The following is a 57,009-nucleotide window of genomic DNA, read 5'->3' as shown; positions in this document are numbered from 1 at the left end:
TCATCCGGGGGCGGGCCGTGCGGCTGCTGCTGGACGAGGGGGAACTGGGCCAGGACGAGGCGGCGCGGCTGATGGGGCTCGTGCTGTCCCCGGGGACACCGCCGCCGGACGCGGCCGCGTGGATCGAGGGCTTCGTCGGCGGCGGGGGCGGGATGCTGCTGGTCCACGACGAGCGGCTGCTCCGCCTGGTCGACGCCTGGCTCACCGGGGTGCCGGCGGAGGCGTTCACGGACGTGCTGCCGCTGCTGCGGCGGACGTTCTCGGCGTACGAGCCGGGGGTGCGCAGAACCCTGGGCGAACTGGTGCGGCGCGGACCGGGTGAGCGGGGGAGCGCGGCGGCCGGCCGGGGGGCCGGCATACCGGGCTTCGCCCCGGAGCCGGACACCGAGCGCGCCGACGCCGTACTGCCCCTCGTCCGGCTGCTGCTCGGCCTGGACGAGGAGGAGACGGGCGAGGAGGAAAAGGGCAAGGGGGAGAAGGGCAAGGACGACAAGGCCGAGCGGGAGAAGGCCGACGACAGCGACTTCGTGGGGGTGGGCACATGACGACCGAGCCGACAGCGGTGGACAGCGCCGACCCGGCACCGGAGCGGCTGCGGCGCTGGCGGCTGGTACTCGGGGGCGACACGGCCGACGGAACCGGCTGCGCGCTGTCCGGGCAGGACGCCGCGATGGACGGAGCGCTCGCCGCCCTCTACGGCAAGGGGGACAAACCGCAGACGGGGCGGGACCGTTCGGCCGGGCTCGGGGCGTCGGCGCCGTCGGTGGCGCGCTGGCTCGGGGACATCCGGACCTACTTCCCCTCCTCGGTCGTCCAGGTGATGCAGCGGGACGCCATCGACCGGCTCGGCCTTGCCTCCCTGCTCCTCGAACCGGAGATGCTGGAGGCGGTGGAGGCCGATGTGCACCTGGTCGGCACGCTGCTCTCGCTCAACAAGGCGATGCCGGAGACCACCAAGGAGACGGCACGGGCCGTCGTGCGCAAGGTAGTCGAGGACCTGGAGAAGCGGCTCGTCACCCGCACCCGGGCCACGCTCACCGGCGCCCTCGACCGCAGCGCCCGGGTCAGCCGGCCGCGCCACCACGACATCGACTGGAACCGCACGATCGCGGCCAACCTCAAGCACTACCTGCCCGAGTACCGCACGGTCGTGCCGGAGCGGCTGATCGGATACGGACGCGCGGCCCAGTCGGTGAAGAAGGAGGTCATCCTCTGCATCGACCAGTCGGGGTCGATGGCGGCGTCCGTCGTCTACGCGTCCGTGTTCGGGGCGGTGCTTGCCTCCATGCGGTCGATCAGCACCCGGCTCGTGGTCTTCGACACGGCCGTGGTCGACCTCACCGACCAGCTCGACGACCCCGTCGACGTCCTCTTCGGCACCCAGCTCGGCGGTGGCACGGACATCAACCGGGCGCTGGCGTACTGCCAGTCGCAGATCACCCGGCCCGCCGAGACGGTGGTGGTGCTCATCAGCGATCTGTACGAGGGAGGGATACGGAACGAGATGCTCAAGCGGGCCGCGGCGATGAAGGCGTCGGGAGTGCAGTTCGTCACGCTGCTCGCGCTGTCGGACGAAGGGGCGCCCGCCTACGACCGGGAGCATGCGGCCGCGCTCGCCGCTCTGGGGGCACCTGCCTTCGCCTGTACGCCCGATCTGTTCCCGGACGTGATGGCGGCGGCGATCGAGAAGCGTCCCCTTCCGATACCGGACACCGTGTGATGTCGGGCGGGAAAAGGGACATGAGTACCCATCGGTAACGGGGGGCTTGCGCAACCTCGGGCGTGCCGTGCGAGGATCGGGCTCGCCCGCGATGTGCCAACTCGTCACGTGTTCCGCCGCACGGGAGGACCCGTCCCCTCTTGACCTCAGCAGCAGTCCAGCCCGTCACCGGCGTGCGCGTGTTGCGCACGGCGGCGGGACGACGTGCCCTGCAACTGGGGCTGCTGATGGCCGGTCTGTTCGCGCTCGGACTCCTCTGCGGGGAGCGGGCACACGCCGCGGAGGGGACGCCGGCGGGCACCTCGACCACCTCGGCCGCCTCCGCCACGTCGGTCGCGTCCGTGTCGTCGGCCGTGACGGACGTGACGGACGCAGTGCGGGCCACTGCGCGGAAGGCACCGACGAAGAGTGTCGTAGGGGAAGTTGCCGCCTCGGTCACCGCCCCGGTCACCGCTCCGGTCGAGCACACCGGTCGCCGTGCGCCGGCTGCCGTGCCCCCGGTGGACCAGGACGCCGTCGCGTCCGTGACCCGTCGTGCCACGCGGCCGGTCGGGGACCTGGTGGGCGCCGTGACGCGGCAACTGGACACGGTGCGCGGCAAACTGCCTGCCCTGCCCGCGACTCCCTCGCTGCCAGGGCTTCCCGAACTCCCCGGAATGTCCGAGCTGCCCGGCCGGTTGCTGCCGGCGCCGGTCACCTCGGTACCCGGGACGACGCAGCACGGGGCGGCTCGGCCGGCTGCCGCGTCCGGTGAGGACGTCCGGGGCGCAACGGCCCGTACGCCGAAGCCCGCGAGGAACGGCGCGTACGGACCGGACCTCACCGCCGCCACTCCCGTACCGCGTTCCGCGGCGCACGCCGACGGTCATCGCGCCGCGGCCCCCGTCACCGCTCCGAGCAGCCCCGCGCCGACCGGCGACCAGGGCGGCGCGCCGTGCAAGTCGGCGGTCGACAACGGCTCTCCGAGGCACGGTGACGCATACGCCGTCACCCTGAACGACCGGGCGCCCGTGCGGCTCGCGCCCGGTGCCGCCGCGCGCGTCGACGCGGCCGGGACCCGGGACAGGCACCGGGACATTCCCGTCTTCCCCGGCTAGGACACCACGGCCACCTGCCCGCCGTGGACCTGTCGCGCGGGGGCGGAACAGGTCTGCCCGACCGTCCGGACACCCCTCCGAACTCCGGACGGCCCAAGTCCCAGTCGCACTTCCGACGTCCTCGCAGCCCCTGCGGCTCCGACGTCCGGGAATCCCTTAAGGATCTGACGCACGCATGAACAAGAACATCCGCCGTTCCATCGTCATAGCCGCCGGAGTGACCGGCGCGTGGGCGCTCGGCTCGACCGTGGCCAGCGCCGACGAGCTGCCCGCCTCGTCCCTGTCCGTCTCCGACACGACCTCCGGGCTCACCGGCACGGTCGACGGTGTCGTGTCCGACGTGCAGGACACGGTCACCGGTGTCACCGGCGGCGTGACCTCGACGGCCCAGAAGACCACCCAGAACACCACCGCGAACACCACCGCGAAGGCGCAGTCCACCGTGTCCGACACCCGGAGCAAGGCGGCCGGGGCCGGTCAGACGGCCGCCACCGCCGCCCACACCGCCACCGGCACGTCCACCGCCACCGCCGACCAGGCCCGCCGCTACGTGGACGCCAAGGTCCCGGCCGCCGCCAAGGTCAGGGGAGCCCAGGCCATCAACGGCGCCCGGGCGGCCCGTGCCGCGCAGGCCGCGACCCACCACGTGGCGGCGAGGGCGGAGGCGACGGCCACCGCCTCCGACGCGTCCTCCCCGCAGGACGAGATCGACTACCTGTTCGGCCCGCTGTCCTCCTTCGCCCCCGAGGTGGAGGAGGCCCTGGCCGCCGCCCAGACCAAGCTCCAGGCCACCCGGGCGGCCGCCCGCAGCCAGGCCCAGGGCGTCGACGGAGCCGTACGGACGAAGGCCGCGCAGACCGTTGCCACCGCGGGCCGCACGGGCCAGGGCGCGCTCGCCGGCGTCCAGGGCCGGGCCGCCGACGCCACGTCCGCCGCCCGGGCCTCCGTGTCCTCCGTGCCCGCGCACCTCACCGGCACCATGACGGCCGTTCCCGGCACGGTCACCCCGGTCGCGTACGAGGCGGCCGCCGAGGCCGTCCCGCCGGTCGCCACCGGCGCCGTGCACGGAGCCGTCCCGGTCGCCGGGCACGCCGTCCAGGGGGTCCAGCCGGTCGCCGGGGGCGCGGTCACGGGCGTGCGGGGCGTGGCCACGGGCGCGGTGAACGGCGTGACGCCGGTGGTCACCGCTGCCGTGCACGGGGTGACGCCCGTCGCCGGGGGCGCCGTCACGGGTGTACAGGGTGTTGCCGCGGGTGCCGTGGCCGACGTGCGGCCGGTCGTCGGCGGGGTCGTCGCCGACGTGCCGCCGTACGCCACCGGTGTGGTCGGCCAGGTCGCCCAGGACGGCACGCAGGGCATGCTGCCGCCCGTCGCCGGCACCGCCGTGCACGGGGTCGTGCCGGTCGCCGGACAGGCGGTGGCGGACGCCCAACTGCTCGCGTACGGCGTCGTGGGTGACGTCCACCCCTTCGCGGACGGCGTCGTCGGCGCCGTACCGCCGCTCGCGCACGGCGTGACCGGGCAGGTGGGTCCCTTCGCGCAGGGCGTGGCGCAGGAGGTCCCGCCGTTCGCGCACGGGGTGACCGGTGCCGTTCAGCCCGTCGTCGACACCGTCACCCGGACGGTGCAGCCGGTCGCGGGCAGCACCACGACGCTGGCGTACGGCGTGACGGGCGACGTCGCCCCGTTCGCGCACGGCGTGGCCGGTGAGGTCGACCCGTTCGCCCAGGGTGTCGCCCAGCAGGCCCAGCCCTTCGCGCAGGACCTGGCCGGCGGCACCGTCCACGCCGCGGGCCCGCTCGCCGGGCACGCCGTGCACGGCACGGCGGGTGTCGCCGATTCCGTGGCCCCGTCTCAGGTCGGGCACACGGGGTACATGAACACCTTGCACACCCTGCACAACGTGCACGACGGGCGCACCCAGGGCATCTGACCCAGGGCAGCTGAGGCGCCCCGTCCCGACCGGCTCCGTGGGGAGGGAGGTATCGGACGGCCGAATGCCGTCGGCGCGTCCGACCGACACCTCACGGATGGGGTCGGCTGGTCCCCATTGGGGTGGGGATCAGCCGCCCCGGGCCCTTCCGGGCCGCTCCAGAGGCCTCACCGGGTCAACCCCAGCCCGGTGAGGCCTCGCCGTTTCGGCACGCCGTGCCAGCGATCCCGGCATCGTGTGACAGGTATCACCGCTCACGTGTGACCCGCGATTTAGAGGCCTCCCGCAAGCAGAGATAACCTGCGAGACGGACATGCCGCGCGCTCGGACACCGTGTGCGCCCCCCTAGTGACACATGTGGACGTCACGTTGCCCTTCGCGGCACGCCCACGCATCCAACGAACCGCGAGATCACTGATAGGGACGGAAGCGCGTGGACCTGTTCGAGTACCAGGCGAGGGACCTCTTCGCCAAGCACGATGTACCGGTGCTGGCCGGTGAAGTCATCGACACGCCTGAGGCGGCGCGCGCGATCACCGAGCGGCTGGGCGGCAAGTCGGTCGTCAAGGCGCAGGTGAAGGTCGGTGGTCGCGGCAAGGCCGGCGGCGTCAAGCTGGCCGCCTCCGCGGACGAGGCCGTCGCCCGCGCGACGGACATCCTCGGCATGGACATCAAGGGCCACACGGTCCACAAGGTCATGATCGCCGAGACCGCGCCGGAGATCCTCGAGGAGTACTACGTCTCCTTCCTCCTCGACCGTGCCAACCGCACCTTCCTCTCCATCGCCTCCGTCGAGGGCGGCATGGAGATCGAGGAGGTGGCGGCCACCCGCCCGGAGGCCGTCGCCAAGACCCCGATCGACCCGATCGACGGTGTGGACGAGGCCAAGGCCCGCGAGATCGTCGCGGCCGCCAAGTTCCCGGCCGAGGTCGCCGACAAGGTCGCGAACGTCCTCGTCACGCTGTGGGACACCTTCATCAAGTCGGACGCCCTCCTCGTCGAGGTCAACCCGCTCGCGAAGGTCGCCTCCGGTGAGGTCATCGCCCTGGACGGCAAGGTGTCGCTCGACGACAACGCCGAGTTCCGCCACGACTGGGACGAGCTCCACGACAAGGCCGCGGCCAACCCGCTGGAGGCCGCCGCCAAGGAGAAGAACCTCAACTACGTCAAGCTCGACGGCGAGGTCGGCATCATCGGCAACGGCGCGGGTCTCGTCATGAGCACCCTGGACGTCGTCGCGTACGCCGGTGAGAACCACGGCAACGTCAAGCCCGCCAACTTCCTGGACATCGGCGGTGGCGCCTCCGCCCAGGTCATGGCGAACGGCCTGGAGATCATCCTCGGCGACCCGGACGTCAAGTCGGTCTTCGTCAACGTCTTCGGCGGCATCACCGCCTGTGACGAGGTCGCCAACGGCATCGTGCAGGCCCTGAAGCTTCTCGAGGACCGCGGCGAAGAGGTCACCAAGCCGCTCGTCGTCCGCCTCGACGGCAACAACGCCGAGCTGGGCCGGCAGATCCTCACGGACGCCAACCACCCGCTGGTGCAGCGCGTCGACACCATGGACGGCGCGGCGGACAAGGCCGCCGAGCTGGCCCACGCCGCCAAGTAAGCACTCAGGACGAGGACACCAACACACCATGGCTATCTGGCTCAACAAGGACAGCAAGGTCATCGTCCAGGGCATGACCGGCGCCACGGGCATGAAGCACACCAAGCTCATGCTGGGCGACGGCACCCACGTCGTGGGCGGCGTGAACCCGCGCAAGGCGGGGCAGACCGTCGACTTCGACGGCACCGAGGTACCCGTGTTCGGCACGGTCGCCGAGGCCATCGAGAAGACCGGCGCCAACGTCTCCGTCATCTTCGTGCCGGAGAAGTTCACCAAGGACGCGGTCGTCGAGGCCATCGACGCCGAGATCCCGCTGGCCGTCGTGATCACCGAGGGCATCGCCGTGCACGACACGGCCGCCTCCTGGGCGTACGCCGGCAAGAAGGGCAACAAGACCCGCATCATCGGCCCGAACTGCCCCGGCATCATCACCCCGGGTCAGTCGAACGTCGGCATCATCCCGGGCGACATCACCAAGCCGGGCCGTATCGGCCTGGTCTCGAAGTCCGGCACGCTGACGTACCAGATGATGTACGAGCTGCGTGACATCGGCTTCTCGACGGCCGTCGGCATCGGTGGCGACCCGATCATCGGCACCACGCACATCGACGCCCTGGCCGCCTTCCAGGACGACCCCGACACCGACCTGATCGTCATGATCGGCGAGATCGGCGGCGACGCCGAGGAGCGGGCCGCGGCCTTCATCAAGGAGAACGTGACCAAGCCGGTCGTCGGCTACGTCGCGGGCTTCACCGCCCCCGAGGGCAAGACCATGGGCCACGCCGGCGCCATCGTCTCCGGTTCGTCCGGCACCGCCCAGGCGAAGAAGGAGGCCCTTGAGGCCGCCGGCGTCAAGGTCGGCAAGACGCCGACCGAGACGGCGAAGCTCGCCCGCGAGATCCTGAACGGCTGACACGGCCGACACGGCTGACACGGCTGATCGCAGCCGGAAGGGCCCGCACCCTCACGGGGGTGCGGGCCCTTCCGCATGCCGGGTGCGCACGGTTCACCGGGGCAGTGGCAGCACCCTCTCCGGTCCGCGGGCCGCCGCCGACCGCAGCTTGGCCTGCAGCTTCAGCTCGGCGCCGGACAGCGGACCCAGCGCGGCCTTCGGCGGTACCCCGCGAACCGCCTGTGCCGGGGCGAGCGGTGCCTCGTACTGGGTCGGCGCGGTGCGCAGGGTGAGTGTGGTCGCGCCGATGATGGCGACCGTGAAGGCGATGGCGGCCCGGGTCCAGAACCGGGTCCTTTGTTCGCCGACGGTCCGTACCGTCGTCGGCTGCGGCGCCCGTAGCCGTTCCGTGGAGGCGAGTTCGGCCAGCCGCCGGTGGAGCGCGACGGGGTCCGACAGCTCGGGCAGGTGCTCGGCCAGCGCGGCTCGCGCGTGGGTGAGCCGGTTCGCCGCCGCCGGTGTGCTCGCCTCCGTCTCCGCCGCGGTCTCCGGCAGGTTGAGGCCGACGCCGTCGTAGAGCAGGAGCGTGCGGCGGTACGACGGCGGCAGCTTCAGGAGCGCGTGCAGCAGGGTGCGGTCGCCGGCGTCGGCGGGCGGTGGTTCGGGGTGCCGGTAGCGCGGGCGGAAGGAGTGCCAGGGGGACAGGGCGTACTCGTACGCCGTCGCCCGTACCCAGCCCGCCGGATCGCGGTCCTGGGCCACCTGCGGCCATTGCTGCCAGGCGAGTTGGAAGGCACGCTCCACGGACTCCCGGGCCAGCTCGCGCCGCCCGGTGAGCAGATACGTCTGGCGTACGAGGGCGGGAGCGCAGAACTCGTACAGGGCGTCGAATGCCTGTGCGGGCGTCAGGGAGGGGGCCGCCGGGGCGGGGATCACGGGCTGGGGTGCGGTGTCCTCCACGGCGTCCGCCGCGTTCGCCGCGAGCGACGCCAGCAGTTGGGCGTAGGCCTCCCGTCTCTCTGCCTTCGGGGTGGTACGGCCGGTCTCCCACGCGCGTACGGTCGCGCGGCTGACGCCGATCCGCTCGGCGACCTGAACCTGCGTCAGCGACCGGGACTCGCGCAGGCGTCGGCGTTCCTTGGGCGGTGGCAGCGGGCTCTCGGGGCTCTGTGTCACAGGTCGCCCCTTCGTACGAAAAAGTACATAAACATATATTGAGCGACACTTCGGTTGTTCGCCCGTTACGACGGGAAAGCGCGTGTCGTTGGGAGCATGGCGGTCGTGCCCCAGATGACCGCTCGCCAGATGACCGCTCGCCGACTGTCGTTGGCACCCCTGCTCACCCGGTTGCGGGACCGGTCCCCGGGACTGGGCGCGAGCGTTCTCGAAGGTGCGCTCGCGGCCGGGCTCGGGCTCGGTTCGTTCGCCGTGCCCGTGATGGTGCTGTGGATCAGCTCCCCCTACCCCGACAGCGGGCCGGGCAGCGCCCTGCACATCGCCGGCGCGCTGTGGCTCCTCGCGCACGGAGTCGAGCTGGTGCGCGTCGAGACGCTCTCCGGCGCCCCCGCGCCCATGGGCGTCACCCCGCTGCTGCTCCTGGTGCTGCCGGTGCTGCTGGTGTACCGAGCGGCACGGGACGCGGTGGACGCGCCCATCGAACCCGAGGGGCCACCGCCGATCGACGCGCGGACCGCGTGGGCGGGCGTCGTCCTCGGCTATCTCGCCGTCGGAGTCTGCGCCGCGCTGTACGCCTCCGGCGGTGCGCTGCGGCCCCAGTGGGGGTGGGTGGCGGTGTGCCTGCCGCTCGTCGCGACGGGGGCGGCGGGCGCGGGGGTGTGGACGGCGTACGGCCGTCCGCGCGAGCCGCTGCTGAGCGCGCTGGTGCTGCTGCCGGGCATGCTGCGCCGGCGGCTCCTGGGGCCGGTCGGCCGGGCGGGTCTGGTCGCGGCCGTGCGGGCCGCCGGTGCCGGGACGGTGGTGCTCTTCGGGGGCGGGACGCTGCTGCTCCTGGTGTCGCTGGTGGGGCACGGCGGGCCGGCGCGCGCGTCCTTCGGCCAGCTGACGGAGGGCTGGTCGGGACAGTTCGCCGTCCTGCTGCTGTGCGCGGCCCTGGCCCCCAACGCGGCCGTGTGGTCGGCGGCCTATGCCCTCGGCCCCGGCTTCGTGCTCGGGGCCGGGCACCTGGTGTATCCGCTCGCCTCGAATCCCGCGCCGCTGCTGCCGCCGTTCCCGTTGCTGGCGGCGGTGCCGGTGGCGGGTGCCGGCACGCCGCTGAACTGGGCGGCCGGGGTGGTGCCGGTGGTGGCGGGGGTGACAGTGGCGTGGTTCACGGTGCGGGTGGCCGTGCGGCGGGGAGAGCCGGGGGACGGCGCGGGGAAGGCGTGGCGCCGGGTGCCGGGCTGGTCGGCGGCGCGGACCGCCGGGGCGGCGGTGCTGGCGGCCGGGGTGTGCGCGCTCGCGTTCGCGACGCTCGCCGAGCTCTCGGGCGGGCCGCTCGGGGTCGCCGCGCTCGCCCGGTTCGGTCCGGTGTGGTGGCAGGCGGGATTCGCCACGGCGGCCTGGATCACGGTCGTCGCCGTTCCGGTGGTGCTGGGGCTGCGGGCTTGGCGGCTGCGGGCCTGGCGGCTGCGGGGCCTCCGGTCCCGGGAGCCCGGGGCGGTACCGGTCGTCTCGGCCGGGAGGCTGCCGGCCCAGCCCGCGTCGCCTCCCGCGCGCGAGCCGCACACCGAAGAGGCGCATGACACGAAGGACGCGCACGGCACGAAGGAAGCGCCCGGCACGAGGGAGGCGTACGACGCGGAAGGCGCGTACGACGGAGAGGACGCGTACGACTTCCTGCCCGTCGACGACACGGAAGCCGCGTACGGCTTCCTGCCGGTCGGCGACCCGCCGGGCCTCTCCTGGCACGACGACGCGGCACGCGCGGCGCGCTGGGCGGCCCTCAAGGAGGCCTCGGCCCAGCCGGACGCCCCGGACGCGGACAGCGCGTGAGGGGCCCGGCGCCGGGCGACCCGGGGTCAGCCGTTGCCGGTCCCCAGCAGCCCGCGCAGCTCGTGCGGCAGCAGCTGGCTGCAGGACTGCTTGGCCTGGTTGGTGAGGGCGTCGTTCACGCAGGTGTAGTAGTCGCGGTAGACCAGCTGGGCCGTGAAGGTCGCTGCGACCAGGGCGAGCGCCAGGGACGCCGTGACCAGGCCGCTGACGGCCGCCGTGGTCTGGGGGCGGCCGGTCTGCTCGGCCGCGGGGGTGTCCGGGTCCGGGGTGCGGGGCTTGGCGCGCAGCGCGCTCACGCCCCAGTAGATGGCCAGGGAGCCGAGCAGCAGAGCCACGTAGGGCCAGCTGAAGAGGGCGAAGAAGAAGGCCCACATGCCGCACAGGAGTGCGTAACGGGCCCGGCGCTGGGCGGGGTCCGTGGGGTCCCAGCGCATGCCCGGCCCCGGACCCTGGCCGGGGCCGCCGCCCGGACCCTCGGGACCGCCTTTGGGGCGCTCGCCGAAACCGCCGGGGGAGCGGCCCGGCTGGCGGTCGCTCCACTGGTTGCCCCAGGGGGAGTCGTGTTCGTCGGAGGATCCCGGTGCGGGGCGCCGCGGCTGCCACGGGCGGTCCGGGCTGCCCTCCGGCGGTGGCGCGAACGGGTTGTCGTCCTGCGGTGCGCCGCCCTGCCCGTCGCCTTCGCCGTTCTCCCGGCCCGAGGGTGCCTCGGGGGGCGAGGCCGGCCGCTCGCGCAGCAGGGCGCCACGCTCCCCTCCCAGCGCCGGCTGCGGGGGGAACGTGAGAAGTCGCAGGCTGCGGTCCGGCATCAAGTGAGCGTCTTCCCCTAGATGAATACGGCTGGTACGACCCGTCTGACGTGAGCTGTCACTGGGTGAACGCGCCGCACGACGACCGCGTTCCCGAGCCCGCTCCCTCCCAGACGCTACCTTCCGGCCACGCACCCGTCCCGTGGGGGCCCGCTCCGTGTGCCGGTATCGTTGCTGACGGTCGGCCGCTTCGTAGACTTCCCCGTATCCAGGGGCGCGAAGCATTCGTACGAATACACAAATGATCGTACGGTCCCGGCCGCCGTAAGACGCTCCCCCGAGAAAGGGCCCCACCGTGGCCGCCAAGCCCGTGGCCAAGCGCCTCGTCGTGCTGGTCTCCGGATCCGGCACCAATCTGCAGGCGCTCCTCGACGAGATCGCGCGCACCGGAAGCGAGGCCTACGGCGCCGAGATCGTCGCCGTAGGCGCCGACCGCGACGGCATCGAGGGGCTGGCGCGGGCCGAGCGGGCCGGGCTGCCGACCTTCGTGCGGAAGGTGAGGGACTACGGGACACGGGAGGAGTGGGACGCCGCGCTCACCGAGGCCGTCGGCGCCTACGAGCCCGACCTGGTCGTCTCCGCCGGGTTCATGAAGATCGTGGGGAAGGAGTTCCTCGCGCGCTTCGGCGGGCGGTTCGTCAACACCCACCCGGCTCTCCTCCCCAGTTTTCCGGGGGCCCACGGCGTACGGGACGCGCTCGCGTACGGCGCCAGGGTCACCGGCTGCACCGTCCACTTCGTCGACGACGGCGTCGACACCGGACCGATCATCGCTCAGGGCGTGGTGGAGGTCCGGGACGAGGACGACGAGAGCGCTCTGCACGAGCGCATCAAGGAAGTCGAGCGAAGGCTGCTCGTCGAGGTCGTGGGGCGGATCGCCCGCAACGGCTATCGCATTGAGGGACGAAAGGTAGTTATCCAGTGACCGCCACCGCCGAGAGCAACAAGCGGCCCATCCGCCGCGCGCTCGTCAGTGTCTACGACAAGACCGGACTCGAAGAGCTCGCCCGCGGGCTGCACGAGGCCGGTGTCGAACTCGTCTCCACCGGCTCCACCGCCTCCCGTATCGCCGCCGCCGGCGTCCCCGTCAACAAGGTCGAGGAGCTCACCGGCTTCCCCGAGTGCCTGGACGGCCGGGTCAAGACCCTGCACCCGAAGGTCCACGCCGGGATCCTCGCGGACCTGCGCCTGGAGGACCACCAGCGGCAGCTGGCCGAGCTGGGCGTCGAGCCGTTCGACCTGGTCGTCGTGAACCTCTACCCGTTCCGGGAGACCGTCGCCTCCGGCGCCTCGCCCGACGAGTGCGTCGAGCAGATCGACATCGGCGGGCCGTCGATGGTCCGCGCCGCCGCCAAGAACCATCCGTCCGTGGCCGTGGTCACCAGCCCCGCCCGGTACGCCGACGTCCTCCACGCGGTCAAGGAGGGCGGCTTCGACCTCGCCACCCGCAAGCGGCTCGCCGCCGAGGCCTTCCAGCACACGGCGTCGTACGACGTGGCGGTCGCCTCCTGGTTCGCCTCCTCGTACGCCCCCGTCGACGAGTCGGTCTTCCCCGACTTCCTGGGTGCCACCTACGAGCGCAAGAACACCCTGCGCTACGGCGAGAACCCGCACCAGCCCGCCGCCCTCTACACCGGCGGCGGCCCGGCCGGCGGTCTCGCCGAGGCCGAGCAACTGCACGGCAAGGAGATGTCGTACAACAACTACACGGACACCGACGCCGCGCGCCGTGCCGCGTACGACCACGACGAGCCGTGCGTCGCGATCATCAAGCACGCCAACCCCTGCGGGATCGCGGTCGGCGCGGACGTGGCCGAGGCGCACCGCAAGGCGCACGCCTGCGACCCGCTGTCGGCGTTCGGCGGCGTGATCGCGGTCAACCGCCCGGTGTCGAAGGAGATGGCCGAGCAGGTCGCCGAGATCTTCACCGAGGTCATCGTCGCGCCCGACTACGAGGAGGGGGCCCTGGAGGCCCTCGCCAAGAAGAAGAACATCCGCGTCCTGAAGGCCCCGAACGGTCCCTGCAACCGGGTCGAGGCCAAGCACATCGACGGCGGAGTCCTCCTCCAGGTCACCGACCGCCTCCAGGCCGACGGCGACGACCCGGCCAACTGGACGCTGGCCACCGGCGAGGCGCTGTCCCCCGAGGAACTGAAGGAGCTCGCCTTCGCCTGGAAGGCCTGCCGGGCCGTCAAGTCCAACGCCATCCTGCTCGCCAAGGACGGCGCCTCGGTCGGCGTCGGCATGGGCCAGGTCAACCGGGTCGACTCCGCGAAGCTGGCCGTCGAACGGGCCGGTGCCGAGCGCGCCCAGGGCTCGTACGCCGCCTCCGACGCGTTCTTCCCGTTCCCGGACGGCCTGGAGATCCTGACCGCGGCCGGCGTCAAGGCCGTGGCCCAGCCCGGCGGTTCGGTCCGCGACGAACTGGTCGTCGAGGCCGCGAAGAAGGCAGGCGTGACGATGTACTTCACGGGCACGCGCCACTTCTTCCACTGAGCACGGCCGGACGACGCGGGCGTCCGGAACGCACAGAACGCACAAGGGCCGTGGCCCCCCCGTCCGGGGTGGGACACGGCCCTTGGCTGTGTGTGGTGCTGTACCGGCTCAGTACTTCGGGCGGTTGAACCATGTCGAGGCCGCGCCGTTGACCATCGCCGCGAGGACGATGCCACCGATGGCGAGGGAGATGATGCCGCCGAAGGTGGCCGAACCGCCCGCGCCGTTCACGATGTTGACCAGGCTGCCCAGGATCATCAGCGACGAGTACACGATCGTCGTGATGCGGATGCCGCTGCCGCCGTTCTTGAACTTCACGCCGAGGAAGATCGACAGGCTGCCCAGCGCCAGCATCAGCAGCGCGATCAGGACGATCACGCCGGTCGCCGCGCTGGTGTCGTCACCGGAGCCCAGGGCGTTGGAGCCGTCCTGGAGGGCGGCGCCGGCGATGCCGATGAAGACGCCGGCCAGGAACTGGAAGCCGGCCACGATGAACAGCAGCACGCGGGCGGTCTTGATCAGGCCCGGCATCTCCATCGGCATGCCGTAGCCGTACGGCTGCTGGACCGGTGGGGCGGCGGGGTAGCCGTAGCCGGGCTGGGCGGGGGGAGCGGACGGGTAGCCGTACCCGGGCTGGCCCTGCGGCGGCTGGGGCGGGTAACCGGGCTGCTGGCCCTGCGGCGGGCCGTAGGGGTTGTTCGGGTCGCCGAAGCTCATGGCGGTTTTTCCTCCGTTGCTCAAGTGCGGGGACGCAGCGCGGCACGGTGCGGAGGAAAGTTCTACAGATGCGGTCCGTCCCCCCGGTACTGCCCGCGGCACTGTGTGCTCATCGTTCTTTAGCAGGCTCTTACTTGTCCAGCCGCATTCGCTATGTGTTGTGCAAGTGCAACATCATTGATCATGAGGTGTCCATGGTCCGGACCCCGGATTGGAACCCGGAGCCCGTCATCCGCGAGGATGGGAACATGACCGCCCAGATTCTCGATGGCAAGGCCACCGCAGCCGCGATCAAGTCCGATCTGACCGCCCGCGTGGCGGCGCTGAAGGAGAAGGGCGTCACGCCCGGCCTCGGCACGATCCTGGTCGGGGACGACCCCGGCAGCCAGAAGTACGTCGCCGGCAAGCACCGCGACTGCGCGGAGGTCGGCATCGCCTCCATCCAGCGCGAGCTGCCGGACACGGCCACGCAGGAGGAGATCGAGGCGGTCGTGCGCGAGCTGAACGAGGACCCGGCCTGCACCGGCTACATCGTCCAGCTGCCGCTGCCCAAGGGCATCGACGAGAACCGGATCCTGGAGCTGATGGACCCGGACAAGGACGCGGACGGCCTGCACCCGATGAACCTCGGCCGTCTCGTGCTCAACGAGCCGGCCCCCCTGCCCTGCACCCCGAACGGCGTGCTGACCCTCCTGCGCCGCTACGGCGTGGAGATCAAGGGCGCCGAGGTCGTGGTCGTCGGCCGCGGTGTCACCATCGGCCGCCCGATGCCGCTGCTGCTCACCCGGCGCAGCGAGAACGCGACCGTGACCCAGTGCCACACCGGCACCCGTGACCTCTCCGCCCACCTCAGGCGCGCGGACATCATCGTCGCGGCCGCCGGTTCCGCCCATCTGGTCCGACCCGAGGATGTCAAGCCGGGCGCGGCCGTCCTCGACGTCGGCGTCTCGCGCAGCGCCGAGGGCAAGATCGTGGGCGATGTCCACCCGGACGTGGCGAAGGTGGCCGGGTGGATCTCCCCGAACCCGGGCGGCGTGGGTCCGATGACCCGTGCGCAGCTGCTCGTCAACGTGGTCGAGGCGGCGGAGCGCAGTGCCGGCTGAGGACGACATCCACACCCACAAGGCTCCCGCAGACGCGGAGCCGACGGTCCGCGACGCGATCAGCGCGCCGGACGCCGAGGGCCACCCGAGGCGGACCACGCGCCGCTTCCCGCTGTTCACCCGGGACACCGCGCGCCCCGAGGGCGGCGGCCGGGCCGCTCCGGGCGACGCCCCGGCGCCCGCCCGGCAGTGGCCGATGCTGGTCGTGCTGTCGGCGGTCGCCATCGGCCTGCTGCTGGCCGCGCTCGACCTGTTCCGCTACGGGACCCTGCTGATCGGTGCCGCCCTGCTGGCCGGTGCGGTGATGCGCTGGGTCCTGCCGAGCGTCGGCATGCTCGCCGTGCGCTCCCGCTTCACGGACATCGTCACCTATGGCGTACTCGGCCTGGCGATCGTCCTGCTGGCGATGATGGCCCAGCCCAAACCCTGGCTGGAGATCCCGTTCCTGAAGGACACCCTGCATTTCACGATGGAGAACTAGGTTCCCCCGTACGACGCGACCGTGGCCCGCACCTCCCCCGAGGGGCGCGGGCCACGGTCGTTCTCAGGGCCGGGCTCCCGGGAACGGAGCTCCGCAGCGGAGGCCCGCCCCCTCCCCCGAACGGGGACGGACCGCCGCCACGACCCACCCTCCTGCAGCGGGAACGCCCTGTTCAACGCCTGTCAGTGCGCTGTGGCACGGAGGTGACCGTTCCGCTACGTGACCGGACCCTGGTCACAGCCACGGGAACCGACCGGCCGCCCGGCATCGTCACCGATCAGAGCGGGCGAATCGAAGAGCCGAAGGATGCCAGGAGGTGCACAGTGGGCTGCTGGCAGCCGCTGCCGGACGAACTCCCGCCGGAAGTACGGCACTTCGTCGAACATCTGCGGCTCCTCAAGGACAGCACCGGCCTCAGCCTGGTCGCGCTGGGCGCGCGCACCGCGTACAGCAAGTCCTCCTGGCAGCGCTACCTCAACGCGGTCCAGCCGCCGCCCCGGCAGGCCGTCGAGGCACTGTGCCGGGTCGCGGGCGTGGCCGGCGCGGACGCCGAACGGCACGCCGTGCGCTGGGAACTCGCGGTCAAGGCCTGGCCCCGCCCGGCGACGGCACCCGAACGCTCCGGGGGACCCGCCGGCACCGAGGCGTACGAGGACGACCCCACGCTTCCCTGGTGGGACCGGCCGGAGGAGGAGCGGCCGCCCCGCCCGGCCGGACGCCTGCTGCTGTCCGCGGTGTTACTCCTGCTTCTCCTGCTCCTCGTCGTGGTCATGGGGGCCGTGGTCTTCGGCTGACCGCCGACCTGAGCGCCCTTTGCCCGCTCAATCGGGCTAACGTGTCCCATCGGGACGGTCCGTTGGACCGCGCAGCGGTCGGCGTGCAACGGTGCATGCCCAACGGGCCCTTTGCTCCCGTGCGCCCCCTTCCCGGGAACTGCGATCCTTAGGGGACGCATCCCCGTGGGTAGCCAGAACGGGGACTGGCGGAGGGCACCACGCGCACGCGGCACAGGGGAAGGCGCGGGCAACAAAACAGCACCAACAGGGGGGAAAGAGGGGAATCGATGCCTCGTTGGAAAGCCTTGCCGGATGAACTCGATCCGCAGGTCAGGGAGTTCGCAAGCCAACTGCGGCGGCTCGTGGACCGCAGCGGGCTGAGCATCGCGGCGCTGGCCGACCGCACTGGCTACAGCAAGACGTCCTGGGAGCGTTATCTCAACGGTCGGCTGCTCGCGCCCAAGGGGGCGATCGTGGCGCTGGCCGAGGTCACCGGCACCAATCCCATTCACCTGACGACCATGTGGGAGCTCGCCGAACGCGCCTGGAGCCGTTCGGAGAACCGCCACGACATGACCATGGAGGCGATCCGGATCTCCCAGGCGCGCGCCGCGCTCGGGGAGTTCGGCGGACCTCCCGCCGCCAACGGAAACAAGACGGCCCGTAAGGGCGGCAGTGCCACGGTCAGTCCCGGGATCGCGGGACCGGCGGGCGTGTCCCCGACGATCCCGGCCCAGCCGACGGCACCCGACGCCGACGCCCGGGAGGAGGCCCAGAAGCCCTCCGCGCCGAGCGGCCCCAACTCCTGGGGGCTCGCCGGGTACGAGGGCCCGTCGCAGTCGAGCCGCCAGCCCTCCGGCCAGCCGGCGACGCCCGAGTCCGCGGGGCCGGCACCGGCGCAGGCCTCCTCGGACGGCCCCGGCCGGACCACGGCCAGTCCGGGCCCGTACGGCGAACCTCCCCAGGCTCCGCGCCCCGGCGGACCCGTCGGCGCGGGGAGCGCGGGCAGACGGCGGCTGACGATGTTCCTCGCGGGCGTCGTCGGCGCGGCCGTCGTCGTGGCCGCCGTCTTCTTCTTCACCAAGGGCGGCGACAAGAAGAACGAGGGCTCGGCCAAGTCGCCCTCCCCGTCCGCCAGCACCAATGCCAGCCTGCCCGCCGGGGTCAAGTGCAGCGGCGCGGGCTGCACCGGCAAGGACGCGGAGAGCATGGGGTGCAGCGGCGACCTGGTGACCACCGCCAAGTCCCTCGCCGTCGGCGCGGCCGTCCTGGAGGTCCGCTACAGCAAGACCTGCGGCGCGGCCTGGGGGCGGATCACCGGGGCCACGCAGGGGGACCAGGTCCGGGTCACCGTGGGCAAGGTCAAGGAGACCGGCGACATCACGACCCCCGGTGACACCATCGCGTACACGCCGATGGTGGCCGTGAAGGACGCGGCCGAGGCGAAGGCGTGCGCCACGCTGGCGTCGGGGCAGACGGGGTGCACCAAGTAGCGGGGCAGACGGGGGGCATCAAGCAGTACGGCCGGAAAACGATCCCGTGAGGCATGCATGGCCGGCCGGATTCCGGGCACGCGAACGGTACCCCCACGGGAGTCCGGACACCGGTACCCCCAACCGGCGGCCGCCTTCGTCTCACCTCTCCCGGACGGGCGGCCGCCCCCTTTTGTCACTCTGTGGGACGGGCCACACCGACCCGGCCGTGCGGGATGCCGGAGGCGCGATAGCCTGACCGCTGGATCTCTCTTGACGCCAAGAGATCGATCATTCATACCCGTGATCGATCATCGCGGCGGGCACCCGGCCACAAGCCGGGGCGGGGATCCCGTACCCCAGGGGCAGGGACGCCCCACCGCCAGCTGTCATACGGAGAACGCCATGACCCGCACTCCCGTGAACGTCACCGTCACCGGCGCGGCCGGCCAGATCGGTTACGCCCTGCTCTTCCGCATCGCCTCCGGCCAGCTGCTCGGCGCGGACGTGCCGGTCAAGCTGCGCCTTCTGGAGATCACCCCGGCCCTGAAGGCCGCCGAGGGCACGGCCATGGAGCTGGACGACTGCGCGTTCCCGCTCCTGCAGGGCATCGAGATCAGCGACGACCCGAACGTCGCCTTCGACGGCGCCAACGTCGCCCTGCTCGTGGGCGCCCGCCCGCGCACCAAGGGCATGGAGCGCGGTGACCTCCTCGAGGCCAACGGCGGCATCTTCAAGCCGCAGGGCAAGGCCATCAACGACCACGCCGCGGACGACATCAAGGTCCTGGTCGTCGGCAACCCGGCCAACACCAACGCCCTGATCGCCCAGGCCGCCGCGCCGGACGTACCGGCCGAGCGCTTCACCGCGATGACCCGCCTCGACCACAACCGCGCGCTGACCCAGCTCGCGAAGAAGACGGGCTCCACGGTCGCCGACATCAAGCGCCTGACCATCTGGGGCAACCACTCCGCCACCCAGTACCCCGACATCTTCCACGCCACGGTCGCCGGCAAGAACGCCGCCGAGGTCGTGAACGACGAGAAGTGGCTGGCCGAGGACTTCATCCCGACCGTCGCCAAGCGCGGCGCCGCGATCATCGAGGCCCGTGGCGCCTCCTCCGCGGCCTCCGCCGCCAACGCCGCCATCGACCACGTGTACACCTGGGTCAACGGCACCGCCGAGGGCGACTGGACCTCCATGGGCATCCCGTCGGACGGTTCCTACGGCGTCCCGGAGGGCCTGATCTCCTCCTTCCCGGTCACCACCAAGGACGGCAAGTACGAGATCGTCCAGGGCCTGGACATCAACGAGTTCTCCCGCGCCCGTATCGACGCCTCCGTCCAGGAGCTCGCGGAGGAGCGCGAGGCGGTCCGCTCCCTCGGCCTCATCTGAGCCGACCGGCAGACCGTTTCTGTCACGAGCCCGCACGGGCCCTGTTCCGGTTTTCTGCCGGAACGGGGCCCGCGCCCGTTTTCGCCGCTACCGTCAAGAGCGGTACGCGGCACGGTGATTCGGGGGGTTCGCGATGAGCGAATGGGACAGTGGCGGTCAGGACGGCCACAGCGCGGGTTCGGGGCCGGAGCGCGAGCCGAGCGAGGAGAGGGGCCAGGCCGCGTGGTCCGCGCCCGAGCCGGACTCCCCGCCCCCGTGGGCGTCGGCGCAGACCCGTACGGCCTCGGCACCGCCCCCGCCGCCACCTCCGTGGGCGTCCGCCGAGACGCAGGTCGGCACGCCGGCACCCCCGTTCCACACGCCGCCGCAGATGCCGCCACCGGCACAACCCCAGCCGCAGCAGCCACACCAGCCCCTGCAACCTCAGGCCTGGGCCCCGTCCGTCCCGGCTCCTCCCTACACCACCCAGCCCGGCGCCCCGCGGAGCGGCCCCGGCCGGGTGCTCCTCGTGCTCACCGTCATCGTCGTCGCCGCGGGATCCGCTCTCGGCGTCTGGTTCCTCAACCGTGACAACGGCACCGGATCCGAGGCGAGCCCCTCCACGAGCGTGTCCGCCGGAGCCTCGACGCCGGGAACCTCGCTCCCGTCACAGACCCCCGAGAGTCCGCAGGAGACCCCGCAGGAAACCCCGTCGGCCTCGACGCTCGCCTCTCCGCCCGCCGCCGGCTACCGCACCGCCCGGGACCCGGTCGGCTACACGCTCAACGTGCCCGACGGCTGGACCCGCCGGCAGAAGCAGGGCGAGAAGGCCGTGGTGGTCTTCTACGACTCCCCGTCCGACGGCCGCCAGCTGCAGATCTTCGAGCTGTCGGAGTCCACCCCGGCCGAGTCCCTGGACCTGGCCGAGAACGACTCCACCTACGGCTACTCCAGCCAGCCCGGCTACCAGGCGGGCGACCGCACCTCGGGCGACACCTGGGTCGAGCTGTCGTACCGCTACGACGACAAGGACAAGGGCGCCCGCCAGGTCATCGACCACCGCTTCAAGGCTGCCGACGGCACGCTCTACGCGATCCGCTCCAGCGGCCCCGAGGAACTGTCCTCCGACCAGATCCGCGATCCCCTCGCCGCAGCGGTGACCTCCTTCTGCCCGACGAACTCCCAGTGCGGCGGGTGACCATTCCGGCCCGCGCCCGCCCGGCGCCCGGACCGGCTTGGCGAGCACCGCGCGCAGGTCCGGCGGCGTAAGCCGCGCCGCCGGACTCGGGACCGAGCCGCCGTACCGTCTCCGGCAGCGAACTTCTGCCCCGGACCAGCCAGTCGAGCCGCCCGGCGTGAGCGACAGGCAGCCGGTCCGCCGTCGTCTCCGTCTCGACGCACCCTGAGATCCGCGCCCTCGGGCAGCCGCGCGAGCTTCCGCAGGCTCTCACCTACGTTCGAGCAGGGGAGTCCCCAGTCCCGAACGCGACCGAGGCCGTCTCGTCCCCGGGGGACACATGGTGCGCAGCCGCATTCGGCGCGTCCATGTCCCGCTCCGCGGCCGTCAGCAGTCGTCGGCCGAGTTCGCGGGCGGCCTCCCGTAGCTCCCGTGGTCGGACGATGCGGAAGGGTACGTCGAGGGCGGTGAGCTGTCGGACGTACCAGTCGGGTTCGTCGGTCGTGGCCAGCAGTCGGGTGGTGCCGTCGGCCAGTGGCTCGGGGCGGCCCAGGCTGCGCGGCAGCAGGCGGGCGACCCGGTCGGCGGGCGCGTCGACGACGACCTCGACCTCGTAGGTCCAGCCCTGGGAGAGGTGTTCCTCCAGGGTTTCCAGGGGGTCGAGCCCGGTCGGCGGGGTGAACGTGGTGTCGAGGGGCGTGACCCGGGTGATCCGGTCCACCCGCAGGACCCGCCGGGCGTCCCTGGTGTGCGACCAGCACAGCAGGTACCAGCGGCCGTGGTGGACGACGACCGCCCACGGGTCGACCTCCATCTCCCGTACGCCCCTCGGCCCCAGGTGGTAGCCGAGGCGCAGCCGGTGGCGTGCGGCGCAGGACTCGACGAGGGCGGCGGTGGTCGTGGGGTCGGGCGTCTCGGCGTACGGGTCGCCGCCGCGGGTGCTCACCGTGCGGACCGCCCGGGCCGGGCGGGCGACCGGTTCCGGGAGCACTCGCATGATCTTGCCGAGTGCCGCGCCCACCGGTCCGGCCGGGTCGGCCGCGTCGTGGTGGCCGTCGAGGACCGCCATCACCAGCCCCAGCGCCTCCGCGGCCGTGAACATCAGCGGCGGCAGCCGCAGGCCCCGGCCCACCCGGTAGCCGCCGTGCGGGCCGCGCGTCGACTCCACCGGTATCCCGGCCTCGCGCAGGATCGCGACGTACCGGCGGGCCGCCCGTTCGGAGACGCCCAACCGCTCGGCCAGGCGCCCGGCCGTGCTGCCGGGGCTGTTCTGGAGCATCTCCAGGAGCAGCAGGGCACGGGCGGTCGGGCTCTCGTCGTGTGTCATCCAACTCCCCGGAATTCCGGCAGCCGTTCGTCCGGAACGGACCGTAGCGTGCGCGCCATGAGCGAGAACAGCGAATCCGTGGTGACCGAATCCGTGGTGACCGAGTCCGTGGTGACCGGACAAGTGCCGCACGAACCCGTGCTGCTCGAACCGCCCGTCGACGGCAGTGAGATCGACACCCTCCTCGGCTCCCTGGAACGGCAGCGCAGGACGCTGGCCTGGAAGTGCGAGGGCCTGGACGCGGCCGGCCTGCGCGCGACGCTCGCGCCCTCCTCGGTGACCCTGGGCGGGCTGCTGAAGCATCTGGCCCTGGTGGAGGACGAGTACCTCACGCGGCGGCTGCTCGGGGAGAGGATGCCGGCGCCGTGGGACACGGCGGAATGGGACGCCGAGCCCGACTGGGAGTGGCGCTCGGCCGCCTCCGACACGCCCGAGCAGCTGTACGGGCTGTGGCGCGACGCCGTGGCCCGGTCCCGGGCAGGTGTCCGGCGGGCGGTCGCCGAGGGCGGCGCCGGCCACCGGGCCGCCGTCACCTTCCGCACCGGCGAGTCGCCCAGCCTGCGGCGCCTCCTGGTCGACCTCATCGAGGAGTACGCCCGCCACGTCGGCCACGCCGACCTGATCCGTGAGTCGATCGACGGACGGGTGGGGGAGGACCCGCCAGCCGACTTCTGACCCGGCCGAAGCCACGGAACCCGCCTTCTTTTGTCCCGTTTTGCCCGCACGCTCCGTGAGGTGGCGCACTTTCCGGTGTCGATTGCGCATGCAATCCGGCGGTCGGGGCAGGCGGCCTCCGTCCCCGAGAGTGACACGAATGTGACACAGGGGAACGGAACAGGAACGGAAGGCATCACCGAACATGGCGGACAGAACGGCACGACCGGCGACGGCGACCATCCACGCGGGAGGAGAGTGGCTGCACGCGGTCTCCGGCGCGACGCGCGAGATCATCGACCCGGCGGACGCCCTGCCCTTCGCGGTGGTCGCCGAGGGCGACGAGAAGGACGCGGAGCTCGCGGTGGCCGCCGCCCGCCGTGCCTTCGACACCGGGGACTGGCCCCGCACGCCTGTCGCCGAGCGGGCCGCGCTGCTGCGCCGGGTCGCCGACCTCCTCGTGCGCGACCGCGAAGAGCTGGGTCTGCTGGAGAGCCGGGACGCGGGCAAGACCCTCGAAGAGGGCCGTGTCGACATCGACTGCGTCGCCGACGCCTTCCGCTACTTCGCCGGCCTCGTCGCCGCCGAGGCCCCCGGCCGTGTGGTCGACGCGGGCTCGGCCGACGTGCACAGCGTCGTCGTACACGAACCCGTCGGCGTCTGCGCGCTGATCACACCCTGGAACTACCCGCTCTTGCAAGCAAGTTGGAAGATCGCCCCGGCGCTCGCCGCCGGGAACACCTTCGTGATCAAGCCGAGCGAGATCACCCCGCTGACGACGATCGCCCTGATCGAACTGCTCGTCGAGGCCGGGCTGCCCACCGGAGTCGCCAACCTCGTCACCGGACCCGGCCATGCGGTCGGCGCCCGGCTCGCCGAGCACCCCGACGTCGACCTGGTCTCCTTCACCGGCGGACTGGTCAGCGGCACCAAGGTCGCCCAGGCCGCCGCCCCGACCGTCAAGAAGGTCGCCCTCGAACTCGGCGGCAAGAACCCCAACGTCGTCTTCGCCGACGCCTGCGCCACCGACGAGGGCTTCGACACCGCCGTCGACCAGGCCCTCAACGCCGCCTTCATCCACAGCGGCCAGGTCTGCTCGGCGGGTGCCCGGCTCATCGTCGAGGAGCCGCTGCGCGAACGCTTCGTCGCCGAACTCGCCCGCAGGGCGGGCCGGATACGCCTCGGCCGGGGCACCGAGCCGGGCGTGGAGTGCGGCCCGCTGGTCTCCGAGCAGCAGCGCGCCAAGGTGGAGTCGTACGTCGCCTCGGCGCTCGCCGAGGGCGCGGTCCTGCGCTTTGGCGGCAAGCGGCCCGAACCCGCCGCGACCAGGCCCGAGGCGGGCTACTTCTACGAGCCGACCGTCCTCGACCAGTGCCACCGGGAGATGAGGGTCGTCCGCGAGGAGGTCTTCGGACCGATCCTCACCGTCGAGACCTTCCACACCGAGGACGAGGCCGTGACCCTCGCCAACGACACCGAGTACGGCCTTGCCGGAGCCGTCTGGACCGCCGACGCGGGCCGCGCCCGGCGCGTCGCCGCACGGCTGCGCCACGGCACCGTCTGGATCAACGACTTCCACCCCTACCTCCCGCAGGCGGAGTGGGGCGGCTTCGGCAAGAGCGGCGTGGGCCGCGAGCTGGGACCCGCCGGGCTCGCCGAGTACCGCGAGGCCAAGCACGTCTACCAGAACCTCGCGCCGAAGCCCGTGCGCTGGTTCGCCGGCTGAGCCCCCGCCCCCGGTCCCCTCCCGGCCCCCGGCCCCTCTTCCCGATCCCTCCGGAGCAAGAACCCCCATGCCTGAAACGCCCGAAACCCCCCACGTCTACGACTACGTCGTCATCGGCGGCGGCACCGCGGGCTCCGTCATCGCCTCCCGCCTCACCGAGAACCCCGACGTCACCGTCGCCGTCATCGAGGGCGGCCCCAGCGACGTCGGCCGCGACGACGTCCTCACCCTGCGCCGCTGGACGGGCCTGCTCGGCGGCGAGCTCGACTACGACTACCCGACCACCGAGCAGCCGCGCGGCAACTCCCACATCCGGCACAGCCGCGCCCGCGTCCTCGGCGGCTGTTCCTCCCACAACACCCTCATCGCCTTCAAGCCGCTGCCGTCCGACTGGGACGAGTGGGAGACGGCCGGCGCCAAGGGCTGGGGCGCGGTGCCCATGGAGGCGTACTACGCCCGGCTGCTCAACAACATCGTCCCGGTCGACGAGAAGGACCGGAACGCCATCGCCGGCGACTTCGTCGAGGCCGCGCAGGAGGCGTTGGGCGTGCCCCGTGTCGAGGGCTTCAACCGCAAGCCGTTCACCGAGGGCACCGGCTTCTTCGACCTCGCCTACCACCCCGAGAACAACAAGCGCTCCTCCGCCTCGGTGGCCTATCTGCACCCGGTGATGGACGAGCGCCCCAACCTGACGATCCTGCTGGAGACCTGGGCGCACAAGCTGGAGCTGGACGGCACCCGCGTACGGGGCGTGCACGTGCGCACCAAGGACGGCGAGGAACTCCTGGTCCGGGCCCGCGGCGAGGTCCTGCTGTGCGCGGGCGCGGTCGACTCGCCGCGTCTGCTGATGCACTCCGGCATCGGCCCGAAGGCGGATCTGGAGAAGCTCGGCATGCCCGTCGCGCTCGATCTGCCCGGCGTCGGCGAGAACCTCCTCGACCACCCAGAGTCGGTGATCGTCTGGGAGACCCACGGTCCCCTTCCGGAGAACTCCGCGATGGACTCCGACGCGGGCCTGTTCGTGCGCCGCGACCCCGAACACGCGGGCCCGGACCTGATGTTCCACTTCTACCAGGTCCCGTTCACCGACAACCCCGAGCGACTGGGCTACGAGCGCCCCGAGTTCGGCGTCTCCATGACCCCGAACATCCCCAAGCCGAAGAGCCGCGGCCGGCTGTACCTGACCAGCTCGGACCCGGCCGAGAAGCCCGCGCTGGACTTCCGGTACTTCACCGACGAGGACGACTACGACGGCCGCACCCTCGTCGACGGCATCCGTATCGCCCGCCAGGTCGCGAAGACCGAGCCGCTGGCCGGCTGGCTGAAGCGCGAGGTGTGCCCCGGCCCGGAGATCACCGGCGACGAGGAGCTGAGCGAGTACGCCCGCAAGGTCGCGCACACCGTCTACCACCCGGCGGGCACCTGCCGCATGGGCGCGACCGACGACGAACTGGCCGTGGTGGACCCCGAGTTGCGTATCCGGGGCCTCGACGGCATCCGCATAGCCGACGCGTCCGTCTTCCCGACCATGACCGCCGTGAACCCGATGATCGCGGTGCTCATGGTCGGGGAGAAGGCAGCCGACCTGATCGGAGGTGAGGCCTGATGGCTCTCACGGTCCCCACCCGCAAGCCGCCCACCGGCGACTCCACCGACACCCCCGTCTTCTCCGTCGAGGGCCTGTGGAAGGTCTTCGGACCCAAGGCGGAGCGCGTCCCCGCCGACGCCGAGCTCGCCGCCCTCCCGCCCGCCGAACTGCGCGCCCGCACCGGCTGCACGGCCGCCGTCCAGGACGTCTCCTTCGACGTGCGCAGGGGCGAGGTCTTCGTCGTCATGGGCCTGTCCGGCTCCGGCAAGTCCACGCTGGTGCGCTGTCTGACCCGGCTCATCGAGCCGACCGCGGGCTCGATCGCCATCGACGGCGAGAACGTCCGCGCCATGGACCGCGCCCGGCTGCGCGAACTGCGCCGCCACCGCGCCGCGATGGTCTTCCAGCACTTCGGCCTGCTCCCGCACCGCACGGTCCTCGACAACGTGGCGTACGGCCTGGAGATCCAGGGCGTCGGCAGGTCCGAGCGCCGGGCGCGGGCCCAGAAGTTCGTCGCCAAGGTCGGCCTGGAGGGCCTGGAGAAGCGCCGGCCCGGCCAGCTGTCCGGCGGCCAGCGCCAGCGCGTCGGACTGGCCCGCGCGCTGGCAGTCGACCCTGAAGTGCTGCTCTTCGACGAGCCGTTCAGCGCCCTCGACCCGCTGATCCGGCGCGACATGCAGGACGAGGTGGTACGGCTGCACCGGGAGGAGGGCCGCACGATGGTCTTCATCACCCACGACCTGGCCGAGGCGCTCAAGCTCGGCGACCGTATCGCCCTCATGCGCGACGGCCGCGTCGTCCAGCTCGGCACCCCGGAGGAGATCGTCGGCTCCCCGGCCGACGACTACGTCCGCGAGTTCGTCCGTGACGTCCCGCGCGAGCAGGTCATGACGGTCCGCAGGGCGATGCGGCCCGGCGACTGCGGCGGCCCCGAGCATCCCGGCGCGCTCGCCCCCGACGCCGTCGTCGCCGAGGCGATCAAGGCGGTGGCCCGCAGCGGGAAGGCCGCCTGCGTCATGGACGACGGACGGTGCCTGGGGGTGGTGGACCACGAGCGGCTGATCGACGTGGTCGCCGGAACGGAGCTGCCCAGGGAGGTGGCCTGATGGCCACGGTCACCGCCGCCGCTCCGCGGCTCGCGCTGCCCGGATTCCTCCGGCGCCCCGCCGCCCGCAAGCTTGTGCTGCTCACCCTCGCCGCGGCCGTGCTCGTCCCCCTCGCGGCCGCCCGCTGGGCGAGCGGAACCTGGCCGCACGCCCTCACCGTCGACCTGTCCGGGCCGCTCACCAGCGCCGGTGACTGGGTGATCGACCACCGGGACAGCCACCCGCTGTTCCTCTACTTCTTCGGCTACCTCAGCAACGCGGTCGTCGTGTCCGTGCGCGTCGTGTACCTGGCGCTTCTCGCGGCGGGCTGGGCGGGAGTCACCGCCGTCGGCGCGCTCGTCGCCTGGCGGGTCGCGGGCGTCCGCCTCGCGCTGGGCACCGCCGCCGCGTTCGTGGTCTGCGGTCTGCTCGGCATGTGGGTGCCGACCATGCAGACCCTGGCCCTGATGGTGGTCGCCGTGCTCGCGTCCGTGGTCCTGGGCGTCCTGCTCGGCCTCGCCGCCGGGCTCTCCGACCGCCTCGACCGCGCCCTGCGCCCGGTCCTGGACACCATGCAGGTGCTGCCGGCGTTCGCCTATCTGCTCCCCGTGGTCCTGGTCTTCGGCATCGGCGTCCCCGCAGCCGTCCTCGCCACCGTCGTCTACGCCGCCCCGCCGATGGCCCGCCTCACCGCGCTGGGCCTGCGCGGCGCCGACCCCGAGGTCCTGGAGGCCGTGGAGTCGCTGGGCGCCACGGGCCGCCAGCGCCTCGTGACCGCCCGCATCCCGCTGGCCCGCAAGGAGCTCCTCCTCGGCCTCAACCAGACGATCATGATGGCCCTGTCGATGGCGGTCATCGCGTCGGTCATCGGCGCCGGCGGCCTCGGCGACCGCGTCTACCAGGCGCTGGCCTCCGTCGACGTGGGCGCGGCACTCGCCGCCGGAATCCCGATCGTGCTGCTCGCCGTCGTCCTGGACCGGGTGACCGGCGCGGCGGGGGAGAAGCTCGGCGAGGGCCACCGCGATCTGCGGCCCTGGGCCTACGGCGCCCTCGTGGCCGTCGCCGCCGCCCTGGCCGCGCGTCTTGCCGGGCGCCTCGACTGGCCCTCCGGCTGGGTCCTGCACATCGCCGAACCGGTCAACCGCGCCGTCGACTGGATGACCGCCCACCTCTACTCCGGCGTCCCGTACATCGGCGGCACCGCGGACTGGGCGGGCCACTTCACCACCTGGGTCCTGGACCCCGTCCGCAGCGGCCTGCAGTGGCTGCCCTGGTGGTCGGTCCTGCTGATCGTCGCCGCCCTGGCCTGGCTGATCGGCACCTGGCGCACCGCCCTGACCGCCGTCCTCGCGATGGCCGCGATCGGTGTGCTCGGCGTGTGGGAGCCGTCCCTGGACACGCTCTCCCAGGTCCTCGCGGCCGTCGCCGTCACCCTGGTGCTCGGCTTCGCGACCGGCATCGCCGCCGCCCGCAGCGACCGCTTCGAACGCGCCCTGCGCCCGGTGCTGGACGTCTTCCAGACGATGCCGCAGTTCGTGTATCTGATCCCGGTCGTCGCGCTGTTCGGCGTCGGCCGTGCCCCCGCCGTCGCCGCGGCCGTCGTCTACGCGCTCCCGGCCGTCGTACGGATCACCGCGCAGGGCCTGCGCCAGGTCGACCCGGCCGCGCTGGAGTCGGCCCGCTCGCTCGGCGCGACCGGCCGCCAGCAGCTCTGGCAAATCCAGCTCCCGCTCGCCCGCCCGGCGCTGCTGCTCGCCGTCAACCAGGGCGTGGTCCTGGTCCTCGCCGTGGTCATCATCGGCGGCCTGGTCGGCGGTGGCGCCCTCGGCTACGACGTCACCTTCGGCCTGGCCCAGGGCGACCTGGCGACCGGACTGGTCGCCGGCGCGGCCATCGTCTGCCTCGGCCTGGTGCTCGACCGGGTGACCCAGCCGACGGAACGCCGCGCGAGGAAGGGAGCCTGACATGCGCCGTACGACGATCACGGCCGCCGTGGCCGTGCTGGCCCTCACCACCGGGTGCGGGGCCGCCGACATGACCAAGCAGGCCTCGCCCTTCGCCAACGCCCAGGGAGCGAAGACCGTCACGCTCTCCGTGCAGTCCTGGGTCGGTGCGCAGTCCAATGTGGCCGTGGCCCAGTACCTCCTGGAGCACGAACTGGGCTACCGCGTCGACACCGTCCAGGTCGACGAGGTCCCCGCCTGGGACGCGCTCAGCCAGGGCCGCGTCGACGCGATCCTGGAGGACTGGGGCCACCCCGACCAGGAGAAGCGCTACGTCGACGACAAGAAGACCATCGCGCACGGCGGCGACCTCGGGGTGACCGGGCACATCGGCTGGTACGTCCCGACGTACCTCGCCGAGCAGCACCCGGACATCACGGACTGGAAGAACCTGAACAAGTACGCCTCGCTCTTCCGCACCGCGGAGAGCGGCGGCAAGGGCCAGCTGATGGACGGCTCCCCGTCCTACGTCACCAACGACAAGGCGCTGGTGACCAACCTCAAGCTGGACTACCAGGTGGTGTTCGCCGGCTCCGAGGCGGCGCAGATCACCCAGATCAAGCAGTTCGCCAAGGAGAAGAAGCCCTTCCTGACCTACTGGTACGCGCCCCAGTGGCTGTTCAAGAAGGTCCCGATGACCGAGGTGAAGCTGCCTGTGTACAAGGACGGCTGCGACGCGGACCCGAAGAAGATCACCTGCGCCTACCCGCACACCCCGCTGCAGAAGTACCTGAACACGGACTTCGCCAAGGCGGGCGGCAAGGCGGCGTCCTTCCTGAAGAAGTTCCAGTGGACGACGGAGGACCAGAACGAGGTCTCCCTGCTGATCGCCGACAAGAAGATGAGTCCGCAGGACGCGGCGAAGCAGTGGGTGCGGAGCCATCCGTCGGTGTGGAAGGCGTGGCTTTCCTGACGCGCGTCGTGAAAAGTCCCTCGCCCGCCGAACCCAGTGTGGATTCGGCGGGCGAGGGACTGTCAGGAATCAGTCGGTGTCCGTGGCGGTGAGGATCGCGATCTCCTGCCCGCCCGGTCGCAGGGCGGCCACGGCGAGGTCCCAGGCCACCTGGTGGAACCAGTCCGACGAGGCGTCGGCGATGAACCAGTGCGCCTGTTCGACCAGCATGGCCGTGTGGTCGATCGGCGCGTCCGGGGCGGCGCCGACCAGGCCGCCGAGGGAGCGCCAGGCGGCGAGCCGCCCGTACGCACCGAACATGCCGTTGCCGTAGGCGGGGCCGCGCACCGCCGCGGTGAGCAGCACCCGCAGCACCCTGTCGGAGGTGGCCGGGTGCAGCCGGGCCCTGGTCTCTGCCGTGGGCCATGCGGTGAGTGGCAGCCGCTCGAAGACGGCTGCGAAGTCGTCCGGTGAGACAGGCGACGCGGACCAGAACTCCTGCGCGGCGACCATGCCGTTGGACTCGTCGAGCCAGTGCCGCACGGCAGCGCTCATGGCCTCGGCCACCTCCGGAACGGTGGTTTCTGCCGGATCGACCGCGGCACTGCGCCGGCGCATCTCCGGGGAGACACGGAGTTCGGGTTGGTCGCTGTGCTTCTCCACCGTTGCCGGGGGCAGGGCCCACGTCCAGTCGTGCGGAGCGTGCGTCGGCCTGAGCAGCGCACGCTCCGCCGGCAGCAGGCGGAGCGGCAGAGGCGCGAGCGGATGCTCCTGGGTCACGAGCGCCTCGCCGAAGGACCGCAGAAGCGGGTACTGGAGGACCGCGACGCCCACGAGTACCAGCTCTTGCAGCAGGCAGGCCCTGAACTCGTCCGACGCCGCGGTGCCGAGCCGCTCGCCGTAGACGACCGGGACGATGTCCTCAGGCCGATGCCCCAGGGCCACGAGATGGGCCAGGCGCCGCTCGGCCCTGGTCCGTGCCGGCCCTCCGGCCCGCAGGCTGCTTGGCAGACACAGCAAAGCGCGCAGGCTCTGCTGTCCCGCCGTGGTGGCAAGGGCCGTCTGCAACCGGTCGAGCAGGAAGGCGTGTTCGGATGCATCCTCGCCTTCGCGGGCGGCCCGCCGGGCGAGCTCCGCGCCGAGCAGCGTCGCCCACTCGAAGTCTCCGGACGAAACCCGATGCCGGATCTCTTCGCCAAGTGCGGACGCGGCCGAGAAGTCACTGTCCAGCAGTTCTCTGATCCGCTGAGTCATGTCGCTGTGCATGGTGGAATCACTTTGCCTCACGCTCATCGAGTCGGGACCGGGCCGACGCCATGTGGCGCCGGCCCGGTCCCGTTCTTCCGCTTCTTCTACGACGCGGCGCGGACCGCTACGGCGCAGCCACCGGATAGGCGCTCAGAATCTCCTTGGTCTGCGGATTGACCGCAATCTGCAGATACTTCTCGCCCCTGGTTCCGATGGCTCTTCCCATCGGGAAGACGAACCTGAAGGCATCCGCGGGATCCTTTATCGCCTTGCTCTGCATGGCCCATGCCTCGTCCACCAGGGCGAGGACCTTGCCGGGGTCCTTCTCGATGAACACCGTGTGCGTCGCTCTGGAGGCATCGGGCACCGTGTGGGCGAGCACATGGTCGATCTTGTTGCCGAACTTCCGGTCGAGACCGTAGATCAGCCCGCCGGGCGACTGGAGCCTGCCGCCGCCCAGGTCGGCGAAGCCGATCGGGCAGAACGTGTTGTGCACGAGAACCGGCGTGGTCCCCGCCAGCACGTAGTAGGTGTGGATCTCGGCGACGCTCAGGTTGTAGGCGGAGTGCAGCCGCTGGTAGCGGTGGACGCCTACGACGGTGACGGTCTCGCCGCTGCTCGTGCGCAGCGTCTGGCCGGGCCTGAGATCGCCGGCGTCGATCCAGCGGTGGGCGCTGGGCGACCAGAACGGGTGATGCTGTGTGGCGGTGATCCGTGACCGGCCGGCGTCGATCGTGATGTCGGCGAAGTCGGTGTCGTCCGGCGTGTAGATCGTGTCGGTGACAGCGCGGCCCGCGGTCCGGCCGCTTCCGGGATCGGTGGCGAGGACCGCGTCACCGGTCCTGACGTCCTTGATCGCCTTGGTCGTGCCATCGGCCATCAACACGTGCGTGGCGCCGGGGAAGCTGTTGGGCCGGCATGCCATGCGGGATTCTTCGTAGGCGTTCACCGACCGCTCGATGCTCGCCAACGCCTCCGCGTCGATGTCCAGAGTACGCAGTGCCTTCATCGCGTCGGCGACGCCGATGCCGGTGCGCATGGCGGCGTCCACGGCGCGGATCGCGTCGGCGACCTTGCCGATGGGCCCGCCGAGCGGGAGCCAGGTCGCGGCCCAGAAGCAGTCGCTCGCACTGCCCTCGCCGCCGCCGAAGGCCTTGTGGTAGCAGCCGGTGAAGTCACCCTTGATCGACTTGGCGATGCCCTTCCAGACGTCGACGGTCGCGTCCCACGTGGAGATCTTGACCGTTTTGGTCTGGTCCTTGATGGTGACCGTCTTCAGGAAGTACGTGTCGTCCACCGGGCAGCCGGCCGGGGTGGCGGGCACGTCGGGGTTTGCGCACAGGTAGAAGCTGACCACCGCGTCGAAGTGCGCGACGTACACGATCTTGTCGCAGACCACGACGTCGTGGCACTCGTTGGGGAGGCGCTCGGGCTCCCCGCGCTGCCTGATCTCGTCGATGACGGAGAAGACCCCGCCGACACCGGTCCCCGAGCCGTTCTTGACGTTCTTGCTTGCCTGAGCCGCCTCCGCTTCCGTGGCGGCCTGCTGGGCCTCCGTGGAGTACTTGTCGGCGTCCTTGGCCGCTTGTTCGGCTTCGGTGGCGGCGGTGTCGGCGCGGGTGGCGGCGGCGCGGGCGTCCTTGGCGTCCTGTTCGGCCTGGGTGGCCGCGGCGCGGGCGGCCGAGGCGTCGAGTTCGGCCTGGTCGGCGGAGTCGCGGGCGTCCTTGGCGTAGCCCTCGGCGTTGCCGGCTGCCTTGTCGGCGGCCGCGGCGTCGGCGGCTGCCTGCTTGTCGTACTCGATGGTGCGGGCCAGTGAGTCGGCCGCCTTGGAAGCGGCGGTGGCGGCGTCGGCCGCGTAGCCGAGGGCGTCCTTGGAGTAGGTGCGGGCGTCGGCCGCGTACTGCGCGGCGTTCGCGGCGTGCTGGTAGGCCTCCTTGGCGTCGCCCTTCGCCTGGTCGGCGAGGTTCTTGGCGGCCTGGGCCTCGGCGGCCGCGTTGCCGGCGTGCGCCTGGGCGACGGCCTGCTGCTGCTCCGCGATCGACTTCGACGCCTGTCCGGTCAGGACGACCAGGCCGGCGGCGGAGTCGGTGTCGACGTAGGGAGAGCCGAGCTGGACGGCGTCGTTGGCGGGGGCAGCGACCTGTTCGGCGGCCTTGGCCGCGTCGACGGCTGCCTGGGCGGTGACATGGGCGAAGCCGGCGGCCTTGGCCGCTGCGGCGAGGGCCTTCACGGCTTCCGCGTTGGCGGCGTCGGCCTGGGTCCTGGCGTCCTTGGCGTGCTGTTCGGCCTCGTCGGCGAGCTTGACCGCGGCCTGGGCCTCGGCGGCGGCGTCCTTGGACGCCTTGATGGCGTCGGCGACCGCGGCCGTCGAGGTCTTCACCGCGGCGTCGGCCTTGAGCTTGTCGGCCTGGGCGGCGTCGGAGGCGGCGCGGGCGCGCTTGGCGGCCGCCTCGGCGCGGGTGGCGGCGGCGTCCGCCGCGGCTGCGGCCTCGGTGGCGGCATTGGCCTCGGAACCGGCCTTGTCCGCCGCGGTCTCGGCGTCGTCGGCGGCCTTGTCCGCCTCGTTCGCGGCCGCGCGGGCGTCCTCTGCCGCGGAACCGGAGCTGAGCTTGTCGGCGTAGGCGTCCTTGGCATCGGCCTTCGCTCGCTTGGCGTTGGCCTCCTGCCGCGCGTCCCAGGCATCGTCGCGCATGGCCTTGGCGTGGTCCCTGGCCTTGACCGCGTCGTCCCGCTTGCCCTGGGCGGTCTTCTCGGCGGCCTCGGCCCGGTCCTTGGCGTCACTGGCCTTGGTCGCCTCGGCCTCGGCGTTCTTCCTGTGCTCGGCGGCCTCGGCCTGCTTGGCGGCGGCCGTCTCCTTCTCGGCCTTGGCCGTCTTCTCCTCGGCCTCCGCGGTGAGCCGCTTGGCGTGCGCGTCGGCGGCGGCCGCCTTCGCGTCACCTTCGGCCTTGAGCGCGACGGCGAGCTTGGCCTCCGCGGTCTCCTTGTCCTTCTTCGCGTTGTCCCGGTGCACCTTGGCCGCGTCCGCGGCCGCCTTGGCCTGGAACTCGGCCGTCTTCGCGGCCTCCTTGCGGAACTCCGCCTTGGCCTGCGCGGCCTGCGCCAGCGCGCGCTGCGCGATGGTCGCACTGTCCCCGGCGGCAGCCCGGGTGGCGGCCTCGGCCGTCTCACCGGCCTTCACCAACGCCGTCAGAGCCGCGACCGCACCCTTGGTCACCTGCGCCTTCTGCTGACCCACCAGCAGACCCCGACCCCTCGGCGCACCATTGGCGTCCGCGGTGTCGTAGGCGCTCTGCAGCGCGCTGTCCGAACCGGTCGCGGCCTTCTGCGCGGCGGTCAACTGCGCCTTGAGCACGGCCAGCTGGGCCTTCGCGCCGGTCTGGGCGGCGCTCACCCCGTTCTTCGCCTTGGTGAACTGCGCCTTGTCCGGGTAGCTCAAACTGGCGTCGCCGGTGTGCCCCTTGGGCACCACGCGCAGCTTCTGCGAGGCCGAGCTGTTGCAGGTCAGCAGCGAGGAGTTCTTGCTGTTGTCGAACGAGGGCAGGTTCAGGCACTTGTCCGTCGCGGCGTTGCGGAACACGCCCGCCGCCCGCAGATCGAAGTCCCACTGCTGCGCCTTGCTGCCGTTGCAGCTCGAGATCTGGATCTTCGTACCGTCGGCGTTCTTGCCGCCGGCCACGTCCAGGCACTTCTGCGACTTGGTGTTCGCCAGGGCGTAGCCGCCGTCGTACGAACCCCGCAACTGCCACTCCTGCGCCGAGCCGCCGTTGCAGGTGTAGACCTGGACCGCGGTGCCGTTGGCCGTGCCGCCGCCCTCCACGTCCAGGCACTTGCCCTTGGCGCCGGGGATCTCGATGGTCAGCGGGGCGTCGCCGATGTATCCGGCACCGCCCGCCGACCAGTAGTCCTGCCAGCGGGTGGCGTGGTCGGCGATCCAGGAGTGCCCGAGCATCTCGCCCAGGGCCTTGGTGCCCTTGGTCAGCGCGTCGACCGCTGCCTTGTTGGCGTCGAGGATCTGGTTGCGCTGAGTGGCCTGGGAGGCGATCTCCTGCTGCCACTCGCCGGCCGCGGTGGAGGTGATGTCGTCCAGCACACCGTTCGGATCCAGCGGATCACGCCAGCCGCACGCGGCGAAGCGGGACTTCACGTCCTCCACCGCGATCCGGTACTCGGGCGTGCCCGGCTGCGGTGCGGTGCGCGGGAAGCCGCCCGAGGCCAGGAAGATCCGCGCGTCGTCCGCACCCGGGTTCGCACTGGGGCGGCCGTGCATCCACTCGAACGCGGCGTGCTCGGCCAGCGCCTGGTTGAACTCCTCCCGGGTCCTGCCCACCGAGCTGGGGTCCTGCCCGTACAGGGAGGCGCCCACCTGGTCGACGGCAGCGAGGGTCTTCTCGTCGGCCGCCGGGGTCTCGTCGTCGTAGAAGTCGGAGTCGGTCCGCCAGTACCGGTCGGAGATCCACGACGTCAGACCGGTCTGCCCGTAGAACGACTGCTGACCGTCGTCACCGGTGCCCGGCGGCCAGTGGAACCCGGTCACGGTGAACCCGCCCGGCGTCTCCAGCCCGTCCAGCGGCTTCTTCCAGGACTCCTGGAGCGCGGACAGCGCCGCGCCCTCCTTGCTCGCCGCGTCCTTGTCCGCCTTGTAGGCGACGGCCAGCGGCGTCTTCTCCCAGTTCTTCCGGTCGGCCGCGACATGCAGCTTCTCCGGCGTCTGGTTGAGGCCGTCCTGCGCGGTCGCGGCCATCGACGTGCCGCCGAGCCGCAGCACGTCGGCCATCAGGCACTGGTCCTGCCGCAACTGCTCGGCAGCCGTGTCCTCGTACCAGGGGTAGGAGTCACTCACCGGCTCGCCCCGCAGCGGCGACGCGCCGGGCTGGACGGCCAACCCGGCCAGCACCGCCAACGCCACGGCGGAGGTGGTCACAAACCCTGAACTGCGCGATCTGGCCAGGCGGGACCATGGTGTGGAACGCAAAGAGGCATCCTTGTCTTCGTCAAGGGGGATGCGTGCCGGGAGCAGCCCAGAAGCCGTACGAACGGGTACGGCGGCATGACGAAGCGAACTTTCCCCGTGAGCGACGGTGTTCCCCCGGTCGCTGATAGATGTGCACGGACGCGGGCAGGTCAGGCCCGGTCATGCGCAGACACCATATGCGCACGTCATGCACACGTAAAGTCCCCAATTGACAGTCGATTTGGCTCGCCTGCGGCATCAGCGCTGGTCACTGGCCGACTGCGATGAGCAGGGCCCGTCAGCAGCCGGGGTTTTGTGATGGTCTTGTGCTCCGCGGCCGACTGTCCGCGCGCCCACCAGGCGCCGCAGGACCCCGAAGGGTCGGTTGCCGCACCCGGTTCGCTCAAGGGCGTCACACTGGCCGACAACGCGGCGCACCTGATCGGGATCCTGGAACGGGCCAAGGAGAACGGCCGGGTCATCCTCGTCGCGCACAGCCGCGGCGGCATGATTCGACCGCCGCGGCCAACGTGAGGCCGGACCTGATCGACCGTATCGTGTGCGTCTCGGCCTCGTCGGCGCCGGCGCTCGCCGGAAATCCCGCCGAACTCGGCCTGCTGCGCGTCAACTTCCGTACCGCGGACCCGGCGTCTCTCGCCGCGTTCAAGGCGGCTTTCCGGGCCGACGGCACCGATGAGCAACTGCTGGTCCTCCTCGACACCTTCCAGGCCGACGCCTCAGCCCTGCTGCCCCGGCTGATAGTGCCCCGGTGTCATCCGGGTGCTCACGCCGAAGCGGTTCCAGGCGTTGATCATCGTGATCGCGGCGATCAGATGGGACAGCTCCGCGTCGTCGAAGTGCTTGGCGGCGTGGTCGTACACCTCGTCCGGGACGAAGCCGTCGGTCAGGACCGTGATCGCCTCGGTCAGTTCGATCGCGGCCAGCTCGCGTTCCGTGTAGAAGTGCCGCGACTCCTCCCACGCGCTCAGCTGCACGATCCGCTCGACGCTCTCGCCGGCCGCCAGCGCGTCCTTGGTGTGCATGTCGAGGCAGAACGCGCAGTGGTTGAGCTGCGAGGCGCGGATCTTCACCAGCTCGTACAGCTTGGGGTCGTCCAGGCCCCGGCGGACGGCGGTCTCCAGGTGGATCATCGCCTTGTACACGCCCGGGGCGTGCTCGGCCCACTGCAGGCGGGGGGTGATCTCCGCGGCGTACTGGGGGGCAGTCGGTTCGTTGTTCATGTCTTCGACTCTATGGAGCAGGCGGCCCAGGAGTATGGTCCATTTCCATGGAGAGACCTTGGGCCACTTTCGGGGTTGATCTGCATCTGGAGCCCTCCGGCGCGGGTGGGCTTCGCCGTGGGCTGACCGACGCCCTGCGGGACGCCGTGCGCGGCGGACGGCTCGCCCCGGGCACCCGGCTGCCCTCCTCCCGGACCCTCGCGGCCGACCTCGGCATCGCCCGGAACACCGTCGCCGAGGCGTACGGCGACCTGGTCGCGGAGGGCTGGCTCACCGCACGGCAGGGGTCGGGGACCCGGGTCGCCGAGCGAGCCGTCGTACCGCCCAGCGATACGGCTCCGCGGCCCCGCGCCCCCGGCCGGCCCACCCACAATCTGGTCCCCGGTACCCCCGACCTCGCCTCCTTCCCCCGCGCCGAGTGGCTCAGGGCGGCCCGCCGCGCCCTCATCGCCGCCCCCTCCGACGCCCTCGGCTACGGTGACCCGCGCGGTCGCCCCGAACTGCGCACCGCCCTGGCCGGCTACCTCTCCCGTGCCCGGGGCGTGCGCGCCGCTCCCGACGCCATCCTGGTCTGCGCGGGCTTCTCCCACGGGCTGAGGATCCTCGGCACGGTGCTGCGGGCGCGCGGCGCACACACGGTGGCGGTCGAGTCGTACGGCCTCTTTGTCCACTGGGACCTGCTCACGGCGGCCGGACTGACCACCAGGCCCCTGCCGTACGACGCACGCGCCACGGACACCCGCGCCCTGCCGGACGCCGGGGCGGTGCTGCTCACCCCCGCCCACCAGTTCCCGATGGGCACACCCCTGCGCGCCGACCGGCGGGCGGCCGTCGTGGACTGGGCGCGGCGCACCGGGGGGCTGGTCCTGGAGGACGACTACGACGGCGAGTTCCGCTACGACCGCCAGCCGGTCGGCGCGCTCCAGGGCCTGGACCCGGACCACGTGGTGTACCTGGGTACCGCCAGCAAGTCCCTCGCCCCCGGCCTGCGGCTGGCCTGGATGGTGCTGCCGCCGTCCCTCATGGAGGAGTGCGTGGCGGCCAAGGGCCTGGTCGACAACTGCGGGGTGCTGGACCAGCTGACCCTGGCGGAGTTCATCACCTCCGGGGCGTACGACCGTCATGTGCGCTCCGCCCGGCTGCGCTACCGGCGCCGCCGGGACGCCCTCGTCGCGGCCCTCGCCGACCGCGCGCCCGAGGTCCGGGTCACCGGTATCGCGGCCGGTCTGCACGCCGTGCTGCGCCTGCCGCCCGGCACCGAGCCGTCGGTCGTCCAGGCGGCCGCCTGGCAGGGCCTCGCCCTGCACGGCCTCGCCTTCTACCGCCACGCCCAGGCCACGACGGAGCCGCTGGACGCCCTGGTCGTCGGCTACGGGACACCGCCGGACCATGCGTGGGCGGGGGCACTGGAGGCGTTGTGCCGGGTGCTGCCGTGATGCGTCAGGGTGTCAGGAGCGCGGCCGGGTCGGCTCGGCGACCGGGGCGGTGTCCGCCGTCGGGGCCTCGCCGAAGCGTGCCAGCAGCAGCGCTCCCGCCACCGCCACCACGAAGCCCAGCACCGCCAGCCAGGTCAGCCCCTCCCGCGTACGGTCCCCGAGCCACACCACCCCCACCGCGGCCGGGCCGATCGTCTCCCCGATCACTATCCCGGCGGTGGCCGTCGTCGGCGAACCGCGCTGCAGGGCCGACGTCAGCAGCAGGAACGCGGCGCCGCCGCCGAGAAGCAGGGCATAGGTCGCGGGGTTGGTGAGCAGGTCGGACGGCTTCAGCGAGTCGATCAGCCGCACCGCCACCTCCACCACTCCGAACCCGAACCCGGCCCCCAGCCCGAGCAGCAATGCCCGCCCGCGCCCCGGCAGCCGCCCGCCGACCGTCCCGAGCAGCAGCACTCCCACCGCCGTCCCGAGCATCGCGTACTTCAGCGCAGCCGAGCCGGAACGGTCCCCCTCCGTCCCGGACGCCAGCCCCAGCATTGCCAGCCCGGCGCACACCACCGCGACCGCGCTCCACTCCACCCCGCTCAGCCGCACCCGCAGCAGCCGCGCCGCGACCACCGCCGTCACGGCGAGGCTGGACGCGAGGGCCGCGCCGACCGCGTAGATGGGGATCGACCGCAGAGCCGCGATCTGCAGCAGGAAGCCGAGCCCGTCCAGCGCGAGCCCGGCCAGATACCGCCACTGCCGCAGCGCCCGGAGCAGCAGCGCCGCGTCCCCGCCCCCGCCGGTGTCGGCGGCCTCGCGCGCCGCCATCGCCTGCAACACCGTCGCCGTACCGAAGCAGACCGCCGCGCCAAGGGCGCACAGCATTCCAAAGAGCACAAAGCGACTGTAGGGGAGCGGAAAAACCCGGGGGTCCCTGGGGTGCCGCTCTTACCGATCTTTAGGCTGACGGGACAGCGACAAGAAATCAGCCGACGGGGGACACACGAACATGGCCAGCACACGCAGGCAACTGCGCTCCGGAACCGTCGTCCTCGGCGGCATGGGTCTGCTCGCGGCGGCCCTCACCGCCTGCTCGTCCGAACCGGACAAGCGCTGCGTCGACCGCGACAGCTACAACCTCACCAAGGGCTACAAGGTCGTCGCCGACAAGAACTGCAAGTCCACCAAGGTCACCAAGGTCTCCGTCAACGGCGCCTGGTACTACGGCGGCAAGAAGAAGAACGGCTGGGTCGACGGCGGTTCCTTCACCAAGCCGAGCAAGGGCTCGGGCGGCGGCTCCTCGGACGACGACAGCCACCACAGCGGGGTCCACCGCGGCGGCTTCGGCGGCGGCAAGGGCAGCTCCGGCGGCTGAACGGGACACGCGAGATGGAACGCCGCACGATCGAACCCCGCCCCGGCTGGCAGCGGACCGTCGAGGAACAGGGGCTGATCTACCCGCTCACCCGCCACCGCGACGGCTCGCTGCGCCCGTACTGGGACGAGAGCGCGTACTACGCCTTCACGCTCGACGAGGTCGAGGCGCTGGAGCAGACCGTCGAGGAACTGCACCGCATGTGCCTGGCGGCCGCGGACCACATCGTCACCACCGGCCGCCTCGCCGACCTCGGCATCACCGATCCGCGGGTCGCGCGGGCGGTCACCGAGGCCTGGCGGCGGCGCGCCGAACTCCCCTCCGTCTACGGCCGCTTCGACCTCCGCCATGACGGCACGGGCCCGGCGAAGCTCCTGGAGTACAACGCCGACACCCCCACCTCCCTGGTGGAGGCCGCCTCACCGCAGTGGTTCTGGATGGAGGACCGTTTCCCCGGCGCCGACCAGTGGAACTCGCTCCACGAACGCCTCGTCGCCGCCTGGAAGAAGCAGGCCGCCCTCCTCCCGCCCGGCAGCCCGCTGTACTTCGCGCACTCCTCCGACGACGAGCTGGGCGAGGACCTGATGACCGTCGCCTATCTGAAGGAGACCGCGCAGCAGGCCGGCCTGGACACCGACTGGATCTCCATGGAGGAGATCGGCTGGGACCCGCTCTCCGGCCGCTTCGTCGACAACCGGCTCCGCTTCATCCGCAGCTGCTTCAAGCTCTACCCCTGGGAGTGGCTCACCACCGACGCCTTCGCCGGCCATGTCCTCGACACCCTCGACAACGGCGGCGGCACCGGCAGCACCCTGTGGATCGAGCCCGCCTGGAAGATGCTGCTGAGCAACAAGGCCCTCCTGGCGATCCTCTGGGAGCTGTACCCCGGCCACCCCAACCTCCTGCCCTCCTACCTCGACGGCCCGCGCGAGCTCGCCACGACCACCGGCTACGTCGCCAAGCCCCTCCTGGGCCGGGAGGGCGCCGGCGTGACCGTCCACGAGCCCGGCACGGAGCCCGTCCCGCGCGAGGAGCCCTGCTGCTACCAGCAGCTGGCCCCGCTCCCCGCCTTCGACGGCAACCACGTCGTCCTCGGCGCCTGGGTCGTCGAGGACGAGTCGGCCGGGCTGGGCATCCGCGAGTCCTCGGGCCTGATCACGGACGAGTACGCCCGCTTCCTGCCCCATGTGATCCTCTAGGTCCTGTCGTCCGACTCCCGTGGTCCCCCCGCAGGGCAGGCGGGAGTTTGACGACAGGGCCTAGGACGCCTGGGCACCCAGCACGCCGCGGAGCTGGTCGAGGCCCCAGTCCAGGTCCTCCTTGCTGATCACCAGCGGCGGGGCGATCCGGATCGTCGAGCCGTGGGTGTCCTTCACCAGGACACCCCGCTCCATGAGCTGCTCCGACACCTGCCGTCCCGTCCCCGCCCGCCGGGCGATGTCGACCCCGGCCCACAGCCCGCGCCCCCGCACCCGGGTGACCGTGCCGGTGCCGAGCAGCGCGCCCAGCTCGCGGTGCAGATGCGCGCCCAGCTCCGCGGACCGCGCCTGGTACTCGCCGGTCCGCAGCATCGCGATCACCTCCAGCGCCACCGCACAGGCCAGCGGATTCCCGCCGAACGTCGACCCGTGCTCGCCCGGCCGGAACACCCCCAGCACCTCCGCGCTCGACACCACCGCCGACACCGGCAGGATCCCGCCGCCCAGCGCCTTCCCGAGCACATACATGTCCGGTACGACGCCCTCGTGCTCGCACGCGAAGGTCCGCCCGGTCCGGCCCAGCCCCGACTGGATCTCGTCCGCGATGAAGAGCACGTTCCGTTCCCGCGTCAGCTCCCGCACCGCCGGCAGATAGCCCTCCGGCGGCACGATCACCCCCGACTCGCCCTGGATCGGCTCCAGCAGCACCGCGGCCGTGTTCTCGGTGAGCGCCTCCCGCATCGCGGTCAGGTCGCCGTACGGCACGATCTCGAAGCCGGGCGTGTACGGCCCGAAGTCCGCCCGTGCCTCCGGGTCCGTGGAGAAGCTGATCACGGTCGTCGTACGGCCGTGGAAGTTGCCGCCCGCGACCACGATCTTCGCCATCTCCGCGGGCACCCCCTTGACCCGGTAGCCCCACTTCCGGGCCGTCTTCACCGCGGTCTCCACGGCCTCCACGCCCGTGTTCATCGGGAGCACCATGTCCATGCCACACAGTTGGGCCAGCTCGGTGCAGAACGCGGCGAACCGGTCGTGGTGGAACGCCCGGGACGTCAGCGTCACCCGCTCCAGCTGCGCCTTGGCCGCCGCCACCAGCCGCGGGTGCCCGTGCCCGAAGTTCAGCGCCGAGTACCCGGCCAGCAGATCGAGATACCGCCTCCCCTCGACATCCGTCATCCAGGCGCCGTCCGCGGTGGCCACGACCACCGGCAGCGGGTGGTAGTTGTGCGCACTGTGGGCGTCCGCGGCGGCGATGAGCGTCTCCGTAGCGTTCACGGGATCTCCAGAGGGCCAGAGAGTCGGGTTCGTCCCTTTCTTATCCTCGCTCGCATGGTGGACGTGGGACCTGCCGAATCCGACGCGCCCGGTAGGCTGACCAGCGGGCCGTAACTGGCGCGCTGGGATGGGACGGACCATCGGGGAGCGGCCCGATCGGGAAACAGTGCCGTGCGCCTGGGCCGAGCCGAGTACGCCGAATGTCACGTCCGGAGGTCCCGATGCCCGAGAATTCCGCCAGCCCTGCGCCTCTCTCCACCGAGTCGACGGCCTTCCGAGCCGCCCTCGACGTGATCCGCGCCGTCGAGCCGCGCGTCGCAGACGCCATCGCGCAGGAGGTCGCCGACCAGCGCGAGATGCTCAAGCTGATCGCCTCCGAGAACTACGCCTCCCCGGCCACCCTGCTTGCCATGGGCAACTGGTTCAGCGACAAGTACGCCGAGGGCACCATCGGCCGCCGCTTCTACGCCGGCTGCCGCAATGTCGACACCGTCGAGTCCCTCGCCGCCGAGCACGCCAAGGAGCTGTTCGGCGCCCGCCACGCCTACGTCCAGCCGCACTCCGGCATCGACGCCAACCTGGTCGCCTTCTGGGCCGTCCTCGCCCAGCGTGTCGAGGCCCCCGCCCTGGAGAAGGCCGGCGTCCGCCAGGTCAACGAGCTCTCCGAGGCCGACTGGGCCGAGCTCCGCCAGGCCTTCGGCAACCAGCGCATGCTCGGTATGTCCCTGGACGCCGGCGGCCACCTCACCCACGGCTTCCGCCCGAACATCTCCGGCAAGATGTTCGACCAGCGCTCCTACGGCACCGACCCGGCCACGGGCCTGATCGACTACGAGGCGTTGCGCGCGTCGGCACGTGAGTTCAAGCCCCTGATCATCGTGGCGGGCTACTCGGCCTACCCCCGCCTGGTGAACTTCCGGATCATGCGTGAGATCGCCGACGAGGTCGGCGCGACCCTCATGGTCGACATGGCCCACTTCGCGGGCCTGGTCGCGGGCAAGGTCCTGACCGGCGACTTCGACCCGGTCCCGCACGCCCAGATCGTGACCACGACCACCCACAAGTCCCTGCGCGGCCCGCGCGGCGGCATGGTCCTGTGCGACGACTCCCTCAAGGACCAGGTCGACCGCGGCTGCCCGATGGTCCTCGGCGGCCCGCTCCCGCACGTCATGGCCGCCAAGGCCGTCGCCTTCGCCGAGGCCCGGCAGCCCGCGTTCCAGGACTACGCCCAGCGCATCGTCGACAACTCCCGGGCGCTGGCCGAGGGCCTGATGCGCCGGGGCGCGACCCTGGTGACCGGCGGCACGGACAATCACCTCAACCTGATCGACGTGGCCACGTCCTACGGCCTCACCGGCCGCCAGGCCGAGGCCGCGCTCCTGGAGTCCGGCATCGTCACCAACCGCAACGCGATCCCGGCCGACCCCAACGGCGCCTGGTACACCTCCGGCATCCGCATCGGCACCCCGGCGCTGACCACGCGCGGCCTGGGCACGGCCGAGATGGACGAGGTGGCCGGCCTGATCGACCGGGTCCTGACGACGACGGAGCCGGGCACCACCAAGTCGGGCGCCCCGTCCAAGGCGGCCCACGTCCTGGACGCGAAGACCGCGGAGGAGATCGCCCAGCGGGCGACGGACCTGGTGGCGGGCTTCCCGCTGTACCCCGAGATCGACCTCGGCTGATCCCGGCACCCCGGGCGGCCCCCGCGGCTGCCCGGGACCCGTTCCGGGTGGCGGCCGCGCTCTGAGAGAATGATGAGCATGGCCTCTGACAGTCCCCGCGTGCTCTCCGGAATCCAGCCCACCGCAGGCTCGTTCCACCTCGGCAACTACCTCGGTGCCGTCCGCCAGTGGGTGGCCCTGCAGGAGACCCACGACGCGTTCTACATGGTCGTCGACCTGCACGCGATCACGGTCCCGCAGGAGCCCGCGGAGCTGCGCGCCAACACCCGGCTGGCCGCCGCCCAGCTTCTCGCGGCCGGCCTCGACCCGGACCGCTGCACGCTCTTCGTCCAGAGCCATGTGCCCGAGCACGCCCAGCTCGCCTGGGTCATGAACTGCCTCACCGGCTTCGGCGAGGCCTCCCGCATGACCCAGTTCAAGGACAAGGCCGCCAGGCAGGGTGCCGACCGCGCCTCCGTCGGCCTGTTCACGTACCCGGTCCTCCAGGTCGCGGACATCCTGCTGTACCAGGCCAACGAGGTCCCGGTCGGTGAGGACCAGCGCCAGCACGTCGAGCTCACCCGCGACCTCGCCGAGCGCTTCAACGGCCGCTTCGGCCAGACCTTCACCGTCCCGAAGCCGTACATCCTCAAGGAGACGGCGAAGATCTACGACCTCCAGGACCCGTCGATCAAGATGAGCAAGTCGGCGTCCACGCCGAAGGGCCTCATCAACCTCCTGGACGACCCGAAGATCACCGCGAAGAAGGTCAAGAGCGCCGTCACCGACACGGACACCGTGGTCCGCTTCGACGCCGAGAACAAGCCGGGCGTGAGCAATCTGCTCACGATCTATTCGACGCTCACGGGTGCGGGTATCGCCGAACTGGAACAGAAGTACGAGGGCAAGGGCTACGGTGCGCTCAAGACCGACCTCGCCGAGGTGATGGTCGAGTTCGTGACCCCGTTCCGGGAGCGCACCCAGCAGTATCTGGACGACCCCGAGACGCTGGACTCGATCCTGGCCAAGGGCGCGGAGAAGGCGCGGGCCGTCGCCGCGGAGACACTCTCCCAGGCGTACGACCGCGTGGGCTTCCTGCCGGCCAAGCACTGAGGCGTACGACCGCACGTACGTACGTCGGGCAGAGCGCTGTACATCACTCCGGCTGCGCCTGCCCACAACACAGCCGTGGCCTTACAGTCGATAGCCGGACGGCTGAGTACGAACCAGACACCTCACTCGGCAGCGCATCCGGCAGCGCACCGGACACGACGACAGGAGACGACGTGGGGACCGTAACGATCGGCGTGTCGATCGCGGTCCCGGAGCCTCACGGCAGCCTGCTCCAGGAGCGGCGCGCGGGCTTCGGCGACCCCGCGGCTCACGGCATCCCCACCCATGTCACCCTGCTGCCGCCGACGGAGCTCGACGCCACCGGGCTGCCGGCCGTCGAGGCGTATCTGACCGAGGTCGCCGCGGCCGGCCGCCCCTTCCCGATGCGGCTGTCCGGCACCGGCACCTTCCGGCCGCTGTCGCCGGTGGTGTACGTGAAGGTCGTCCAGGGCGCGGAGGCCTGCGCCCGGCTGCAGAAGCGGGTCCGGGACGCCTCCGGTCCCGTGGCACGCGAGCTGCAGTTCCCGTACCACCCGCACGTCACGGTGGCGCACGGCATCGACGACGCGGCGATGGACCGCGCCTTCGAGGAACTCGCCGACTACGACGCCGAGTGGCCCTGCACGGGCTTCGCGCTCTACGAACAGGGCCCCGACGGCGTATGGCGCAAGCTCCGGGAGTTCACCTTCGGCGGCTCGGTGGTACCCCCACAGGCCGGCCACGCGGACGTGGAACGCGGCACGATCGCCAGCCGCTGAGCGCTTCGCCGGTGGTGGCGGGGCGGGTCGTCGGTTGTCCGCGGCGCCGTCGTGGCTGGTCGCGCAGTTCCCCGCCCCCCTTCCGGTTGCTGCCGTGTCAGATCGGCAAGCGGCGGAACACCGCGCGTGGCGCGTGGCGTAGGGCCGACATGATCAGGCGGAGCAGTCCCGGTACCCACACCGTCTCCGTGCGCCGTCGCAGTCCGAGTTCGATGGCCGTGGCGACCTCCTCCGGTGTGGTGGACATCGGTGCCTCTTCGAGACCGGCCGTCATTCTGGAGCGTACGAAGCCGGGGCGTACGACCATGACGTGGACGCCGGTGCCGTGCAGCGCGTCGCCGAGGCCCTGGGTGAAGGCGTCGAGGCCGGCCTTGCTGGAGCCGTAGATGAAGTTCGAGCGGCGGGCGCGCTCACCGGCGACCGAGGACAGCACCACCAAGGAGCCGTGCCCCTGGGACTGGAGGGCCCGCGCGCACACCAGGCCCGCCGACACCGCGCCCGTGTAGTTGGTCTGGGCGACGCGTACGGCGTTCATCGGCTCCCGCTCGTCGCGCGCCTGGTCGCCGAGGATGCCGAAGGCGAGCAGCACCATGTCGATGTCGCCCTCGGCGAAGACCTTGCCGAGCACACTCTCGTGGGACTCGGGGTCGAGCGCGTCGAAGGCGACGGTGCGGACGTCCGCCCCCTGGGAGCGCAGGCCCTCGGCGGCCTCCTCAAGGGTGGGAGAGGGGCGGCCCGCCAGCCACACCGTGCGGGTGCGGCGCGCGACGAGCCTGCGCACTGTCGCCAGCGCGATCTCTGACGTGCCGCCCAGGACGAGCACGGACTGGGGGATGCCGAAGGCGTCCTTCACGACAGCTCCTTGGGGGATCGGAACGGCTGGTGTGGACTCAGAGGCCCAGGCGTCGGGCCAGGTCCGAGACGAAGAGCCCGCGTGGGTCCAGTTCCGCGCGCAGGGCCCGGAAGTCGGCGAGCCGGGGGTACATCGCGGCGAGCATGTCCGGGCGCAGCCGGGAGTCCTTGGCGAGATAGACGCGCCCGCCCGCCGCGGCGACCTCCTCGTCGAGTTCGTCGAGGAACGCGCCGAGGCCGGGCAGCGCGGCCGGAATGTCCAGTGCGAGGGTCCAGCCGGGCACCGGGAAGGAGAGCCAGCCGGGGTCGGCGTCCCCGAAGCGCTTGAGGACGGCCAGGAAGGAGGGGCAGCGGCGCTGGGAGATACGGCGGACGATCCGGCGCAGGGCCTCCTCCTGGCCGTACCCGACGACGAACTGGTACTGGACGAAGCCGCCGCGGCCGTAGATCCGGTTCCAGTGCGGCACTGCGTCCAGGGGGTGGAAGAAGGCGGAGATCCGCTGGAGTTCACCGTGCCGCGCGCGGGGCGCCCTCCGGTACCAGAGTTCGTTGAACAGCCCCACGGAGGTACGGCCGAGCAGCCCGTCGGGGACGAGGGCGGGGGCGGCCGGGAGCTGCCGGGGGCGGAAGGACAGCGGACGGCGCCACGCGCGTGTGCCCTTGCGCAGGGCCTGCCGGGGCGCGTGGTCGCCGCGGGTGAGCACCGCGCGCCCGGTCGCCGCGCCGCGGGCCAGCAGGTCGATCCAGGCGACCGAGTAGCGGTAGCGGTGGTCGGTCGCCGTCAGACGGGCCATCAGGTCGTCGAGGTCGGTGGCGCGTTCGGTGTCGACCGACAGGTACGAGGTCTCGACCGGCAGCAGCCGCATGGTGGCCGTGAGGATCACCCCGGTCAGGCCCATGCCGCCCGCGGTCGCGTCGAACAGGGGCGTGCCGCGGCCGACCGCGTGGATCTCGCCGTCGGCCGTCAGGAGTTCGAAGGACAGCACGTGGCGGCAGAAGGAGCCGGAGACATGGTGGTTCTTGCCGTGGATGTCGGCGCCGATCGCCCCGCCGACCGTGACCTGACGGGTTCCCGGCGTCACCGGCACGAACCAGCCGAGCGGCAGCAGCACCTCCATCAGCCGGTGCAGGGACACGCCCGCGTCACACAGCACGGTGCCGCCGTCGGCGTCGATGGCGTGGATGCGGTCGAGCCCCGTCATGTCGATGACGGACCCGCCGGCGTTCTGCGCGGCGTCCCCGTACGCCCGCCCCAGTCCCCGCGCGATGCTGCCCCGGGCCCCGCAGTTCCGGACGGCGGCCACGGCTTCCTCGTAGCTCCGCGGGCGGATCAGCCGGGCGGCGGTGGGGGCGGTGCGGCCCCAGCCGGTGACGGACACCGTGTCTTCGGACATGGCGGTGACCGTATCGCCCTTATATGGGCGATTGGTTATGGAACATTACGCTCATCCCCGAAATGGGTGATTAATGGTATGTCGCACAATATTGTCGTAGTGCTGGCGGCGGTCGACGTGAACAGTGAGTCCACATGGACGACTTCGACGACCTGGACCACAGAATCCTTTCTGCACTGCATGCCTGCGGCACCGCTCCGCGCGTCGCCTCCGCCGCACGCGGCCTGTCCCTCGCCGGTGAGCACGGCGCCCTGTGGCTCGGGACGGGACTCGTCGGAGCCGCCGTGGACGGCACCCGGCGCGGCTCCTGGTTGCGCGGCACCGCGCTCGTGGCGGGCGCACACCTCGCCAGCATGGGCGTGAAGCGGCTCGTGCGCCGTGCGCGCCCCTCGCACATCGAACCCCTGGTGAGCACCGCGGGCCGGCACTCCTTCCCGAGCTCCCACGCCGCCTCCTCCGCGGCCGCCGCCGTCGCCTTCGGCGCGCTGGGGACCTACGGGATCGCGCCGCTCGCCGCCGCCATGTGTCTCTCCCGTCTGGTCGTCGGCGTCCACTACCCCACGGACGTGGCCGCCGGCGCGGCGCTGGGGGCGCTCACGGCCCGGCTCGGGGCGCGCTGGATGAGGGGGAGCGCCCATGACTGAGGCAGCGCCCCTCACGGAATCGGCCCTCCTGGAGCAGCGCGCCCGCCACGAGCCACCCGCGCGGGTGCGCACCGCCACCGTCCTCACCGGCCTGCTGAAGACCACCCGCCCCAAGCAGTGGGTGAAGAACACCCTCGTGGTCGCCGCCCCGGCCGCGGCCGGGCAGATCTTCTCCCGGCACGCCCTCGTCCAGGTCGGCCTGGTCTTCGTCCTGTTCACCGGCTGCGCCGCCGCCGTCTACCTGATCAACGACGCCCGCGACGCCGCGGCCGACCGCGCCCACCCCACCAAGTGCCGCCGCCCGGTCGCCGCCGGACAGGTCCCGGTGCCCGTCGCCTACGCCGCCGGAGGCGTCCTGGCCGTCCTCGCGCCGGCCGCCGCGGCCTGGCTGACCTCACCCGTCGTCGCGGCGCTCCTGACGGCCTACATCGGCGTACAACTGGCGTACTGCGTCAGTCTCAAGCACGTCCTGGTGGTCGACCTCGTCGTCGTCACCACCGGCTTCCTGATGCGGGCGATGATCGGCGGGGTCGCGCTCGGCATCCCGCTGTCCCGCTGGTTCCTGATCACCACCGGCTTCGGGGCGCTGTTCATGGTGTCGGCCAAGCGCTACTCCGAAGCCCTGCAGATGGCCGGAAAAGCGGGCGCCACGCGCGCGTTGCTCACCGAGTACACCACCGGCTACCTCCGCTTCGTCTGGCAGCTCGCGGCCGGCGTCGCCGTCCTCGCCTACTGCATGTGGGCCCTGGAGGAGGGCGGTGTGCCGCACGCGAGCGTGCTTCCCTGGCGGCAGCTGTCGATGGTCGCCTTCATCCTCGCGATCCTCAGATACGCCGTCTTCGCCGACCGCGGCACCGCGGGCGAGCCGGAGGACGTGGTCCTGCACGACCGCGCCCTGGCCCTGATCGGAGCGGCCTGGCTGGCGATGTACGGCCTGGCGGTGGCGAATTGGTGACCCGGGCGCAGCGGGCCGAGGTGCTGGGCTTCGCCACCGTGGGTCTCCTCGCCTACGTCACCGACCTCGCCCTGTTCACCTGGCTGCGCGGCCCGGCCGCCCTCGACCCGCTCACCGCCAAGGCGCTGTCCTTCGTCGCGGGCTGCACGGTCGCCTACACCGGCAACGCGCTCGGCACCTACCGGCACACTCAGCCGCGGGGCATGCGCCCGTACGCCGTCTTCGTCGCCGTGAACATCGCGGGCGCCCTGGTCCAGCTCCTGTGCCTCGCCGTCAGCCACTACGGCCTCGGCCTCACCTCGCAGCGCGCCGACACCGTCTCCGGGGCGGGAATCGGCATGGCGCTGGCCACTGTCCTGCGGTTCTGGGGTACTCGGACATGGGTGTTCCACAACGAGGGCAGAGTCGGATCATGGACTGGCTGAAGAAACTCCCCGTCATCGGGCCGCTCGTCACGCGCCTGACGGCCACGCACGCGTGGCGGTCGTACGAGCGACTGGACCGGGTGAAGTGGACCCGGCTGGCCGCCGCGATGACCTTCATCAGCTTCATCGCGCTGTTCCCGCTGCTGACCGTGGCCGCCGCGACCGCCGCCGCCACCCTGAGCGAGAAGCAGCAGCGGGATCTCCAGAACAAGATCGCCGACCAGGTCCCCGGCATCTCCGACCAGCTCGACATCCACGCCCTGGTCCAGAACGCCGGCACCGTCGGACTCATCGCCGGCGCCTTTCTGCTGCTCACCGGCATCGGCTGGGTCGGCCAGATGCGCGACTGCCTGCGCGCGGTGTGGGAACTGCCCGACAGCGAGGAGAACCCCCTGCTGCGCACGGCCAAGGACGCGGGTGTCCTGGTCGGCTTCGGCGGCGCGGTCCTGACCACCCTCGCCGTCTCCACCGTCGCCTCCGCCATGGTGGGCTGGATCAGCGACCAGCTCGGCATCGGCCGTGCGAGCTGGGGCAGCCTCCTGCTGCGGACGGCCGCGTTCGCCGTCGCCGTCCTCGCCGACTTCCTGCTGCTGCTCTACGTCCTGACCCTGCTGCCCGGCGTAGAGCCGCCGCGCCGCCGCCTGCTCGTCGCGGCACTGATCGGCGCGGTCGGCTTCGAGCTGCTGAAACTGCTGCTCAGCAGCTATATCCAGGGAGTCGCCACCAAGAGCATGTACGGCGCTTTCGGCGTCCCCGTGGCCCTGCTGCTGTGGATCAACTTCACCTCGAAGCTGGTCCTGTTCTCCGCCGCCTGGACGGCGACGGAGAGCGAGGAGACGGCGCTCACGGACGGGACGACCGGCGGCGCACCAGATCCGGCAGCGGCCACCGGCGGTTGACCAGGAACACCCCGCCCGCCAGCAGCGCCAGCAGTCCACCGGTGATCGCCAGCGCGATGCCGATGCCGCCGCCCCCGGCGGAGGCGCTCACCACCGGCTTCGCGGACCCGCCGCTCCCGGTACCGTCCTTCTTCCCGTTGGCGGCCGTGGTGCTCGGCTGGGCGCTGGACTGCGCGGCGCTCCTCGGCGCCGCCAGTTCGCCCACCGGCGTGACCTTGCCGGCCGCCTTGAAGCCCCAGTCGAAGAGCTTGGCGGTCTCCTTGTAGACCTCGTTGTGCTCGCTCTTCTCCGGCTTCATGACGGTGACCAGCAGCACCCTGCCGTCGCGCTCGGCCACTCCGGTGAAGGTTGCGCCCGCGTTGGTGGTGTTGCCGTTCTTCACACCGGCGATGCCCTGGTAGACCGGGACGTCGCTGTCCCCGCTGAGCAGCCGGTTGGTGTTCTGGATCTCGAAGGTCCCGCGGACGGACTTGCCCTTCTTCTTGGTCGTCTCGCCGGGGAACGCCGCCCGCACGGTCGAGCAGTACTCGCGGAAGTCCTTCTTCTGCAGCCCCGAACGGGCGAACAGGGTCAGGTCGTACGCCGAGGAGACCTGTCCCTTCGCGTCGTAGCCGTCGGGGCTGACCACGTGCGTGTCGAGCGCCTGCAGCTCCTCGGCGTGCGCCTGCATGTCCTTCACGGTCTGCTCGACGCCGCCGTTCATCGCGGACAGCACGTGCACGGCGTCGTTGCCGGAGCGCAGGAAGACGCCGAGCCACAGGTCGTGGACCGTGTAGGTCTCGTCCTCCTTTATCCCGACCATGCTGGAACCGGCGCCGATGCCCGCCATGTCGGACGGCACCACCTTGTGCTTCGTCGACTTGGGGAACCTCGGCAGGACCGTGTCGGCGAACAGCATCTTCAGCGTGCTCGCCGGGGGCAGTTGCCAGTGCGGGTTGTGCGCGGCGAGCACCTCGCCGGACTCGGCGTCGGCGACGATCCAGGAGCGCGCGGTGAGGTCCTTGGGCAGCACGGGGACGCCACTGCCGAGGTTGACCTGGGTACCGGCCTGGCCGAGGCGGGCACCGCCGACCACCGACATGTGCGCCGGGGGAGTGGCGGAGGGGCTCGTCGAGGGGCGCGGGGCCGCGAGGGCGGCGGGCGCGGTGAGCGAAAGGGACAGCAAGGTGGCGGAAGCGAGCAGCAAGGATCGCTTACCGGTCTTCTTGGGTGCGGGCACGATCGAGAACGTACCTTCAGTGGATCGCGAAGTCCCGCGCGCCCTCCCACCCCGGGCGCGGATCCGGACAGCCGACGGCGATACTGGGTGCATGAAGCTCAGCCGCCCGGTCTCCTGGTTCCTGCTCGCCTTCGGGGTGTGGAGCTGGGTCATCTGGGTCACTTTCGTCAAGAATCTGATCAAGGACAGCAGCGGACTCGCCTTCGACGACGGCCACCCGACGGCCTACTTCTGGGTGCACCTGCTGCTGGCGGTCGTTTCCTTCGTATTGGGGACGGTCATCGGGGTCATCGGGTTGCGCGGACTGCGCGCACTGCGCCGGACGTCATAGCGGGGGATACGGCAGCTTGGTCATCGTCTTCGTCCTGGTCGCCCTGGCCGTCCTGGCCGTCGTGGCGGGGCTGCACCGGTATCTCTGGCGCCGTCTGGTCCGCGACACGACCCGCCGCCGGGGCCCGGCCCGCCGTTTGGGCACGGTCGCCTTCGTCGCCGGTCCCACGCTGATGATCACGGCGCTGGTGGCCGAACGCTCCGGCGCCCCCTTCTGGCTCCAGCGCACCCTGGCCTGGCCGGGCTTCCTGTGGATGGCGCTGTGGCTGTACCTGATGCTGGCGGTGGTGGCGGGAGAGGCCGTACGGCCCCTGCTGCGACGGCTCATGGAGAAGCGGGCCCCCGCGCGGGCGCCCGCGGTCGAAGAGCCCGAGCCCGAGACCGCGAGCGTCGCCGCGTCGGCCGAGGGCGCGGTCCGGGGCGAGGCGAACGCCCCCTCGGCGAGCGCACCCCGGGCCGCTGCACCCACTGCCGGGCCCGCCGCCGGGCCGCCCGCTCCCGACAGCCCCGCCGCCCCCGAAGCCTCCGACGTCACCCGCCGCCTCTTCGTCTCCCGTGTCGTGGGCGGAGCCGCCGCCACGGCCGCCGTCGCTACCGTCGGATACGGGACGTACGGCGTGCTGCGCGGACCGAGCGTGAAGCGCGTCACGGTCCCGCTGGCCAAACTCCCGCGGTCCGCGCACGGATTCAGGATCGCCGTCGTCAGCGACATCCACCTGGGCCCCGTCCTCGGCCGGGGTTTCGCGCAGAAGGTCGTCGACACGATCAACGCGACCCAGCCCGACCTGATCGCGGTCGTCGGTGATCTCGTCGACGGAAGCGTGAAGGACCTCGGCCCGGCGGCCGCCCCGCTGGCCCGGCTGAGCGCGCGGCACGGGGCGTACTTCGTCACCGGGAACCACGAGTACTTCTCCGGCGCCGCGCAATGGGTCGAGGAGGTACGGCGGCTCGGGCTGCACCCGCTGGAGAACGCCCGCACCGAACTGCCCGCCTTCGACCTGGCCGGCGTCAACGACCTGGCGGGCGAGAGCGAGGGCCAGGGCCCCGACTTCGCCAGGGCGCTCGGCGACCGCGACACCTCGCGCGCCGTCGTCCTCCTGGCCCACCAGCCGGTCCAGGTCCACGAGGCCGTGAAGCACCACGTGGACCTCCAGCTCTCCGGACACACCCACGGCGGGCAGCTCTGGCCCGGCAACTTCGTCGCGGCCGCCGCCAACCCGACCGTCGCGGGCCTGGACCGCTACGGCGACACGCAGTTGTACGTGTCCCGGGGCGCGGGTGCCTGGGGGCCGCCGACGCGGGTCGGCGCGCCGTCGGACATCACGGTGATCGAGCTGGCGTCGAGACAGGCGTGACCCGCATGCGCGGCACGTAACTGTGAAAGCGCTGTGAAATTCACCGGAAACAAGCGCCCGGTAAGTTCTTTCTCATCTCGCCAGATTGCTCTTCCCCCGGTTGAAACACGTGTGATTAGGTGAGCCGCGCCACTTAGGGGAGTGGCACTTTTGTGCTGGCCTTGGGTAGGGCCAGGCTGGGTCCTGGGGAGGGCACCACCATGCGATCTGTTCGCATGCGGATTTTCGCGACGCTTCTCGTACTTGCGGCCGCGGGAGTGGGCGGCTGGCAGTTGTTGCCGTCGCAGGGGAACACGAACAGAACCATCACCGTCGGCACCACGGACGCCGTCACATCACTCGACCCGGCCGGTGCCTACGACGCCGGTTCCTGGGCCTTGTTCAGCAATGTCTTCCAGTCGTTGCTGACCTTCGAACCGGGCGGTGTCGAGCCGGTGCCCGACGCGGCGCGGAGCTGTGCGTTCGTGGGGACCGGACTCCAGACGTATCAGTGCAGGCTGCGCGACGGGCTCACGTTCCCGAGCGGGCGCGCGGTGACCGGCGAGGACGTGAAGTACTCCTTCGACCGGGTGAAGAAGATCAACTCCGATGTCGGCCCGGCGTCCCTGCTGTCCACGCTCAACTCGGTGAGCGCCGAAGGGAACACGGTCACCTTCCATCTGTCGTCGCCGGACGCCACCTTCCCGTTCAAGGTGGCCACCGGCGCCGGCTCGATCGTCGACCGGACCAGATATCCGGCCAACACCCTGCGCAGGGGCACCGAGGTGGACGGCACCGGCCCCTACACGCTGACCGGGTACACCAAGGACGAGCAGGCCGACCTCACGCCGAACACGCGCTACAAGGGCGACCTCGGCGGCACCGGCCGCCCCGTCCGGCTGCGCTACTACGCCGACTCGGCCAAGCTGAACAGCGCCTGGAAGGCCAAGGAGGTCGCGGTCGCCACGCGGACGCTGCCGCCCGCGGTCCTGTCCCGCCTCTCGGCGAGCGACCCCGACCAGCGCGTCACGGAGTCCGACAGCTCCGAGACCCGCAACCTCTACCTCAACACCCGCGCGAACTCCCCGCTGCACGAGGTGGCCGTCCGCCGGGCCATGGCCTGGCTGATCGACCGCGAGCAGCTGGCCGCGAAGGTGTACGACGGCACGGTCGACCCGCTGTACTCGCTGATCCCGACCGGCATCACCGGCCACACCACCTCGTTCTTCGACGACTACCCGAAGCAGAGCACCGCGAAGGCCAGGGCCCTGCTCGTCCAGGCCGGCGTCAAGCTCCCGGTCCGCTTCACCTTCGGCTACGGCAAGGGACGCGGGGCGGGCGCGGAGGAGGCCGCCGAGCTGAAGAAGCAGCTGGAGGCCGGCGGTCTGTTCAAGGTGGACGTCCAGGGCTACGAGTGGACCGACTTCCAGAAGCGCTGGGCGGCCGGCAGGCTCGACGCGTACGCGGTCGGCTGGGTCGCCGACTACCCGGACCCGGACACCTTCGCCGCCCCGCTGGTCGGCACCGGCTCCACCATGCACACCGGGTACAGCAACAAGCTGGTCGACAACCTGATCGTGAACAGCCAGACGTACGCCGACCGCAGGCTCGTCTCGCAGGACTTCCGCAACCTGCAGGCGGACGTGGCCGCCGACGTGCCGCTGATCCCGCTGTGGCAGCGCAAGGAGTACGTCGTCAGCAGCGAGGACGTCGGCGGCGGCCAGTACCTCTCGGACGGCACGGGCGTGTTCCGGCTGTGGCGGCTGACCTGGATCTGACGCGATCCGGTCGCGCGCCCGCGGGAACTTACGGCCGAATGACGCGGGGCAGACACCCGACGCGGCACCCTGTGACGGAGGTGCGCATGGGGTGAGGAGCAGATGTGCTGAGACGCAACTCCTTCCGGCTGCCCCGGCATCCGGCTTCCGTCGGACTGGCCCGGCACCGGGTCCGGGACCATCTGGCCGACTGGGGCCACGGTCCCGGTGACCCGGCGCTGGAGGACGCGGTGCTGCTGGTGTCCGAGCTGACCACCAACGTCGTACGCCACGGCCCCTCTCTGGAGCGGGAGTTCGAGGTCGCGGTGACGGCTCTGGCGGACGGCTCCTGCCTGATAGAGGTCTCCGACGAGGGCCGCTTCGAACCCCGGCTGCGAATGGTGGGCGACCGCGCGGAGGCGGGCCGCGGCCTGCACCTGGTGGAGAACATCGCGACGGCCTGGGGTGTGTGGAGCCGGGGCAGACACGGCAAGACGGTATGGGCACTGATAACGACCAACACCTGAATCCCCGCCCCCTGCCCACCCGTAAGCCCTCACGTCTCCCCGGCCACCCGGGTCGGCAGGCTCACCGTCACGGCCGGCCCCTGCCCGGGGGCGGTTCGTACCGTGACTTGGCCGCCGTGTGCTTGTACGACGCCCTGCACGATGGCCAGGCCGAGTCCGCTGCGCGCGCCGCCGTCGGCGCGGAGGAAGTGGTTGACGGCTCTCGCTGTGTCCTCTTCGGCCCGCCTCGGACCCTGTCCGGCCGCCGTACGGGCCTACGGCTCTGCCGTTGCCCGGGTCGGCAGGCTCACCGTCACGGCCAGCCCTTGCCCGGGGGCGGTTCGTACCGTGACTTCGCCGCCGTGTGCTTGTACGACGCCCTGCACGATGGCCAGGCCGAGCCCGCTGCCCGCGCCGCCGCCCGCGCGGAAGAAGTGGTTGACGGCTCTCGCTGTGTCCTCTTCGGCCCGCCTCGGACCCTGTCCGGCCGCCGTACGGGCCTACGGCTCTGCCGTTGCCCGGGTCGG

Annotated in this window: 47 protein-coding genes, 3 pseudogenes and 1 riboswitch (1 of these 51 cut by a window edge); of the genes and pseudogenes, 36 read left to right on the top strand and 14 right to left on the bottom strand. The window is 71.8% G+C overall.

Annotated features, from left to right (window positions below):
• From ACFY1J_RS32910 to sucD, 6 genes are all read left to right on the top strand, one after another.
• Positions 1–545, top strand: partial view of a DUF5682 family protein gene (locus ACFY1J_RS32910; protein ID WP_390732486.1) — the 3' portion only. 1,915 nt of this gene lie to the left of the window's left edge; the window shows 545 of its 2,460 coding nt (coding positions 1,916–2,460); the start codon falls outside the window, past its left edge; it ends in the stop codon at positions 543–545.
• A complete protein-coding gene (locus ACFY1J_RS32905; RefSeq protein WP_390710129.1) occupies positions 542–1,720 on the top strand; it encodes a VWA domain-containing protein in 1,179 nt (392 codons plus the stop codon). The genes ACFY1J_RS32910 and ACFY1J_RS32905 overlap by 4 nt, the downstream gene beginning before the upstream one ends.
• Before the next feature lie 140 nt (positions 1,721–1,860).
• Positions 1,861–2,817, top strand: coding sequence for a hypothetical protein (locus ACFY1J_RS32900; protein WP_390710128.1), 957 nt, complete (start codon positions 1,861–1,863; stop codon positions 2,815–2,817).
• A gap of 175 nt (positions 2,818–2,992) precedes the next feature.
• Positions 2,993–4,750, top strand: a complete 1,758-nt coding sequence (locus tag ACFY1J_RS32895; RefSeq protein WP_390710127.1) for a hypothetical protein — start codon at positions 2,993–2,995, stop codon at positions 4,748–4,750.
• Positions 4,751–5,183: 433 nt separating this feature from the next.
• Positions 5,184–6,362 carry an ADP-forming succinate--CoA ligase subunit beta gene (gene sucC, locus ACFY1J_RS32890; RefSeq protein WP_390710126.1) on the top strand — a complete coding sequence of 393 codons (1,179 nt, stop codon included), beginning with the start codon at positions 5,184–5,186 and terminating at the stop codon, positions 6,360–6,362.
• Positions 6,363–6,390: 28 nt separating this feature from the next.
• Complete coding sequence (gene sucD / locus ACFY1J_RS32885) at positions 6,391–7,275, top strand: succinate--CoA ligase subunit alpha (protein ID WP_363293756.1); 885 nt, start codon at positions 6,391–6,393, stop codon at positions 7,273–7,275.
• A 93-nt stretch (positions 7,276–7,368) separates the two neighbouring features.
• On the opposite strand, the gene ACFY1J_RS32880 is transcribed toward sucD, so the two are convergent.
• A complete protein-coding gene (locus tag ACFY1J_RS32880; RefSeq protein WP_390732485.1) occupies positions 7,369–8,430 on the bottom strand; it encodes a helix-turn-helix domain-containing protein in 1,062 nt (353 codons plus the stop codon).
• Positions 8,431–8,526: 96 nt separating this feature from the next.
• Between ACFY1J_RS32880 and ACFY1J_RS32875 the strand changes: the two genes are divergently transcribed.
• Complete coding sequence (locus ACFY1J_RS32875) at positions 8,527–10,245, top strand: DUF6350 family protein (RefSeq protein ID WP_390732484.1); 1,719 nt, start codon at positions 8,527–8,529, stop codon at positions 10,243–10,245.
• 26 nt (positions 10,246–10,271) lie between these two features.
• Here ACFY1J_RS32875 and ACFY1J_RS32870 read toward each other — a convergent pair whose 3' ends face one another.
• Positions 10,272–11,051 carry a hypothetical protein gene (locus ACFY1J_RS32870; RefSeq protein ID WP_390710123.1) on the bottom strand — a complete coding sequence of 260 codons (780 nt, stop codon included), beginning with the start codon at positions 11,049–11,051 and terminating at the stop codon, positions 10,272–10,274.
• Between the two features lie 295 nt (positions 11,052–11,346).
• On the opposite strand from ACFY1J_RS32870, the gene purN reads away from it, so the two are divergent.
• Entirely contained in the window at positions 11,347–11,976 is a 630-nt protein-coding gene (purN, locus tag ACFY1J_RS32865) for a phosphoribosylglycinamide formyltransferase (protein ID WP_390710122.1), read from the top strand.
• Positions 11,973–13,547: a bifunctional phosphoribosylaminoimidazolecarboxamide formyltransferase/IMP cyclohydrolase gene (gene purH / locus ACFY1J_RS32860; protein WP_390732483.1), complete on the top strand. Its 1,575-nt coding sequence runs from the start codon at positions 11,973–11,975 to the stop codon at positions 13,545–13,547. Before purN ends, purH begins: the two co-directional genes overlap by 4 nt.
• A gap of 108 nt (positions 13,548–13,655) precedes the next feature.
• On the opposite strand, the gene ACFY1J_RS32855 is transcribed toward purH, so the two are convergent.
• Entirely contained in the window at positions 13,656–14,264 is a 609-nt protein-coding gene (locus tag ACFY1J_RS32855; RefSeq protein WP_390710120.1) for a hypothetical protein, read from the bottom strand.
• Positions 14,265–14,512: 248 nt separating this feature from the next.
• On the opposite strand from ACFY1J_RS32855, the gene ACFY1J_RS32850 reads away from it, so the two are divergent.
• The 6 genes from ACFY1J_RS32850 (at position 14,513) to ACFY1J_RS32825 (ending at position 20,668) form a co-directional block, all read left to right on the top strand.
• Complete coding sequence (locus tag ACFY1J_RS32850) at positions 14,513–15,367, top strand: bifunctional methylenetetrahydrofolate dehydrogenase/methenyltetrahydrofolate cyclohydrolase (protein WP_363293763.1); 855 nt, start codon at positions 14,513–14,515, stop codon at positions 15,365–15,367.
• The gene (locus ACFY1J_RS32845) at positions 15,357–15,848 is read left to right on the top strand and encodes a DUF3017 domain-containing protein (RefSeq protein ID WP_390710119.1); all 492 of its coding nucleotides are present in this window, start codon (positions 15,357–15,359) and stop codon (positions 15,846–15,848) included. The genes ACFY1J_RS32850 and ACFY1J_RS32845 overlap by 11 nt, the downstream gene beginning before the upstream one ends.
• Before the next feature lie 323 nt (positions 15,849–16,171).
• Complete coding sequence (locus tag ACFY1J_RS32840) at positions 16,172–16,642, top strand: helix-turn-helix domain-containing protein (RefSeq protein WP_390710118.1); 471 nt, start codon at positions 16,172–16,174, stop codon at positions 16,640–16,642.
• A 269-nt stretch (positions 16,643–16,911) separates the two neighbouring features.
• Complete coding sequence (locus ACFY1J_RS32835; protein WP_390732482.1) at positions 16,912–18,117, top strand: helix-turn-helix domain-containing protein; 1,206 nt, start codon at positions 16,912–16,914, stop codon at positions 18,115–18,117.
• Between the two features lie 384 nt (positions 18,118–18,501).
• Positions 18,502–19,491, top strand: a complete 990-nt coding sequence (locus ACFY1J_RS32830; RefSeq protein WP_390710116.1) for a malate dehydrogenase — start codon at positions 18,502–18,504, stop codon at positions 19,489–19,491.
• 133 nt (positions 19,492–19,624) lie between these two features.
• On the top strand, positions 19,625–20,668 hold the full coding sequence (locus tag ACFY1J_RS32825) for a hypothetical protein (protein WP_390710115.1): 1,044 nt from the start codon (positions 19,625–19,627) through the stop codon (positions 20,666–20,668).
• A gap of 253 nt (positions 20,669–20,921) precedes the next feature.
• On the opposite strand, the gene ACFY1J_RS32820 is transcribed toward ACFY1J_RS32825, so the two are convergent.
• Positions 20,922–21,974 carry a helix-turn-helix transcriptional regulator gene (locus tag ACFY1J_RS32820; RefSeq protein ID WP_390732481.1) on the bottom strand — a complete coding sequence of 351 codons (1,053 nt, stop codon included), beginning with the start codon at positions 21,972–21,974 and terminating at the stop codon, positions 20,922–20,924.
• A gap of 57 nt (positions 21,975–22,031) precedes the next feature.
• Here ACFY1J_RS32820 and ACFY1J_RS32815 point away from each other — a divergent pair, with 57 nt between their 5' ends.
• The 6 genes from ACFY1J_RS32815 to ACFY1J_RS32790 all read left to right on the top strand — a co-directional run bounded on the left by ACFY1J_RS32815 (position 22,032) and on the right by ACFY1J_RS32790 (position 29,943).
• Positions 22,032–22,649, top strand: a complete 618-nt coding sequence (locus ACFY1J_RS32815; protein WP_390710113.1) for a DinB family protein — start codon at positions 22,032–22,034, stop codon at positions 22,647–22,649.
• A 184-nt stretch (positions 22,650–22,833) separates the two neighbouring features.
• Positions 22,834–24,354, top strand: coding sequence for an aldehyde dehydrogenase family protein (locus ACFY1J_RS32810; RefSeq protein WP_390732480.1), 1,521 nt, complete (start codon positions 22,834–22,836; stop codon positions 24,352–24,354).
• 67 nt (positions 24,355–24,421) lie between these two features.
• Positions 24,422–25,960: a GMC family oxidoreductase gene (locus ACFY1J_RS32805; RefSeq protein WP_390732479.1), complete on the top strand. Its 1,539-nt coding sequence runs from the start codon at positions 24,422–24,424 to the stop codon at positions 25,958–25,960.
• Positions 25,960–27,048: a glycine betaine/L-proline ABC transporter ATP-binding protein gene (locus ACFY1J_RS32800; RefSeq protein WP_390732478.1), complete on the top strand. Its 1,089-nt coding sequence runs from the start codon at positions 25,960–25,962 to the stop codon at positions 27,046–27,048. The genes ACFY1J_RS32805 and ACFY1J_RS32800 overlap by 1 nt, the downstream gene beginning before the upstream one ends.
• Positions 27,048–28,991, top strand: a complete 1,944-nt coding sequence (locus ACFY1J_RS32795; protein WP_390710109.1) for an ABC transporter permease — start codon at positions 27,048–27,050, stop codon at positions 28,989–28,991. Before ACFY1J_RS32800 ends, ACFY1J_RS32795 begins: the two co-directional genes overlap by 1 nt.
• A gap of 1 nt (position 28,992) precedes the next feature.
• Complete coding sequence (locus ACFY1J_RS32790) at positions 28,993–29,943, top strand: ABC transporter substrate-binding protein (RefSeq protein WP_390732477.1); 951 nt, start codon at positions 28,993–28,995, stop codon at positions 29,941–29,943.
• Positions 29,944–30,012: 69 nt separating this feature from the next.
• Here ACFY1J_RS32790 and ACFY1J_RS32785 read toward each other — a convergent pair whose 3' ends face one another.
• Both ACFY1J_RS32785 and ACFY1J_RS32780 read right to left on the bottom strand, forming a co-directional pair.
• The gene (locus ACFY1J_RS32785; RefSeq protein ID WP_390710107.1) at positions 30,013–31,176 is read right to left on the bottom strand and encodes a DUF6183 family protein; all 1,164 of its coding nucleotides are present in this window, start codon (positions 31,174–31,176) and stop codon (positions 30,013–30,015) included.
• 118 nt (positions 31,177–31,294) lie between these two features.
• Complete coding sequence (locus tag ACFY1J_RS32780) at positions 31,295–35,944, bottom strand: RICIN domain-containing protein (RefSeq protein ID WP_390732522.1); 4,650 nt, start codon at positions 35,942–35,944, stop codon at positions 31,295–31,297.
• A 513-nt stretch (positions 35,945–36,457) separates the two neighbouring features.
• Here ACFY1J_RS32780 and ACFY1J_RS32775 point away from each other — a divergent pair.
• Positions 36,458–36,855: pseudogene (locus ACFY1J_RS32775) on the top strand (alpha/beta fold hydrolase); the annotation flags it as partial.
• Between the two features lie 3 nt (positions 36,856–36,858).
• On the opposite strand, the gene ACFY1J_RS32770 reads toward ACFY1J_RS32775, so the two are convergent.
• Complete coding sequence (locus tag ACFY1J_RS32770; RefSeq protein WP_390710106.1) at positions 36,859–37,362, bottom strand: carboxymuconolactone decarboxylase family protein; 504 nt, start codon at positions 37,360–37,362, stop codon at positions 36,859–36,861.
• 47 nt (positions 37,363–37,409) lie between these two features.
• On the opposite strand from ACFY1J_RS32770, the gene ACFY1J_RS32765 reads away from it, so the two are divergent.
• On the top strand, positions 37,410–38,798 hold the full coding sequence (locus tag ACFY1J_RS32765; protein WP_390710105.1) for a PLP-dependent aminotransferase family protein: 1,389 nt from the start codon (positions 37,410–37,412) through the stop codon (positions 38,796–38,798).
• A gap of 12 nt (positions 38,799–38,810) precedes the next feature.
• Here ACFY1J_RS32765 and ACFY1J_RS32760 read toward each other — a convergent pair whose 3' ends face one another.
• Complete coding sequence (locus ACFY1J_RS32760; protein WP_390710287.1) at positions 38,811–39,668, bottom strand: DMT family transporter; 858 nt, start codon at positions 39,666–39,668, stop codon at positions 38,811–38,813.
• A 124-nt stretch (positions 39,669–39,792) separates the two neighbouring features.
• Between ACFY1J_RS32760 and ACFY1J_RS32755 the strand changes: the two genes are divergently transcribed.
• Together ACFY1J_RS32755 and ACFY1J_RS32750 are read left to right on the top strand one after the other, a co-directional pair.
• On the top strand, positions 39,793–40,158 hold the full coding sequence (locus ACFY1J_RS32755; protein ID WP_390710104.1) for a hypothetical protein: 366 nt from the start codon (positions 39,793–39,795) through the stop codon (positions 40,156–40,158).
• 14 nt (positions 40,159–40,172) lie between these two features.
• Positions 40,173–41,357 carry a glutathionylspermidine synthase family protein gene (locus ACFY1J_RS32750; RefSeq protein WP_390710103.1) on the top strand — a complete coding sequence of 395 codons (1,185 nt, stop codon included), beginning with the start codon at positions 40,173–40,175 and terminating at the stop codon, positions 41,355–41,357.
• A 60-nt stretch (positions 41,358–41,417) separates the two neighbouring features.
• On the opposite strand, the gene rocD is transcribed toward ACFY1J_RS32750, so the two are convergent.
• Positions 41,418–42,632 (bottom strand): ornithine--oxo-acid transaminase, encoded by a 1,215-nt coding sequence (gene rocD, locus ACFY1J_RS32745; RefSeq protein WP_390710102.1) that lies wholly within the window; start codon positions 42,630–42,632, stop codon positions 41,418–41,420.
• Positions 42,633–42,732: 100 nt separating this feature from the next.
• Positions 42,733–42,822: riboswitch (ZMP/ZTP riboswitch) on the top strand.
• Between the two features lie 31 nt (positions 42,823–42,853).
• Here rocD and ACFY1J_RS32740 point away from each other — a divergent pair.
• The 3 genes from ACFY1J_RS32740 (at position 42,854) to ACFY1J_RS32730 (ending at position 46,167) form a co-directional block, all read left to right on the top strand.
• Positions 42,854–44,317 carry a glycine hydroxymethyltransferase gene (locus ACFY1J_RS32740; RefSeq protein ID WP_390732476.1) on the top strand — a complete coding sequence of 488 codons (1,464 nt, stop codon included), beginning with the start codon at positions 42,854–42,856 and terminating at the stop codon, positions 44,315–44,317.
• 78 nt (positions 44,318–44,395) lie between these two features.
• Positions 44,396–45,409 (top strand): tryptophan--tRNA ligase, encoded by a 1,014-nt coding sequence (gene trpS / locus ACFY1J_RS32735; protein WP_390710100.1) that lies wholly within the window; start codon positions 44,396–44,398, stop codon positions 45,407–45,409.
• A 173-nt stretch (positions 45,410–45,582) separates the two neighbouring features.
• Entirely contained in the window at positions 45,583–46,167 is a 585-nt protein-coding gene (locus tag ACFY1J_RS32730) for a 2'-5' RNA ligase family protein (protein WP_390710099.1), read from the top strand.
• Between the two features lie 97 nt (positions 46,168–46,264).
• Here ACFY1J_RS32730 and ACFY1J_RS32725 read toward each other — a convergent pair whose 3' ends face one another.
• A complete protein-coding gene (locus ACFY1J_RS32725) occupies positions 46,265–47,020 on the bottom strand; it encodes a decaprenylphospho-beta-D-erythro-pentofuranosid-2-ulose 2-reductase (RefSeq protein ID WP_390710098.1) in 756 nt (251 codons plus the stop codon).
• Between the two features lie 37 nt (positions 47,021–47,057).
• The gene (locus ACFY1J_RS32720) at positions 47,058–48,413 is read right to left on the bottom strand and encodes an FAD-binding protein (RefSeq protein ID WP_390710097.1); all 1,356 of its coding nucleotides are present in this window, start codon (positions 48,411–48,413) and stop codon (positions 47,058–47,060) included.
• A gap of 134 nt (positions 48,414–48,547) precedes the next feature.
• Here ACFY1J_RS32720 and ACFY1J_RS32715 point away from each other — a divergent pair, with 134 nt between their 5' ends.
• The 4 genes from ACFY1J_RS32715 to ACFY1J_RS32700 are packed head-to-tail and all read left to right on the top strand — an operon-like array spanning position 48,548 to position 51,336.
• Positions 48,548–49,057, top strand: coding sequence for a phosphatase PAP2 family protein (locus tag ACFY1J_RS32715; protein ID WP_390710096.1), 510 nt, complete (start codon positions 48,548–48,550; stop codon positions 49,055–49,057).
• Entirely contained in the window at positions 49,050–50,012 is a 963-nt protein-coding gene (locus tag ACFY1J_RS32710; protein ID WP_390710095.1) for a decaprenyl-phosphate phosphoribosyltransferase, read from the top strand. Before ACFY1J_RS32715 ends, ACFY1J_RS32710 begins: the two co-directional genes overlap by 8 nt.
• The gene (locus tag ACFY1J_RS32705) at positions 50,006–50,437 is read left to right on the top strand and encodes a GtrA family protein (RefSeq protein ID WP_390710094.1); all 432 of its coding nucleotides are present in this window, start codon (positions 50,006–50,008) and stop codon (positions 50,435–50,437) included. The genes ACFY1J_RS32710 and ACFY1J_RS32705 overlap by 7 nt, the downstream gene beginning before the upstream one ends.
• A complete protein-coding gene (locus ACFY1J_RS32700) occupies positions 50,425–51,336 on the top strand; it encodes a YihY/virulence factor BrkB family protein (RefSeq protein WP_390710093.1) in 912 nt (303 codons plus the stop codon). The genes ACFY1J_RS32705 and ACFY1J_RS32700 overlap by 13 nt, the downstream gene beginning before the upstream one ends.
• On the opposite strand, the gene ACFY1J_RS32695 is transcribed toward ACFY1J_RS32700, so the two are convergent.
• Positions 51,281–52,555 (bottom strand): D-alanyl-D-alanine carboxypeptidase family protein, encoded by a 1,275-nt coding sequence (locus tag ACFY1J_RS32695; RefSeq protein WP_390710092.1) that lies wholly within the window; start codon positions 52,553–52,555, stop codon positions 51,281–51,283. The genes ACFY1J_RS32700 and ACFY1J_RS32695 overlap by 56 nt on opposite strands.
• Before the next feature lie 91 nt (positions 52,556–52,646).
• Between ACFY1J_RS32695 and ACFY1J_RS32690 the strand changes: the two genes are divergently transcribed.
• From ACFY1J_RS32690 to ACFY1J_RS32675, 4 genes are all read left to right on the top strand, one after another.
• On the top strand, positions 52,647–52,886 hold the full coding sequence (locus tag ACFY1J_RS32690; RefSeq protein WP_316747584.1) for an SCO4848 family membrane protein: 240 nt from the start codon (positions 52,647–52,649) through the stop codon (positions 52,884–52,886).
• 16 nt (positions 52,887–52,902) lie between these two features.
• On the top strand, positions 52,903–54,240 hold the full coding sequence (locus ACFY1J_RS32685; RefSeq protein ID WP_390710091.1) for a metallophosphoesterase: 1,338 nt from the start codon (positions 52,903–52,905) through the stop codon (positions 54,238–54,240).
• Positions 54,241–54,440: 200 nt separating this feature from the next.
• Positions 54,441–55,997 carry an ABC transporter substrate-binding protein gene (locus ACFY1J_RS32680; RefSeq protein ID WP_390710090.1) on the top strand — a complete coding sequence of 519 codons (1,557 nt, stop codon included), beginning with the start codon at positions 54,441–54,443 and terminating at the stop codon, positions 55,995–55,997.
• A 104-nt stretch (positions 55,998–56,101) separates the two neighbouring features.
• Positions 56,102–56,503 (top strand): ATP-binding protein, encoded by a 402-nt coding sequence (locus ACFY1J_RS32675; protein WP_390710089.1) that lies wholly within the window; start codon positions 56,102–56,104, stop codon positions 56,501–56,503.
• A 29-nt stretch (positions 56,504–56,532) separates the two neighbouring features.
• On the opposite strand, the pseudogene ACFY1J_RS32670 reads toward ACFY1J_RS32675, so the two are convergent.
• Positions 56,533–56,724, bottom strand: a pseudogene (locus ACFY1J_RS32670) (ATP-binding protein); the annotation flags it as partial.
• A gap of 33 nt (positions 56,725–56,757) precedes the next feature.
• Positions 56,758–56,949 (bottom strand): annotated as a pseudogene (locus ACFY1J_RS32665) (ATP-binding protein); the annotation flags it as partial.
• Positions 56,950–57,009 lie beyond the last annotated feature (60 nt).

This window comes from Streptomyces sp. NPDC001406 (assembly GCF_042895285.1).
Taxonomy (GTDB): domain Bacteria; phylum Actinomycetota; class Actinomycetes; order Streptomycetales; family Streptomycetaceae; genus Streptomyces.
This window is presented reverse-complemented; position numbering and strand designations above follow the sequence as displayed.

Bases quoted from the DNA above. Each gene is read 5' to 3' on its own strand.
- ACFY1J_RS32905 (WP_390710129.1), top strand. From the start codon at position 542: ATGACGACCGAGCCGACAGCGGTGGACAGCGCCGACCCGGCACCGGAG.
- ACFY1J_RS32895 (WP_390710127.1), top strand. From the start codon at position 2,993: ATGAACAAGAACATCCGCCGTTCCATCGTCATAGCCGCCGGAGTGACC.
- sucD (WP_363293756.1), top strand. From the start codon at position 6,391: ATGGCTATCTGGCTCAACAAGGACAGCAAGGTCATCGTCCAGGGCATG.
- ACFY1J_RS32875 (WP_390732484.1), top strand. From the start codon at position 8,527: ATGGCGGTCGTGCCCCAGATGACCGCTCGCCAGATGACCGCTCGCCGA.
- ACFY1J_RS32870 (WP_390710123.1), bottom strand. From the start codon at position 11,051: ATGCCGGACCGCAGCCTGCGACTTCTCACGTTCCCCCCGCAGCCGGCG.
- ACFY1J_RS32855 (WP_390710120.1), bottom strand. From the start codon at position 14,264: ATGAGCTTCGGCGACCCGAACAACCCCTACGGCCCGCCGCAGGGCCAG.
- ACFY1J_RS32850 (WP_363293763.1), top strand. From the start codon at position 14,513: ATGACCGCCCAGATTCTCGATGGCAAGGCCACCGCAGCCGCGATCAAG.
- ACFY1J_RS32835 (WP_390732482.1), top strand. From the start codon at position 16,912: ATGCCTCGTTGGAAAGCCTTGCCGGATGAACTCGATCCGCAGGTCAGG.
- ACFY1J_RS32830 (WP_390710116.1), top strand. From the start codon at position 18,502: ATGACCCGCACTCCCGTGAACGTCACCGTCACCGGCGCGGCCGGCCAG.
- ACFY1J_RS32825 (WP_390710115.1), top strand. From the start codon at position 19,625: ATGAGCGAATGGGACAGTGGCGGTCAGGACGGCCACAGCGCGGGTTCG.
- ACFY1J_RS32820 (WP_390732481.1), bottom strand. From the start codon at position 21,974: ATGACACACGACGAGAGCCCGACCGCCCGTGCCCTGCTGCTCCTGGAG.
- ACFY1J_RS32815 (WP_390710113.1), top strand. From the start codon at position 22,032: ATGAGCGAGAACAGCGAATCCGTGGTGACCGAATCCGTGGTGACCGAG.
- ACFY1J_RS32810 (WP_390732480.1), top strand. From the start codon at position 22,834: ATGGCGGACAGAACGGCACGACCGGCGACGGCGACCATCCACGCGGGA.
- ACFY1J_RS32805 (WP_390732479.1), top strand. From the start codon at position 24,422: ATGCCTGAAACGCCCGAAACCCCCCACGTCTACGACTACGTCGTCATC.
- ACFY1J_RS32800 (WP_390732478.1), top strand. From the start codon at position 25,960: ATGGCTCTCACGGTCCCCACCCGCAAGCCGCCCACCGGCGACTCCACC.
- ACFY1J_RS32795 (WP_390710109.1), top strand. From the start codon at position 27,048: ATGGCCACGGTCACCGCCGCCGCTCCGCGGCTCGCGCTGCCCGGATTC.
- ACFY1J_RS32790 (WP_390732477.1), top strand. From the start codon at position 28,993: ATGCGCCGTACGACGATCACGGCCGCCGTGGCCGTGCTGGCCCTCACC.
- ACFY1J_RS32785 (WP_390710107.1), bottom strand. From the start codon at position 31,176: ATGACTCAGCGGATCAGAGAACTGCTGGACAGTGACTTCTCGGCCGCG.
- ACFY1J_RS32780 (WP_390732522.1), bottom strand. From the start codon at position 35,944: ATGGCCGACGTGCTGCGGCTCGGCGGCACGTCGATGGCCGCGACCGCG.
- ACFY1J_RS32770 (WP_390710106.1), bottom strand. From the start codon at position 37,362: ATGAACAACGAACCGACTGCCCCCCAGTACGCCGCGGAGATCACCCCC.
- ACFY1J_RS32765 (WP_390710105.1), top strand. From the start codon at position 37,410: ATGGAGAGACCTTGGGCCACTTTCGGGGTTGATCTGCATCTGGAGCCC.
- ACFY1J_RS32760 (WP_390710287.1), bottom strand. From the start codon at position 39,668: ATGCTGTGCGCCCTTGGCGCGGCGGTCTGCTTCGGTACGGCGACGGTG.
- ACFY1J_RS32755 (WP_390710104.1), top strand. From the start codon at position 39,793: ATGGCCAGCACACGCAGGCAACTGCGCTCCGGAACCGTCGTCCTCGGC.
- ACFY1J_RS32750 (WP_390710103.1), top strand. From the start codon at position 40,173: ATGGAACGCCGCACGATCGAACCCCGCCCCGGCTGGCAGCGGACCGTC.
- ACFY1J_RS32740 (WP_390732476.1), top strand. From the start codon at position 42,854: ATGCCCGAGAATTCCGCCAGCCCTGCGCCTCTCTCCACCGAGTCGACG.
- trpS (WP_390710100.1), top strand. From the start codon at position 44,396: ATGGCCTCTGACAGTCCCCGCGTGCTCTCCGGAATCCAGCCCACCGCA.
- ACFY1J_RS32720 (WP_390710097.1), bottom strand. From the start codon at position 48,413: ATGTCCGAAGACACGGTGTCCGTCACCGGCTGGGGCCGCACCGCCCCC.
- ACFY1J_RS32715 (WP_390710096.1), top strand. From the start codon at position 48,548: ATGGACGACTTCGACGACCTGGACCACAGAATCCTTTCTGCACTGCAT.
- ACFY1J_RS32710 (WP_390710095.1), top strand. From the start codon at position 49,050: ATGACTGAGGCAGCGCCCCTCACGGAATCGGCCCTCCTGGAGCAGCGC.
- ACFY1J_RS32700 (WP_390710093.1), top strand. From the start codon at position 50,425: ATGGACTGGCTGAAGAAACTCCCCGTCATCGGGCCGCTCGTCACGCGC.
- ACFY1J_RS32690 (WP_316747584.1), top strand. From the start codon at position 52,647: ATGAAGCTCAGCCGCCCGGTCTCCTGGTTCCTGCTCGCCTTCGGGGTG.
- ACFY1J_RS32680 (WP_390710090.1), top strand. From the start codon at position 54,441: ATGCGATCTGTTCGCATGCGGATTTTCGCGACGCTTCTCGTACTTGCG.